This window comes from Pyxidicoccus caerfyrddinensis (assembly GCF_010894405.1).
In the GTDB taxonomy this organism is placed as follows: Bacteria; Myxococcota; Myxococcia; order Myxococcales; family Myxococcaceae; genus Myxococcus; species Myxococcus caerfyrddinensis.
On sequence record NZ_JAAIYA010000001.1, the window covers coordinates 59,341 to 117,011 of the forward strand.

Below are 57,671 nucleotides of genomic sequence, written 5' to 3' on the forward strand. Positions count from 1 at the left end.
CTCGAATGTCTCGGGCCGGTCGGCGAAGCGCTCCGCCAGCACGCGCACGGCAGTCTCGCGCACGCTCTCGCTGTCGTCCGCCCCGGCCCGCGCCCGCAGGAGCTCGAATGTCTCGGGCCGGTCGACGAAGCGCTCCGCCAGCACGCGCACGGCAGTCTCGCGCACGCTCTCGCTGTCGTCCGCCCCGGCCCGCGCCCGCAGGAGCTCGAATGTCTCGGGCCGGTCGGCGAAACGCTCCGCCAACACGCCCACGGCAGTCTCGCGCACGCTCTCGCTGTCGTCCGCCCCGGCCCACGCGCGCAGGAGCTCGAATGTCTCGGGCCGGTCGGCGAAGCGCTCCGCCAGCACGCGCACGGCAGTCGCGCGCACGCTCTCGCTGTCGTCCGCCCCGGCCCACGCGCGCAGGAGCTCGAATGTCTCGGGCCGGTCGACGAAGCGCTCCGCCAGCACGCGCACGGCAGTCGCGCGCACGCTCTCGCTGTCGTCCGCCCCGGCCCGCGCCCGCAGGAACTCGAATGTCTCGGGCCGGTCGGCGAAGCGCTCCGCCAGCACGCGCACGGCAGTCTCGCGCACGCTCTCGCTGTCGTCCGCCCCGGCCCGCGCCCGCAGGAGCTCGAATGTCTCGGGCCGGTCGACGAAGCGCTCCGCCAGCACGCGCACGGCAGTGTCGCGCACGCTCTCGTTGTCGTCCGCCCCGGCCCACGCGCGCAGGAGCTCGAATGTCTCGGGCCGGTCGACGAAGCGCTCCGCCAGCACGCGCACGGCAGTCACGCGCACGCGCTCGCTGTCGTCCGCCCCAGCCCACGCGCGCAGGAGCTCGAATGTCTCGGGCCGGTCGGCGAAGCGCTCCGCCAGCACGCGCACGGCAGTCACGCGCACGCGCTCGCTGTCGTCCGCCCCGGCCCACGCGCGCAGGAGCTCGAATGTCTCGGGCCGGTTGGCGAAGCGCTCCGCCAGCTCGCGCACGGCAGTCGCGCGCACGCTCTCGCTGTCGTCCGCCTCGGCCCGCGCCCGCAGGAGCTCGAATGTCTCGGGCCGGTCGGCGAAACGCTCCGCCAGCCCGGCCACGGCAGTCTCGCGCACGCGCTCGCTGTCGTCCGCCCCGGCCCACGCGCGCAGGAGCTCGAATGTCTCGGGCCGGTCGGCGAAGCGCTCCGCCAACACGCCCACGGCAGTCTCGCGCACGCGCTCGCTGTCGTCCGCCCCAGCCCGCGCGCGCAGAAGCGGGAAAACCCTGCGGTCCTGAGACAGCTCGCTTCCCAGGACGCTGACGATCCCACGTCTAACAGTCCAGCTCTTGGAGTCGGCAAGCGAGAACAGATGGAGTCTCTTGCTCTCATCCGGTAGCCAGTTCGTTTTGGCCAGGGCGCTAGCGATTAGAGTGGATTCATACGGAAAGGCCGAATCAGACCAAGGGAAACCCCGCTGATCTGCGGGCACATCAGGCCAGCTTCCTGGCTCAATCATTCCGATTGCCTCTACAAATTTCTCCGCGCTCACTTGTCGAAACTCGAAATCACACCTGCCAAGCCAGACATAGAGGCCGCGGAGCACTGCATCGCAGGCAGTAGGCGCACTCGCGAGAACACGTGGCTCCAACTCGCCGAGCGACTGCCAGGCCAGAAGCAGCCGGTGTTCCTCCACGACCGCGCGCTCGGCCGGCGGACAGATGGCGGTGATCAACTGGTCGGCCGCGCGCACCGGTAGCTGGCCACACAGCAACCGAATGACTTCGCTGTAGCTGTCGTCGTCCACGTGCTTCAGCACATGCTCGTCACGGAGCGCCTCGAGCGTCACCTCTTGTGCCTCGAAGCGCTTGGTCAGCTCGAGTGCGCACAGATACTCGAGGAACGTGCGGTGCACGAAGCCGTAGAGCGCCGGACCGCGCGTGGTCAGCACCCAGTTGCGCTCCTGCAGCAGTTGGACCATCTCGGCGGCGGCGCGCCGTGCCCTGGGAGGCAGGAAGTGCCACTCGTGCTCGAAGAAATCCTTGAGAATGGATTTTAGCTCGGACTCACGGATGGCGTTCCCCCGGAGACCCACACTGCTCTCCTGCATCCGCCAGGCGATCCGGCGCAACATGAGCAGGGTATCGTCCGGCTGGAGGTCGGCGAGCGGCGAGTCCGACGAGAGCTTGAGCCCACGCCGGTAATCCCAGGCGTAACAGAGCACGCCGAGAGCCTGCGCATAGAGCTGGGTGCGCGAGCGGGCGAGCCGCTGGTGGCGAGCGATGATCGCCATGATTGTAAGCAGCAGCGGGTTCCCCGCGATCGCCGAGAGCTGGGGACGGCGCTCGAGCGCGTCGAGCAGATCGTCGCGCGCACGATCGGCCTTCTCCGCCTCACCGGGAAAGGCGAGCGCGAACCAGCCCTTGGCGAAAGTGCGGATCTGCTCCGCGTCCAGATCGTCGAGCGTGGCAATCGTGAAGCCGGCCTCCTCGAAGGGTCTCGCATCGAAGCCGGCGATCCGCGAGGTGACCAGCACGCGGGCCCGCGGAAAGCGTCCCCCCAGTCCGACGATTTCCTCGACCATCGCGCGGCGGCGCGATGGCGAGAAGATCTCGTCGAGGCCATCCACGATCAGCAGGCTTGGAGCGTTCCGAAGCTGGGCCTCAAGCGCGGCACGGTCGAAGCCGAAGCCTTGAGTCTCCCCGGCGTACGCCAGATAGCCGAGCAGGTCCTGGCATTTCCCTTCCGACTCGCGCGCGAGCAGGTCGCGCAGCTCAACGAGGACGGGCCAGGCGCCCTGCAACGGCAGCCGCCAGTCGTCGGTCGTCTCGTCAGGCCTCGTCAGCGGGTCCAGCAACCGCAGCAACACGAAACGGGTGAGCGACGACTTTCCAGCTCCGGGGTCGCCGAGGAGCACGAGCTTCCCCGCGTCGGAGCTGGCGAGGAGCTCGAGCGACGGGAGCCGCTCCTGCCGCTGCCACCGCGCCCGCAGCGCCTCGAGCAGCCGCTCCTCCTCCTTGGGATCGAGACCCTGCTCCTCGAGGTAGTCGCGCGGCAGCGAGACGGCGGGACGGCTACGCCGGCAGAACTGCGGGATGAAGACCTGCGAGAGCTTGGGGCGCTCGACCTCGAGATCGAGCGCCCCAGGAGTGGCGAGCGTCGAGAGGTCGACGGTTTCCCATCGTGTCCGACACCGCTGGTAGTACGTGAGGCGATCGATCTTCGGCGTGCCTGGCATGGCCGCCGCAGAGCCTCCGACGCGTCCCCGCTGCCAGTTGTAGACGGCCCCTACGAGCCCCCCCGCGAGCTCTTCGGGGGTGGACCACCTGACCCCCGCCACGTTCTCGTTCAATACCCGCGCGCGAAAGGCCTCCTGCTTCTTCGGATCGCTGTCGCCACGCCAGAGCACGGCGGGGACGGGAAAGTCGTCGGGCGCGACGAAGATCAGCCTGTCCTTCCCTGCCTGCTTCGCGGCGTCGTACTCCTGCTCGGTGATCGACGTGCCGTCCCCATCGGGGATGAAGCCGTACAGGTGGCCCACCAGACCCACAAAGAGGTCACACTCGCGTGCCTCGTGGACGCAGAAGTCCTTCGGCAAACCCGTCCGGGCACCGAAATCCTCCATGCAACGCACCACCACGCCGTCCAGTTCACGCAGGCGCCGGAGCACCTCGGAGCGATGCGGCTCGAGATCCTTGAACGTCGAGCTCAGGAAGATCTTCATGCGTGTCATCCCACCGTTGACCGGGCCCCGGACTCACCCGGCCTCATGATGCCGGAATGACGGGGCAGAAGCGCAACGTGTGGAATGCCCCCTGAGCCTCGAAGTCGAACGGCGCACAACCATGCTTCTCGGGGCTGCCGGCGCCGGGGCCCATCGAGGCCCGGCGCCGGCGACCGCGGTGGCTACTGGTGGAAGTAGATGTTGTCGACGAACATCGTTCCACCGTTGGGCGCGATCAGGAGCATCTGAGACAGGTGGTGCAGGCCCGCCAGCCCCTGGAAGTCGCTGGCCAGCGACAGCTCATAGGTCAGCCAGGCCCCGGTGGCGAGCGGCGGCGTCGAGGTGGCCGTCATCGTGGCAACCCCCTCGGTGTCGTCGCCGCCGCCGTAGGCGCCATTGGCACCGAAATCGACCAGCTTCACCTGGAAGTTGCTCGCGTTGTCCGGCGTCCATACGTCCACGCGCAGCGTGGTGAGCCCCAGCCCCGCCGCGTCGATCTGGTTGACTCCGGAGGCGCCGATGAACTCGATGCCGATGTAGTTGGCCCCGCTGGTGAAGGCGTACTTGCGGGGCGCGGCGCTGTTGGCGCCAACCGTGATGGCGAACGGCGTCCCACCCGTCCCGGCGCTCCAGTCCGTCCGCCACGTGTCGACCTTGGCGCTCTTGTCGGAGGCCGTGCCCGTGTAGCCGCCCGTCACCGAGCTGTAGAGCGAGTACACGCCCGCTCCCGGCGCCTGAGTGGGCACGGGCGGCAGCGTGGTCGGCTCGCCCAGGATGCCCGTCACACTGACGGCGTAGGAGCCGGTGACCTCCGCGCCACCCAGCGTGGCGGAGACCGTTACCGGGCCGCCCGCACTGACGCCGGTGATGACGCCGCTGGCGTTGACCGTGGCGACCGCCGTGTTCGACGAGGTGAAGTCGAAGAAGGCGTTGGCGACCGGCTTCAACGTGACGGGGCTCCCCGGATCGCCGGGGACGGTGAAGACGGCCTGGTTCTGGCCCTGGTCGACGGTGAAGGTCCCCGCCGTCGCAAGCGACACCGCGGTGGCGGCGGTGCCGTTGGCGATGGATGCCGTGCCCGTGCCGAGGGCTTCCGCGCCGAGGTGCTCGTACAGGACGTCGGCGAGGTAGAGGGTGTAGCCGTCGGGTGCGTCGGCGATGTGGAACAGGCCGCCCACGTTCTTGAACCGGGCCGGGTTGGCAACGGGGATGGTGAACTTCTGCCAGGTCGTGGTGAGCGCGACCGCGGCGCGCTCGGTGGGGTAGCCGGTGCCGATGCCAGAGCCAGCGTCGTTGCCGAAGCCCGTCACATTGAGCGTCTCGGCCTTGCTCGCCTTCGCCCAGAAGGTCAGCGCGTTGTAGGCGGAGAGGTCGCGGGGCGTCGTGGTGACCCAGGCGCCGCCGGAGTACCCGCTGGCGCTGGTGACCTGGAAGTTGATGACCTTGCGGCCGTTGAAGGTCTCGGTCGCGTCGATGGTGACGTTGTTGATGGCGCCGCCGAAGTCCCGGAACGTCACATCCGTGCCGTTGCTGTCGTAGAAGACGACCTGGTTCGCGTCAGGCTGGGTCGACACGCCGGTGACCGTCACGTCCAGCGTGGCGTTCTTGCCGCCCGCCGTGGCGGTGATGGTGGCGCTGCCGGCCTGCACGCCGGTAACGACGCCGGAGGCGTTGACCGTGGCGGTACCGGTCGCGCTGGAGCTGAAGGTGACGTTCGAGGTCACCGCCCGCGTGGAGCCGTCGCTGAAGGTGCCAGTCACGGTGAGCTGGAGCGTGGCCCCCTGGGCTACCGAGGCCGGAGTCGGACCGAGGGCGATGGACGTGAGCGTCGGCTCCGCCGCGCCGACCGTCACGGTGGCGGTGGCGCTCTTGCCGGAGACCGTGGCGGTGACCTTCGCCGTCCCGGCGGCGACGGCGGTGACCAGGCCGCCCGAGCTGCTCACCGTCGCGTGGGCTGGCGTGTCGGAGACGAAGGTCGCGGACGACGTGACGCTCTTCGTGGTGCCGTCGCTGTAGGTGCCGGTGACGGCGAGCTGCTGCGTGGCGCCGATGGCGAGCGTGAAGCTGGCCGGAGTCACGCTCACGCCGGTCAGCTCAACGGGAGTGGGGTTGGGGTTGGGCTCGTTCTCCGGGTCGCAGGCCGTATGGACCAGCACCGTCAGCAGCAGGAGAGACGTTGCGAACAGTCGACTTTGTGGGGGCATCACTCACGCTCCAGCGAGGATGGGGTTCTGCGAAGGCTGCCATGCAGCACGGGGCGGGCTCCTCAATGGGCGCCCTCAATACCCCGCGAGGGACTTACTTTGTTTCTCGAACAAAGTAACAACCTGAAAGTCGGCACGTCAACGTGGGTTCCCCCGCACGAACGTGACTGGGTGCGTCGTCCGGCTGCGTCGGCCCGAAGATCGGGTTCGACCTGTTCCGCGTAGCGAACGGCAGGATTGCCGAGCACTGACTGGGACACGCTCTTCGAATCCGCGGTGGAGCGTGCGAGCCTTGGAGGCATGCGCTCACAGACGGTCGACCTGGGCGGTCCGGTTCACTACGTGGAGTTTGGAGGCGAAGGCGCTCCCCTCGTACTGGTGCACGGGCTGGGTGGGAGCCACGTCAACTGGGCAGGAGTGGGCGCGCGCCTCGCCCGCCATGGACGTGTGCTGGCCCTGGACCTCGCGGGCTTCGGGCGCACCCCTCCGGCGGGCCGCGGCGCGGGCGTGGAGGCCAATGGGCGGCTGCTGGAGCGCTTCCTCCGTGAGGTGGTCGGGGCCCCTGCCGTCCTCATGGGCAACTCGATGGGAGGCTTCCTTTCGTTGAGGACAGCCGCGCGGGCTCCCGCGCTGGTGCGTGCACTCGTGCTGGTCAACCCCGCCCAGCCCCACGTGAAGGGCGTGGCGCGGGACCCCGCGGTGTTCCGCCGCTTCGCCATCGCCTCGATACCGCTACTGGGGGAGTTCTTGACGGCCCGCAAGGCAAGACAGCTGGGCGCGCGCGGGCTCACGAAGGACCTGCTCGAACTGTGCTGCCGGGACACCAGCACCGTGACGACGGAGCTGGTCGAGGCCCACGTGTCGCTCTCCGCCGAGCGCCTGGCCTCGATGCCCTGGAGCTCCGCAGCCTACCTGGAGGCGGCGCGCACCCTGCTGGGCGCGATGCGCCGGACCGAGGACTTTGCCCGGGACGTGAAGGGGGTGCGCTGCTCCACGATGCTCGTGCACGGGGTGCATGATCGGCTGGTGCCCTTCGCCTGCTCGGAGGCGCTCGCGAAGCTGCGGCCGGACTGGCGCTTCGAGGTGTTCCCCGACGCCGGCCACGTGCCCATGATGGAGGACCCCGAGGGATTCACCGCACGGGTCGGCGCCTGGCTCGAGGGGCTTGACCAGGCTCCCCGAGCAGCAGGCTGACGAGGTGGCGGGCGCGGTGCGCAGCGCATCACTTCACCAGCGGGCCCCTCGACCATCCTCCCGGGGCCCAGGAGGGCGATGTCAGCGATGAAGAACCTCAGCCCGATGGACGCGGTCTGGTTGTATGTCGATGGCCCCCAGACGCCGATGCACGTGGCGAGCCTCTGCATCTACTCGCCCCCCGAGGATGCTCCGAAGGGCTGGCTTCAAGGCGTCATCGAGCGGCTCCGCGGCTGCCATCAGTTCACGCGCCCCTACACCCTCAAGCTGGCCGCGCCCAAGCTCAAGTCGGTCTTCCCCACGTGGGTCGAGGCCGAGGACATCGACCTCGACTACCACTTCCGCCACTCGGCACTCGCCCAACCCGGGGGGGAGCGCGAGCTGGGAGTGCTCATCTCCCGCCTTCACTCGCACCCGATGGACTTCACGCAGCCGCTCTGGGAGGTGCACCTCATCGAGGGGCTCGAGAATGGCCGGTTCGCGGTCTACACCAAGCTCCACCACTCCCTGGTGGACGGGGTCGGCGGCATCCGCCTGCTGGTCAAGGCCCTCTCTCCAGACCCGGACGCGCGTGACGTCGTGGCGCCCTGGTCGGTGGGAGCGCGCGGCCCGGGCCCGCGCGCCGCCGAGGTACCGAAGCGCTGGTCCGGCTTGAAGGACCGCGCCGCGGCGCTGCCGGGAGTGACGAAGGCCTTCGCCCGAATGGCCCGCGAGGCCGTCAGCCGCTCCCAGGACATCGCCCTGCCCTTCGCGACGCCGAGGTCCGTCCTCAACCGCTCGGTGTCCGCGCAACGCCGCTTCGCCACACAGCACTACGAGCTGTCCCGCCTCAAGGCCGTTGCGAGGGCGGCCGGTGTCACCGTGAACGACGTCTTCCTGGGGCTCAGCGCCACCGCGCTCCGCCGGTATCTGAGCGAGCTCGGCGCACTGCCCGAGCAGCCGCTGACGGCGGGCGTGCCCGTCTCGGTACGGCCCAAGGGGGATGAGGCCACGGCCAATGCCCTCAGCTTCATCTTCGCCAACCTCAACACCCACCTCGAGGAGCCGGTGGCGCGGCTCAAGGCCATCGCGGAGTCGACCCGGCTCGCCAAGGAGCGGCTCCAGGAGCTGCCACGGACTGGCCTCGCGGACTACACGTCGATGCTGATGGCGCCCTACATCGTCCAGCTGCTCTCGGGGCTGGGGGGCCACACGCGCCCGGTGTTCAACCTCACCATCTCCAACGTCCCGGGTCCGGAGCGTCCGCTGTACTTCAGTGGCGCCCGCCTGGAGCAGTTCTACCCCGTGTCGGTGCTGCTCCATGGCCAGGCCCTGAACATCACCAGCACCAGCTACGCGGGGCAGTTCAACATCGGCTTCACCGGCTGCCGCAGGACGCTGCCCCACATGCAGCGGCTGGCGGTCTTCACCGGCGAGGCGCTGGAGGAGCTCGAACACTCACTGACGACTCCAGCCCTGGCGTCGTCGTCTCCCTGAGCAACCTCGAGCTCCTCGGCTGCCAGGAGCGCCCGGCCGGCCTGGCGCGTCGCGGCCGGAGGCCTCCGACTCCAGGGAGGGGAAGGCAAGCGTGAGCAGGGCCCGGCAGGAGCCCTGGTGCAACCGGATGGCAACACCGGAACTGGCCCCACGGGTCGACCGACTTCCCCGAAGGGGGGCCGAGCGCCCGCTGCCGCTCACGGACCGAGAGCCTACCCTCGACGGTGTGCCTCGCTGACGAGGCGAGCACCGCGGCCCGCCGGACCCCGCCGCGGCCGGTGACGGGCGGCACCGTCGTGGGCATCGAGCTCCGCTTCCGGAGGTTCGCATGGAACGCCTTCTCCCTCGCGACGCGCGGTCCGTGCCGGCGCGCGGTGCCTGGCGTGTGAGCCGTCCCACGCCCCGCTGGCTCCATTGCACGCTGTCGGGGTCTTGGGTCGCGCTGGCCTTCGCCTGCCTGTCCTTCACCCCTTCCCTGCTGCCGCGCAGCGGGTTCTTCCAGGGGTTCGTCAGCGGCATCAGCGCGGTCATCGGCTACGGGCTGGGAGTCCTCGGCGCCTGGCTGTGGCGCGAGTTCGCCAATCGTCCTCCAAAGACTCCCCGCCCGCGCGCGTGGCAGGCCCTCTTCGTGATGGGAAGCGCGGCGCTGGTCGGCGCGCTGCTGCTGGGCTGGCACTGGCAGCGGAGCATCCGCGAGCGCATGGGCGTCCCCCACCCCGACAGCGCTGACTACCTGCTCGCGCCCTTCGTCGCGGCGGCGGTCTTCTTCGTGCTCCTCAACGCGGGACGGGGCCTGCGTGCGGTCTACCGCCGACTGGACGCATTGCTCTCGCGACACATCGGTCCTCGCGCGGCCCGCGCGACGAGCGGGCTGGCGGTGGTGGTGCTCACCGCCCTGGTGGCCAGCGGACTGCTGTGGGACGGGCTCATCGCGATGGCGGACCGCACCCTGGCCGTGCAGGACACGACGACCGAAGAGGGAGTGGTCCCGCCCCGCGGTGCGCTGCGCTCCGGCGGCCCCGGCTCCCTGGTGGCCTGGGAGTCGCTGGGACGGGAGGGACGCAACTTCGTGGGACGAGGCCCCACGGTGGACGACCTCTCCGCCTTCAGCGGGACGGCCGCGAAGGAGCCGATCCGCGTGTACGCCGGCTACGCGTCCGCACCGGACGCCGAGGCCCGGGCCGAGCTCGCGGTCAAGGACCTGGAGCGGGCGGGCGGTTTCGAGCGCGCCCACCTGCTGGTGGTGACCACCACGGGCAGTGGCTGGGTGGTGCCAGAGGCCGTGGCCGCCTTCGAGTACGTGACGGGCGGTGACTCCGCGATTGTCGCCACGCAGTACTCGCACCTGTGGTCGTGGCTCTCCGTCCTCGTCGACCAGGAGCGGGCGCGTGACGCGGGCCGCGCGCTCTTCGATGCCGTCTACGAGCGGTGGTCGAGCCTTCCCGCGGGCCAGCGCCCGAAGCTGCTGGTGTTCGGCGAGAGCCTGGGCTCCTACGGAGGCGAGACGGCGTTCAGCGGCGAGCGCGACCTGGCCAACCGTACCGACGGGGTGCTGTTCGTCGGGCCGCCCAACTTCAACACCCTGTACCGCGAGTTCACCGACCACCGTGACTCCGGCAGTCCCGAGGTGGAGCCCATCTACCGGCAAGGCCGCATCGTGCGCTTCAGCCGCAGGCCGGGCGTGGACATTCCTCCGGCGTCCGCCCCGTGGGGTGACTCCCGGGTGCTGTACCTGCTCCACCCTTCCGACCCCATCATCTGGTGGAGCCCCGCCCTCCTGCTGCGGCGGCCGGACTGGCTGCGGGAGCCCCGCGGCGACGACGTGCTGGGGCAGATGGTGTGGCTGCCCTTCGTGACGTTCTGGCAGGTGACGGCCGACCTGCCGCTGGGAATGGCGGTGCCGCCTGGTTACGGCCACGTGTACACCGGCGAGCACGTGGATGGCTGGGTGGCGCTCCTTCGGCCCGAGGGCTGGACCGAGCAGAAGTCGGCGCGGCTGAGGGAGCTGCTGAAGCCTGCCCCGTGAAGCCGCCGTGGGGCGCATGAGCGCCATCCCGCAATCCAATTGCACATGGCGGGGCCCGTGCCGAAGGTTGTGCGGAACCCGAGGAAGCATCATGGACCGCGAAGTCCCGCGAGCAGGTGGCCCCCAGGTTGCTCACCCCGCTCCGCCTGGACGGTTCGCGAAAGAGACTGCCATGTCAGACGTCCAGATCTGATCCACGCAGGCCACTCCATCCACGAGGCCAGCATGAGTCCTCTCATCCTTCTCTTCACGGTCGTCTCCCAGGCTCCCACGCCTCCGCCCGCCGACGCGGCGGAGGACGCCCCCCCGCCAGCTCGCGTCGAGGCCGAGGCCAAAGAGGAGGACGAGGAGGACGAGGGTCCCTGGACGGGCTCCGCCGGGCTCGGACTCTCCTTCTTCAGCGGCAACACCCGCTCGTTCACGGTGACGGGCGACGCCCTGGCGGAGCTCGACACGCCGGAGTGGGCGCTCACGCTGGAGGCGGATGGTGCCTACGGAAAGGCCGCTGAAGGTGACGACGCGGAGCGGGAGCTCACGGCCAAGACGCTCGGTGGGTGGGCGCGCGGAGAATACCGCGTGAATCCCCTGCTCAGCGCCTACACGTTCGTGGGCGCGGAGGCCGACCACCCCGCGAGCCTCGAGCTGCGCACCGAGGTGGAGCTGGGCATCGGCGTCACCTTCCTCGAGAGCGAGGAGGAGGAGGAGAACGAGCTGTTCCTGCGCGGCTATCTCGGTGGCAGCTACGCCAGGGACCGCAGGTTCCAGTACATCCCCACGCGCGAGAACCTCCCGGATGTGACGCTGTGGTCTCCCTCGCTCGGCCTCACCTTCCGCTACGACGTCAACGAGCACGTGGAGCTCCGGGAGGACGCCCTGCTGCTTCCGGACGTCTTCGGCGACACACGCGTGCTGTTCGACTCCACCACGAAGCTCGCCGTGCACCTGACGGAGCGCTTCTCGCTCACCACGTTCTTCGAACTGCAACACGACAGCTCTCCCGCGGAGGGAAAGGTGCGCACGGACACCTCTCTTTCGCTGGGGGGCGAGGTATCGCTCTGAGAAAGGGTTGGGACTCCCATGAGTAAGGCGGCGCATTTCGACGACATCCACCTCGAAGACGAGGCGAAGAAGAAGCAGCCCGCGAAGCCGCCGAAGAAGAAGGGCATGGCGCGGGTGCTGGACACGGTGGAACGGGTCGGAAACAAGGTCCCCCATCCGGCGATCATCTTCGTCGTGCTGATCGGCGTCGTGATGGTGCTCTCCCACGTCTTCTACCTGATGGGAGCCAGCGTCACCTACGAGACCATCAACCCGGAGACCCACGCGGTGGAGCAGACGACCACCGTCGCGCAGAGCCTGCTCACGGGAGAGGGGCTGCGCTTCATGTTCGCGGGAGTCGTCCAGAACTTCATGAACTTCAACGCGGTCGGCGTCATCATCGTCGCCATGCTGGGCGTCGGCGTCGCTGACTCGGCGGGCCTGGTGGGAGCGTTGATTCGCAAGCTGGTGGCGGTCGCGCCTCGCAAGGCCCTGACGTACATCCTGGTGTTCGTCGGCATCCTGTCGAGCATCGCGGCGGACGCCGGCTACCTGGTCCTGATTCCCCTGGCGGCGGCGGCCTACCTCACCGTGGGCAGGCATCCGCTGGCGGGCCTGGCGGCGTCCTTCGCCGGTGTCGCCGCGGTCTTCACAGTCAACATCCTGATCAAGCCGCTGGACGGCATCCTGACCGAGATCACCAACGACGCCATCCACATCATGGCGCCCGACCGCTCCATCGACCTGACAGCGAACTTCTGGTTCTCCGCCGCCTCGGTCGTCATGCTGACCTTCGTGGTCGCGCTCATCAGCGACAAGATGATCGAGCCCCGGCTGGGCGAGTACAAGGGAGAGAAGCCGGCCGAGACGGGAGCGAAGCTGTCCCCCGAGGAGTCGCGAGGGCTGAAGTTCGCGTTCTGGGGGCTCATCGGGGTCCTGGTGTTCTTCGGCCTGCTGACGCTGCCCCCGGGAGCGCCCCTGCGGAATCCGGAGACGGGCGCCATCGTCGGAGACTCGCCGTTCATGAACGGCCTCATCGTCGCCATCACCGTGCTGTTCCTGGTGACGGGAGCCGCCTACGGCATCGGTGCGAAGACCATCAAGAACAGCGTGGACGTCATCAAGGCCATGGAGAAGGCGGTCGCCGGGCTGGGCGGCCTCATCTTCCTGCTCTTCATCATCAGCCAGTTCATCGCCTTCTTCACCTACTCCAACATGGCGACGCTCGCGGCCGTGAAGGTGGGTGATGCCCTGGAGCATGCGGGGCTCGGCGCCGTTCCGCTGCTCGTCGGGTTCGTCGTCGTGGTTGCCCTCCTCGACCTCATCATGACGGGCGCCATTCCGAAGTGGGCCATCTTCGCGCCGGTCTTCGTGCCACTGTTGATGCGGCTGAACGTCGACCCCGAAGCCGTGCTGGCCGCCTACCGGGTGGGAGATGGGCCGTTCAATGCCATCTCACCGCTGAACGCCTACTTCGCGCTGATCGTGACGTTCGCCCAGAAGTACCAGAAGGACGCGGGCGTGGGGACAGTCGTGGCACTGATGCTGCCCTACGTCGTGATCGTCTTCGCCATCTGGATCGTCATGCTCGTGGGCTGGCACCTGCTGGGGCTTCCGTGGGGACTCGGGTGAGCCACGGCTGATTCCGGAGACGTTCGAGCGGAAGCGAGGCAGCCATGTCGAGAGTGCATCTTCTGGCCACGGGCGGCACCATCGCGGGGAAGGCCGGGTCCGAGGTGGACCCGGGCTACCGCTCCGGTGAGGTCGCCGTGGAGGGGCTCATCAACGCCGTCCCCGGGCTGCGCGCGCTGGCGCAGCTCGAGGGCGAGCAGGTGGCCCAGGTCGGCAGCCAGGACATGAACGACGCCCTCTGGCTGCGGCTGGCGGCCCGGGTGGGTGCGCTCTTCGCCGCCAACGAGGCCGACGGCGTCGTCATCACGCACGGCACGGACACGGTGGAGGAGACCGGCTACTTCCTCCACCTGGTGGTGAAGAGCAACCGACCCGTGGTCCTCACGGGCGCCATGCGGCCAGCCACCGCGCTGAGCGCGGACGGGCCGCTCAACCTCTACAACGCGGTCGCCGTCGCCGCGGACCCCGAGGCGCGCGGACGCGGGGCCATCGTGGTGCTGAACGACGACCTCCACTGCGCGCGCGACGTGACGAAGGCCAGCACCACGGACGTACACACGTTCATCTCGCCCGGCCCGGGCCTCCTGGGCAGCGCCAGCTATGGGCGCATCCGCTACTTCCGCCAGCCCCCCCACCCGCACTCCGCCGCCTCCGAGTTCTCGGTGGACGGCCTCGAGCGCCTGCCCCGGGTCGACATCCTCTACGCGTACTCCAACATGCCCGCCGACCTGGTGCGCGCCAGCGTCGCGGCGGGCGCGCGCGGCATCGTGATGGCGGGGATGGGCAACGGCAACGTGTCCACGGAAGCAGCGAGCGCGCTCGCCGAGGCCGTGAAGGCGGGTGTCATCGTCGTGCGCAGCACCCGGGTCGTGAGCGGCGACGTGGGCCGGAACATCGAGGTGGACGACGACGCGCTGGGCTTCGTCGCCGCCGACCAGCTCAACCCGCAGAAGAGTCGCGTGCTGCTCCAGTTGTGCCTGGCCCGAGGGATGGGCCGCGGCGCCGTGCAGGAGGCGTTCTACCGCTACTAACTGTATCTCCGTTGCACCCTCCCGAAGTCGTGTCCAGTTCATGCTGCAAACAGGAGGCTCCATGCTGTCTTCATTTCATTCGCGTTTGCAGGCCGCGTTCCATCCCGCCCCTTCCATCGAGAAACCCGAGGCAGTCATGCTCGGCGCGTCGACCTCCCTCCCAGCCAACGTCGACAGCATCGGCACGCTGGTGGGAGTCGACGAAGAGCCGAAGGACTTCGGCTTCGACCGCGCGTCGCTGAAAGCGGCGGGCTTCGAGGGCAAGGCAGGGCAGACGCTGGTCGTTCCCCGCACCAGTGGTCCTCCGCTCGTCGCCGTCGGCATTGGCGAGCGTGGGAAGCTCGATCCGGGCAAGCTCCGGGATGCCGCTGCCGCCTTCGCGCGGGCCGTGGGTCAGCAGGCTCGCGTGGCCATCCGCCTGCCCGACACGGGGACGGTGCCGCCGGCCGTCGCCGCGCAGACCATCACGGAGGGAGTCCTCCTCGCCCGCTACCGGTACAGGCCCTACAAGCGGACCGCGGTGCAGGAGCCGCCGCTCGAGGGCCTGACGCTCGTCACGTCCCCGGAGAATCTCGAGGAGGTCGAGCAGGGAGTGGTGCTCGGTGGCGTCACCGCCCGCGTCGCCGGGCTCGCGCGCGACCTCGCCAATGCCCCCGCCTCCCTCCTGACGGCCTCCCGGATGGCCGAGGTCGCCGAGGTGCTCGCGAAGAGCTCCGGGCTGGAAGTCGAGGTCTTCGATGGTGAGGCGTTGTCCGAGCTCGGCTGCGGCGGCCTGCTGGGCGTCAATGCGGGGAGCGCGGAGCCGCCGCGAATGATCAAGCTGACGTACCGCCCCAAGGGGAACCGGGGGAAGGCGGTCGAGCCCGTGGGCCGCATCGCCCTGATTGGCAAGGGCATCATGTTCGACGCGGGCGGCCTCGGCCTGAAGCCGAACGACCTCGTCCACGCCACCATGAAGGGCGACATGTCCGGCGCGGGAGCCATCCTCGCGGCGATGACGGCGCTGTCGCAGCTCGGCTGCAAGGCGGAGGTGACGGCCTACCTGATGTGCACCGACAACATGCCCTCCGGCACGGCCATGCGGCTGGGGGATGTCCTGACGGTTCGCGGCGGGAAGACGGTCGAGGTCATCAACACCGACGCCGAGGGACGGCTGGTGATGGCGGATGGGCTCGTCCTGGCCACCGAGCAGTCACCCAGGCCCGACGCCATCGTCGACATCGCCACGCTCACCGGGGCGTGCCAGCGAGCGCTCGGGGTCCGCAGCGCGGGAGTCATCGGCAACCACCAGGCACTCGTCGAACAGGTGAAAGCCTCGGGCGAGCGGACCGGCGACACGGTGTGGCAGCTCCCGCTGGACCAGAGCTACCGCGCGGAGCTCGAGTCGGATATCGCGGACATGAAGAATGTCGGCGGCGACAATGCCGGCGCCATCACCGCGGCGCTGTTCCTCGAGGAGTTCGTGGACGGCGTGCCCTGGGCGCACATCGACATGGCGGGCACGGCAAGGGCGGAGAGCGATAGCGGGTGGCGCAGCAAGGGCGCCACGGGCTACGGCGCGCGCCTGCTCCTCGACTTCCTCATGGGGTTCACACCGCCCACCGCCAGCCGCCACTGACACTCCCGCGCTCAGAAACCCTCCCTGGCATTCAACGCCGCAACCACCATGCGGGGAATGCCACGGGCGAGGAGCGACACGGCGATGGCCGTGAGCAGGATGCCGGCAATCCGCTCGAGGAAGGCCCGGGCCCTCGGGCTCACCCGGCGCTCGAGGTGCCCGGAGAGGTAGACGGTGAGGCCGGTGACGGCGGCGTAGGCGAGCCCGGCGACCGACAGCGCGATGACGTCCGGGAGGCTCTCGGCCTGGGTGCGGAACGAGACGAGGATGGCGAAGGTGGTCCCACCCACCGTGAGCGGAAACGTGGTGGGCATGAACAGGACCGCCCGCCAGACCTCGAGCTTCGCACCCGGGTCTGCTTCCGCCTCCTGGGGGGCGGCGGGCCTCTCGGGACCCGCTGGCACCGCATCGTCCATTCCGCGCATCAGCGGGACGCCCACGAAGATGAGCGCGATGCCGCCCGTGACGGTCAGCGCATCGGTCGTGATTCCGAGCAACGTGAGGAGCGGCTCGCCGACCCAGAGGGCCGTCATCGCGAAGATGGTCACATAGGTGAAGACCCCCAGGGCGAGCCGGAACTGCTCGGCCGGCCGGAGCCGGCTGACGATGGGGAAGTAGGACGACAGCGTGGCCAGGGGGCTGTACAGGGTGAACAGCGCCATGAACATCAGCACCGGATTGTCGAGCGACGGCATCGCGCTACTCCCCACCCTGCCCCGGCTGCCAGGGCTCGCGCTGCTCCAGCGCCAGGGAGGCGCCGTGACTTTCGAGCAGGGCGTCCTCGCACCACTCGAGCGCCTCCTCGGGTGAGGGCAGCTCGACGGCGGCATGCGGCAGGAGGCCGCGCCGGTGCGGGTCTCCAACGGCCACGACGACGCCGCGGCTGCCGAGCTCGAGCACGGCGGAGTCCAGCATCCGCGCCGCAACGGGATGCAGCCGGGAGACGCCTTGCACGTCGAGCACCAGCCAGCGGGCGCCCCCGGGGCGCGCCGGGGACACCGTGCTCAGCGACTGGAGGATGACCTCGGCGGCGGCGAACTCGATGTCGCCCTGGAGACTCCGGAGGTCGATGTCGTCCCCATGCGCATGGAGCACCTCACGCTCCGTGCGGAGCCGGCGCCGCCCGGACTGGAGCGTCAGCGCGCTTCCGGCACGGGCGATGACGGGCACGGAGCGGCCGGGGTGGTGCATCAGGTGGAGCTGGAAGCGCTCGGCGAGCAGGCGGCTCGCGGCGACGGCGCGCACGCTGTTGCCCCGCGCGTCGAGCAACGGACTGAAGAGCCCGATGCCGAACTGCCCCGGGCTCGCGGCCACCAGTCCGCCGGAGACGCCGCTCTTCGCGGGCAGCCCCACGCGCAGCAGCCACTCTCCCGCGGCGTCGTACATCCCGCAGCTCGCCATCACCGCGAGCACATGCTCGGCGATGGGCTGGGAGACGACGGTGACCTTCGTGCAGGGGTTGACGCCGCCGTTGGCCAGGGTGGCCGCCATGACGGCGACATCCACCGAAGTGGCCAGGAGCGCGCACTGGCGGAAGTAGACGTCGAGGACCTCGTCGACTCCGCACCGCAGCGAGCCCGCGTTGCGCATCAGATAGGCCAGCGCGCGGTTGCGGTCCCCCGTCTCGAGCTCGGAGGCGAACACCGCCTCGTCCAGTTCGAGGCGCCGCCCGGCGAAAGCCGAGAGCACCTCGCGGATCCGCTCGAACCGCGCCACTGGGTCCGGAGCCCGGACCAGGGACGTGGTCAGGATGGCTCCGGCGTTGACCATGGGATTGGACGGACGGCCGCTGCCCGGTTCCAGACTGATGGCGTTGAAGGCCTCCCCGCTGGGCTCCGCGCCCACGCGGGAGAGCACCTCCTCCAGCCCCAGGTCGGCCAGGGCCAGCGCGTAGACGAACGGCTTGGACACGGACTGGAGGGTGAAGGGCACGTCCGCGTCGCCAGCCTTGTAGACGCGCCCGTGCATCGTCGCGAGCGCCAGTCCGAACAGCCCCGGGTCCACCCGGGCCAGTTGAGGGATGTAGGTGGCCAGGTCGCCGCCCGCGTCGGACGCGAGGCTGTCGTGAAGCTCCTGCAGGGCGGCCGTGATGGGGTCGGGCGTCGCCCTCGCTCTCGTGGTGACCTTGGACATCCCACAACGCTCACCACGCACCTCACGGCGTGCAATCGCACGCCGGGGCAAGGCGGGGCGCACTCAGTCAGGGAGCCAATGGGCACGCGTTCGTTCGACGGTCGTGCGCCGCCCGCCCTGGAATATCGCGCTGACGCGCTCCGCCTCGGTGAGCAGGCGACGGAAGCGCTCTCGCTCCAGGGCACCGTGGGCGTTGGCGTCGGCGAGCACGCGGGCGAGGAGCGCGTGCGCCGCCGCGCGGTCTTCCTCGTCGCGCGCGACCTGCCCCACGACGAGGGCAATCTGGAGCACCTCCTCGAGCACCTCGGGATTCCCCATCCCGTAGTGGAGGGGGCCATCCACGGCGAGGAAGAGGAAGTCGCGCAGCCGCGTGGCCACGATGGAGACCCGCACCCTGCCGTCCGGGTCGACCACGTTCCAGTCCCCGAGCGGCAGGCATGCCAGCCGGCGCATCACCGTGCGAACCTGCTGCAGCGCCTGCCGGGCCGTGTAGGGGTCGTTCGCGGACGAGGACAGGGCGCGGTTGGCGACGTCCACGAGGATGCGGATGCCCAGGGCGGGGTCGCAGCCGGGCTCACGTGCCGCGGTGATTCGCAGGGCGTGGGCGAGGTCTCTCAGCGCACCGTCGTCCACGGGCCCCCCGCCGTCCGCCACCACCCATCCGACGACCTCGCCCTTGTCGACGTATTCGCCCACGGTGAGGTAGATGCGGGCCCGCACTCCCCTCTTCCGGGCGCGGTGCGCGAGGCTCCGGAGGTCGACCTCGGCGAGGTAGCCCGACTCCGGAGCGCCGAGCGCGGTGGCATCCGCCGGGAGCACCAGGGTCGCCTCCGGGTCGAGCGGGAGCCGCTTCAAGCGAGCCTGGATGCGGCGCTCCGTCGCCGTGACGATCAAGTCCTGGACGAGCCCGAGGACGCGCTCCACCCGCATGAAGCGGAAGGTGCGAATCATGCAGAAGACCAGGGAGAAGAGCGCCGTGAACACCAGGATGAAGGCGCCCGAGATGACGGGGCGCGGCCGTATTGCCGCGTCCGCGATGAGGCCCAGCTCGCGGATGGCCGCGATGATGTACCCGCTGGAGAGGGCGAACAGCGGGATGGCGCGGCGCAACGGCGCGCTCTTCAGGTAGATGGGGACGAGCCGGGGCGAGTACTGGTTGGCCGCGGATTGGATGACCGGCGCATTCAGGGACAGGACGACGGTGAGGACGGTGGTCTGGATTCCGAACATGGCCGAGAGCACGTAGCGGGTCTCGTTGGGGTCGCCCCGCCAGGCCAGCCCGAAGACGGCCGGTTCCGTGTCCGTCTGCTGGCGGGCGAGCCAGATTCCCAGCACCACGCCCATGACGAGCAGGCCGAGCAGGACCAGCCAGTAGGGCTCACGGAGGAACTTGCTCAGACGGCGGGTGACCATGCGTTCCTTTCGTCCCTTCGCGCCCGGAACGCGATGAACCGGAGGCCCCCCGCCAATGGTGCGTTGCCCCCGCTGGCCGTCAACGGGCGCGCGGGCATGCGGCGCAGGGACTCCTGACCCGGGAGCGCTCTTCCTGGAGAGGGGGCCGAGCGCCCGCTGTCGGGCGCGCGCCGAGGGCCTACCCTCGGGTGTGCGCCTCAGCGGATGGGGCGAGCACCGCGGGAGCGGCCCGCGGGGACCTGCCGGGAGCTCCCGGACGGGCGGCCCCGCTCGCGCGCCGTCGCCAGGGAGGTCGTCGTGGAACCCGTACAAGAGCCAATGCAGACATCACCGCGCCCGGCCCCCATTGCCCACGTCCTGGAGGCGGCGGAGGAGCTGCGGCGCCACTGGGGATGGTTCCTGGTGCTGGGGATGCTGCTCGTGTTGGTGGGCGGCTTCGCGCTGCGGGCCTCGGTGGCCACGAGCCTGGTCTCGGTGATGGTGCTCGGGGTGGCGGTCATCGTGGGCGGGGTCGCCGAGGTGGTCCACGCCTTCGGCGGGCGGCACTCACGTGGGTTCACCCTGCACCTGCTCGCCGGGGTGCTGTCGGTGGTGGTGGGCGCGCTGATGGTGCGCGCCCCCAAGCAGGGCGCGGTGTCCATCACCCTGCTCATCACCGGCTGGCTGGCCGCCTCGGGGCTCTTCCGCATCGTCACCTCGCTGACCACGCGTCAGGAGGGCTGGGGCCTGGAGCTGGCGAATGGCGCCGTCTCGCTGTTGCTGGGCGCCATCGTCTGGGCACAGTTCCCGGACTCCGCGATGTGGCTCATCGGCACCTTCGTGGGCATCGAGATCCTCTTCCGCGGGTTCGCGTGGATCTCCTTCGCGGCCACCCTGAAGGTCCTGCACCGGCGCGTGGTGCCGGGCGTCCGGTGAAGACGGGCGCTCAGCGGCGCTGGTCGCGCCGCGTCTGGGTCCGCCGGCCGCGAGCGGACGCATGGGCCTGGCGCTTGACGGAAGCGAACCGCTGCTGCTTGAGGGCCCCGCCCTTCTTCTGACGGGAAGCCGCGCCTGACACCTTCGCGGTGCGCCCCGCGGTGCGCGTGCGCCGGGCGGGCTTGCGTCCTCTCGTGGCCACGCGGACCGTCGTCCGTCGCGTCCCCCGCCCGGTGCGGGTCCCGCTCACGACGCGGGTCTTGACCGTCGCCTTCCGTTCGAGCTGGGCGAGTCGCTTCTCGAAGCGCTCGAGCGTCAGCGCGAAGTACTCGGCCTTCTGGCGGGTGTTGATGTTGCCCTCGGCGCGCCGGGTCCGGGTGGGCGTCTTCCTGCCAAGCGCCTCCCGGCGCTGCAGCCTCGCCTGGTCCTGGTATTTCTCCATCAAGCGGCGCGTGCGCTGGATGCGGCTGCGCAGCTCTCGCGGCGACAGCTCGGTCAGGTTGCGCGGGGCGCTGGACAGCACGAGCTGCGCCTCGCGCTCGGTGAGAAGGGACATCCTCTTCGACGGGATTGTACGCATGGAACTCGACCTCTACTCATGGGATTGCCTGGCGGAACATCCACACCCTCCCCTGGGAAGCAACCTGCTCCCGGGGGCACTTGCTCTGTTCCCGAAGGGGCTCAATGCGTGCCCTCTTCGTCGCCATGCTCCAGTTCCTGGCCGCGGGTCAGCCGCTCCACGGTGAGCAGCGCGGAGACCTGCTCCCGCGTCAGCAGCCCGGAGGCCACCACCAGGTCGGCGATGTTGGCGTTCGTGGCGAGGGCCTCCCTCGCCAGCCGCGTCGCCGGGGCGTAGCCGATGTGCGGAATGAGCGCGGTGATGACGCCCACGAAGGAGCTGACCTGGTGCGCGAGCCGCTCCTTGTTGGCGGTGATGCCCGTCACGCAATTCACGCGCAGCGTCTCCATGGCGGCGGTCATGAACTTGAGGCTCTCGAACAGCACGTGGGCCATGACGGGCCCGAAGGCGTTGAGCTGGAGCTGACCCGCCTCGGCGGCCATGGTCAAAGCCACATCCCCCCCGGCGACCACGAACGCCACCTCGTTCACGACCTCCGGAATGACGGGGTTCACCTTGCCCGGCATGATGCTCGAGCCCGCCTGCCTCGGCGGCAGGTTGATTTCGTTGAGCCCCGCCTGGGGGCCCGAGCCGAGCAGGCGCAAGTCATTGCAGATCTTCGACAGCTTCATCGCGCTGCGCTTGAGCGTGGCGGACACCTCCATGAAGACGCCCACGTCGGTGGTCGCCTCAATCAGGTTGGGCGCGGTGACGATGGGGCGTCCGGTGATTGCCGCCAGATGCTTGCGCGAAGCCTCCGCGAAGCCCGGGTCCGCCGCGATGCCCGTGCCAATCGCCGTCGCCCCCAGGTTGACCTCCGCCAGGCGCCGGATGACGCCCTCCAGGCTCGCGTGGTCCTCGGCCAGCGTGACGGCGAAGCCCTCGAATTCCTGTTGGAGCGTCATGGGCACCGCGTCCTGCATCTGCGTGCGGCCGATCTTCACGATGCCCGCGAACTCCCGCCCCTTGTCGTGAAACGCGCGCTCCAGCTGTTGGAGTTCCGTGAGCAACCGCTCGATGGACAGCATCAGCCCGACCTTGAGCGCCGTCGGATACGTGTCGTTCGTGCTCTGACTCCGATTCACATGGTCATTCGGGTCGAGCTGCTCGTAGCTGCCCTTGGAGTGACCGGCCAGCTCCAGGCCGCGGTTGGCGATGACCTCGTTGAAGTTCATGTTCGTGGAGGTGCCAGCGCCTCCCTGCATGACGTCCACGATGAACTGCTCGTGCAGCCTGCCGCCCTTGATTTCCTCACAGGCACGGTCGATGAGCCCGGCCCGGGTCGCATCGAGCGCGCCGATTTCCGCATTCGCCCGCGCCGCGGCCTGCTTCACGCAGGCGTAGCCGAAGAGGAAGTCGGGATACACGGAGATGGGGCGTCCGCTGATGGCGAAGTTGTCGAGCGCGCGGCTGACATTGATTCCCCAATAAGCGTCGGCCGGAATCCGTTTGGAGCCGAGACTGTCGGTCTCGACCCGGAAGGCCGCGCCGTTCGAGCTCAGCGTGTGGATGCTCTTCTGGAACGTCTGCTCCGCGCGGGGGTCGGCCATCGTCGGGGTTCCTCGGAAGCTCGGGACACACTGTGCGGCGCCCTATATGGGCATCGCCGCGCGTACTGGCCATGCGACCGGGGGGCGGTGTCCAGGCGGTCCGAGGACAGTCCGCGCGGGTGGGGCTCAGCTCGCCCAGTGGGCCTCGACCGCGTCGTGCTCCGTCGGTGCCCGGCTGGCCCGCAGCAGGGGCAGCGCGAAGGTGAAGGTGGAGCCCCGCCCCATCTCGCTGTCCACCCAGATGCGCCCACCGTGCGACTCCAGGATGTTGCGGCACAGGTACAGCCCCAGCCCGAGCCCGCCATAGGACTGCACCGGCGTGTTGCTGCCCCGGAAGTAGCGGTCGAACACGTGCTCCCGCTGCTCGGGAGGAATGCCCACGCCCGGGTCCGACACGGACACCTGGACCTCGTCTCCCGCCACGTCGAGCGTCACCCGCAGGGTGCCTCCCTCGGGGCTGTACTTCACGGCGTTCTCCAGCAGCGTGAGCATCACCTCCTCCAGCCGGAGCCGGTCTCCCAGCACCCAGGCCTCGCGGCCTCCCGTCTCCATGTCCAGCACGTGCGAGGTGCCCAGGCGCGGCAGGCTCGACGCCGTCGAGCGCACCATCGCGTGGAGGGCCACGGGCGCGAGCCGGATGGAGAGCTGCCCCGTGTCCACCTGGGCCGCCTCGAGCAGGTGCTCGATGAGGCGCTGGAGGCGCCGCACATGGGAGCGGAGGCCCTCCAGCGTCCTCGCCTCCGCCGGGTGGTCCGAGCGCAGCCGGCTCGCGAGCGACTCCATGCGAATCGCCAGCGGGGTGAGCGGCGTCTTCAATTCGTGCGCGGCCAGGGTGAGGAACTCGTCGCGCGCGCGGATGGCGGTCCGGGCCTCGCGCAGGAGCCGGGTGTGGACGCCATCCACCCGCTTGCGGTCGGTGATGTCATGGACGAGCACGCCGGCACCGAACGGCGCCATGCCCTCGGCGGACCGCATCGGGAATCCGCTGGCCAGCAGGTACCGCTCCTCTCCGAATGAGCGCCTCTCCAGCTCCCGCTCCGTCACCGGCGCTCCCAGCTGGAGCGTGCGGCGCAGGAGAGGGACCAGGTCGGAGCAGATGTCCGCGGCCGGGCGCTCCGCGAGCCGGCTCTCTCCCAGACCGAGCAGATGGAGGAATGCGTCGTTGGCCCGCAGGCACTTCAGGTCGGAGTCGAAGAAGGCGAAGCCGATGAGCGCCGTCTGGAGCACGGTGTCGAGCTGGGCCAGGGACTCGCGCGAGCGCCGCACCGCGCCCTCGAGCTGGTCGTGGAGCTGGGCCCGCTCAATCATCAGCGAGCAGCGCCGGGCGAGCTCTTCGGCGAGGGCGCGGTCTTCCCGCTCGAAGGTACGCCCCGGCCGGGTCCGGAAGAGTGCGAGCTGCCCCAGCAGGTGGCCCTGGCTGTCGAGCGGGAGCGTGAGCTGCACGCCCCCGCGAGGAGGCGCCGAGGCGGCGGCGACGGCCATGGTCCGGGACGGCTCGAGGGGCCGCGAGGGCAAGAGCCCCTCCAGCGCATCCCGCGCGCCCGCCACGCCGACGGGGACCAGCTCCCTGGGGCCACCATGGCGGAGCGACAGCACGCACGCATCCGCCAGCTCGGGCACCACCCGCCGCGCGACGCGTGCGAGCGCCGTGTCATCCAGCGACTCGGCGAGAATCGCGCTCGCGTCCGCGAGCAGCCGCTGTCCCCGCTCCACCCGGCGCCGCTCCCGCAGCGCCGCGGCGAGCATGAGGGTCAGGATGCTGAGCACGGCAAGGAGGGCCTGGGTGGCCACGAGCGCCTCGTGGGGCGTGGCCGCGCTGAGCTGGAACGGGCCCTGCCCCCGGCCCGCGTTCCAGCCCGCGATGAGGGCCAGCACTCCCGTGGCGGTGGACACGCCGAGCACGCCGAAGCGCAGCGCCGCCCACACGAAGAAGCCGAAGGCGGCATACAGCACGATGAAGCCGGTGGTCAGCAGCCCGCGGGCGCCGTGCGTGGAGGGAATGCTGAAGACCCAATGGCTGAGCACCGCGATCAGCAGCAGCAGCACCGCCGACTCCACGCGACGCCAGACGTGGAGGCGGGGAAACGGGAAGGCGGTGAGGAAGAACGGGCCCACCAGCACCACGCCGAGCGCATCCCCCAGCCACCAGCTCGTCCACCACGTCAGGAAGGGGACGTCGGGAGCCAGCCACCGGGCGGCCGCGGCTCCGGCCAGGAGCCCGCTCACCATGGCGGGGAGCAGGGCCCCGAGCCCCACCAGCGCGAGCACCTCGCGCGGGTGGCTGAGCGTCACCGGGCGCCGGATGACGGCGCGCATCAGCGAGGCGCCCAGGAGGGGCTCGATGCTGTCGGCAGTGGCCCAGGCCAGGGAGAGCGCAACGGGACGCCCGTGGAGGAGGAGCTGGATGAGCGTCTCCGCCAGGAAGATGGCCGCGAGCCAGACGGGCCAGGTGCGCGTCGACGTGCGCAGCAGCAGGGCGAGGGTGAAGCCGGCGGGCAGCCAGAACGCCAGGAACCGGGCGGGGTCCGAATAGAAGTACTGGTCGCTGAGCACCGCGAGCGTGGAATAGGCGAGGCCCACGATGACGGCCCGCGGAAGAAGCGGAGCCGCCGTGCGGACGAAGTTTCCGTGGGCCATCGCACCACCGCCTTCCCCTCCTCCCGGGGCCGCGACTCGCGAGGCCCCGCCGGGAGGAGTGCCCCCGGAAAAGGTAGGCACCTCCGCGCCTGCTCGCGCACGCGGTGCCTCGTGGCGCCTCACGACGGTGCGATGGAGCGACGGGTCGCGCGGACGGGAGGCCGTCGTCACGGCGCACGGTTCCTGGGACGCAGGCATGCGTGAGACTTCACTGCGAGCATGCCCTGTTTTTGACTATCGGAGTGCAACAGAAATATAGATGTGTTCTTCGACTCGCCGCTCCGTGGAGAACACCGCGATGAAACCTGTTTTGAGACGGGCAGTGCTGGTGTCGGCGTTGGTCACCCTCATGGCTCACGCCGCGTGCGGCACGGAGGAGCCCCGGGGCAGCGAAGAGGCCAGGGACGAAGTCGGAGAAGCGCGTGCCGCGCTGTGGATCGACCTGGCTTCGCAGCTCGGGACACCTGTCGCCACGGGCAACACGCTGGGGGGCGCCGACGAGTATCAGCCGCCCGCCTCGTGCTCGGACTCTCCCGGAGGGCCGGACGTCTCCTTCAAGTGGACGGCGCCCCAGGCCGGCAGCTTCACGTTCACCACCGCGGGCTCCGCGCTCGACACCGTGCTGCACGTCTATCGGTTCAGCACCACGGCCCTTCTCGGATGTAGCGACGACGTCGTCGCCGGGACGAACTTCACCTCGTCCGTGACGCTGACCCTGGCCGCCGGCGACGTGCTGCGCATCGTGGTCGACAGCTACTCGCCGCCCAACTCGAAGAACGGCGGGTTCAAGCTGAACATCGCCTCGAACACTCCACCGCCCATATGCAACACGCCGCCTGGCGCGTGTCATGTCTCACCGGGGACGTGGAATGGGAGCACGTGTGTCTACACTCCGAAGACCCAGGGCACGGCCTGCGATGATGGAAACGCATGCACCACCGGCGACGTGTGCAACGGGAGTGGCACGTGTGGCGGCAGCGCGTTGGCCTGCAACAGCCCGCCGGGCCAGTGCTACCAATCCGCGGGGACCTGCTCGAACGGCTCGTGCAGCTATGCCCCGAAGAGCCAGGGCACGGCCTGCAACGACGGCAACGCGTGCACCACCGGTGACGTGTGCAATGGCAGTGGAGGCTGCGGTGGAAGCGCGGTGGCCTGCAACAGCCCACCGAGCCAGTGCCACCAGTCCGCGGGCACGTGCTCCAACGGAACGTGCAGCTACACGCTGAAGCCCACGGGCACGGCGTGCAATGACGGGAACGCGTGCACCACCGGTGACGTGTGCAGTGGGAGTGGCACGTGTGGCGGCAACGCGGTGGTCTGCAACAGCCCACCGGGCCAGTGCCACCAATCCTCTGGCACCTGCTCCAACGGAACGTGCAGCTATCCCGCGAAGAGCCAGGGCACGGCCTGCAACGACGGCAACGCTTGCACCACCAGCGACGTGTGCAACGGCGGCGGCACGTGCGGTGGCAATGCGGTGGTCTGCAACAGCCCGCCGGGCCAGTGCTACGACAACCCCGGGACCTGCTCCAACGGCACCTGTTCCTACGCGCCCAGCGGCCTGGGTGAGTCTTGCGACGACAACGACGCGTGCACGGTTGCCACCCAGTGCAGCGGCAACGGGGACTGTGTCGGCACGGTCTTCTGCCAGTGCCCGGCGGGCATGGGGTGCTCCAACGGCGCCTGCTACCTGGACGGAGAGCCCGTCCTGGACTGCACGCCTCCGTAGCAGGCGCGATTTCCTTCCTGAGTGCGCGACTCCGCGGGCCGTGTGCGCTCCTGGGATGCCCCGTCCCAGGAGCGGTCAGGCGCGGCGTCCACCCACACGAAGCGCCCCGAGACTGACGGCGGCACGGGGGTTGCTGCGGGAGTTGGACTCCCACAGGTGCCCTCCATGCTGACGAGCCTCACCCAGGACGCCCGGTACGCGCTGCGCAGCCTCCTCAAGAACCCCGTGTTCACGGTGGTGGCAGTAGTGACGCTGGCGCTCGGCATTGGCGTCAACACGGCCATCTTCACGGTGGTGGATGCCACCCTGCTCAGGCCCCTGCCCTACCCCGCCCCCGAGCGGCTGATGCAGGTGTGGGAGACGCGCCGGAACCAGGACGACTTCCAGAGCATGGAGGCCTCCTACCCCAACTTCGTCGACTACCAGGCCCGCGCGAAGTCCTTCGAGTCGCTCGCCGGCTACGTGCCGCGCACCGCGCCGATGGTGCGCGCCGAGGGCTCGCAGATGGTGCAGGTGACGCTCACCTCGGGGAACTTCTTCGGCACGCTGGGCGCGCAGCCGTCACTTGGCCGTTTGTATGGGCCGGAAGATGACCTTCCCGGCGCGGAGCGCGTGGCCGTGCTGAGCCACGGTGCGTGGAAGCGCTACTTCGGCGGAGACGCGTCCGTGGTCGGCCGCACGCTCAACCTCGACGGCGAGCCGAGCACCGTCATCGGCGTGCTGCCGGCGGGCTTCCAGTTCGCGCTCGCCGAGGCGGCGGATGTCTGGTGCCCGCAGCGTCCCAACGTCCCCGCGCGGATGACGGAGCGCCGCAACATGCATTGGGTGCGCGTGGTGGGCCGGCTGGCGCCGGGCGTGACGCAAGAGGCGGCGCAGGCGGAGCTGGCCAGCATCTCCGAGGCGCTCGCGGCCGAGCACCCCGACAGCAACAGCGGCGTGGGCACCCGGCTCGTCCCCCTGCGCGACGAAATCGTGGGCCCGCTGCGGCCGCTGCTGCTGGTGATGCTGGGCGCGGTGGGGCTGGTGCTGCTCATCGCCTGCGGCAACGTGGCGAACCTCCTCCTCGCCCGGGCCACCGCGCGCCAGGGCGAGCTGGCCGTGCGCCTGGCACTGGGCGCGAGCCGGTGGCGGCTGGCGCAGCAGCTCCTCACGGAGAGCCTGCTGCTGGCGCTGCTGGGCGGCGCGGCCGGGCTGCTGTGCGCGCAGTGGGGGCTGGAGCTGCTGCTCGCGGCCATCCCCGCCGCGCAGCTCGGCACGATGCCGTACCTGCGGGATTTGCCGCTGGACGCGCGGGTGCTCGGCTTCACCTTCGGCGTGTCGTTGCTGACGGGCGTGCTCTTCGGCCTGGCGCCCGCCGTGGTGGCCACCCGGCCGGACCTGCAGGACGCGATGAAGGGGCAGGCCCGGAGCGTGGCGGGCGGAGCGCGCGGACGGCTGCGCCAGGCGCTGGTGGTGGGCGAGGTGGCGCTGGCGCTGGTGCTGCTGGTGGGCGCGGGGCTCTTGCTCAAGAGCCTGACGCGGATGATGGCGGTGGACCCGGGCTTCGACCGGGAGAACCTGGTGGTGATGGACGTGCTGCCCCCGCCGGGGCAGTACCAGGACGACCGTCCGCTCTCGGACCTGCACACGCGGCTGCTGGCGCGCGCGGAGGCGCTGCCCGGCGTGACGGGCGCGGCCTTCACCAGCAAGCTGCCGCTGAGCGGCCGCGGCAACACCATCCGCTACGTGGTGGAAGGCCGGCCGCCTCCGGTGCAGGGCGAGGAGAGCGAGGCCCATCTGCGCTCCATCACCTCCAACTACTTCCGCACCCTGAGCGTGCCGCTGGTGCGGGGGCGCGCCTTCGCCGGCACGGACAACGTGGACGCGCCCGAGGTGGTCATCATCAACGAGACGCTGGCCGCGAAGCTCTTCCCGGGACAGGACCCGGTGGGCCAGCGCGTGCGCTTCACCTTCAACTCAGAGCAGAAGCCGCGCGAAATCGTGGGCGTGGTGGGCGACGAGCGCATGGCGGGCCTGGATGCGGAAGCCACGCCCATCGTCTACACGCCGGACGCGCAGAATGCGTCCAGCCGGGCCATCCTGGTGGTGCGCATGAAGCCGGGCGCCGCGAGCGTGGCCGCCGCGCTGCGCACCGAGCTGCGGGCCGAGGACGCGAACCTGGTGCTGTCCGACGCGCGCACCATGGAGGAATTGGTGGCGACCGCGCCGTGGCTGTTCCTGCGCCGCTACCCCACGCTGGTGGTGGGCGTGTTCGCGGCGGTGGCGCTGCTCTTGGCGATGGTGGGCGTCTACGGCGTCATGGCCTACTCGCTCAGCCAGCGCTCGCGGGAGCTGGCCATCCGCATGGCCCTGGGGGCGAGCAAGCAGGACGTGCTGTCCATGGTGGTGCGCCAGGGCGCGTCGCTGGCACTGCTGGGAGTGGGACTGGGGCTGCTCGGCTCGCTCGCGCTCAGCCGCGTGCTCCAGCGCGTCCTGTTCGGCGTGAGCGCGGCGGACCCGGCGGTGCTCGCGGGCGGCGCGGGCGTGCTCGTCCTCATGGGCGTGCTCGCCAGCTACCTGCCGGCCCTGCGCGCCTCCCGTGTGGATCCTGCTTCCGCGCTGCGGTAGCGCCGCTCCTCTGACAGGCAAGGCGCCGGTGCCCGAGCCCGCGCCCCAGGGCTCCGGGGGCCAGGCTCACACCCGCCGGCCTGTATACGTCGCCGCACGGTCGTCCTCATCCATCACCTGACCTGCACGGAGCCGTGGCCGCGAGGCGCGGCGAAGGGAGCTGGCAGCCATGACGGAACAAGAGGCGTACGTGAAGAAGATGGAGGCGGAGAAGCAGCAGCTCGACGCGCGGCTCGCCGAAGTCGAAGCCGAAGCCGATGTCCGCAAGGCGGAGGCCGACATCCAGGAGCTATCCGGAGCGAAGCGCCGGTCCGAGAACTTCCGCCGCAAGCTGGAGGAGATTCGCAGGAAGGGGACCGAGGACTTCGAGAGCGGCAAGGTGGAGCTGCGCCGGGCCTACGAGGAACTCGACAAGTCCGTCACCGGAATGGAGACGAAGGTGGAGGTCGTCCGCGCGGGCTATGAGCGCAAGCGGGAGGCGGAGCTGCAGAGCCTTGGCGCCCAGTTCGCTGGCTGGGAGGCCAACAGGGACCGGACCCGGGCCGAGGACACGCTGCTGACGCGCGAGGAGTTCGTGTTCCTGCGCCGCTCGCTCCAGAACACCCAGGCGGTGCTCAAGGACCTGATGAAGAGCAAGGGCAAGGAGTGGCCCCGGATGAAGAAGGAATACGAGGCCGCCTGGAATGACCTGTGCGAGCGCTCCGAGAAGATCCGCGCCGACACGGCGAAGGCGGAGCAGCCCGAGGGAGAGCAGCCGTCTCCCCAGAGCTGAGCGCGGACCCGCGCACCTTCACCGCGCCGTGACGGGGCAGCGGCACGGCGGTGCCCACGTCGGGCACCGCCTGGCACGCGCTTCAGCTCTCAGTACAGGTAGTTCAGCGCGGTGCGGTCGGAGCTGCTCCACTCGCCGCTCTCGTTCGAGCGGAAGCAGGAGTTCATGACCGACCCGCCATTCGTGGCCGTGGTCGGCGTCCCGGGGATGTGGATGGCGCCCACGTTCGAGGCACCCTCGTTGCTGGCGGCGCCGCCGCAGCTGATGCTGCGGTCGTAGTAGTCCGAGTGACGGAACCCGATGGTGTGGCCAATCTCGTGCGTGATGACGTGCTCGTTCACGTCAACGCTGTAGCTCTCAAGCCCGGTGCCGATGTTGATGGTGCCGTAGGGCTTGCCGCCCTTGGGGAACCCGGAAGAGCCGCCCACGCCGCTCGTGGTCCGCGCGGAGATGGTCGCGGTGCAATCCGAGGCCGAACCGCGCGCGAACGTGATGCGCAGGCCCTGGCTGTTGTAGTTCTCGATGGCCAGGTCGAGCCCCGCGCTGAGGCGGCTGTAGCCGTTGAACTGGGACGTGGGGACGATGCAGATCTTCGTCACGCCGGTGCCGACGATGTTGGTCGTCTGGTACTGCTCCGCGGTCTGCTTGCCGGACTGGAGCATCTCGCGGGACGACTCGAGGGTGACGTGAGCGTCGCGCCCCACGTACACGGCACCGTCGGCGACCATGATGTCGTTGGACGGGAACCCGGCCTCGATCAGGTTGGAGACGATCTCATCGTTCTCGCTCTGCGGCTCGCCACCGCAGGCAGACAGCAACGCGCCACAGCTGACCAACACGACTGCCGCTTTCTTGAACATGTTCGTTGCCCCTCGTTGTCTCAATCAGTCCTCCCCGCCGTCCCAGAACGGGAACGTCGGAGGACCAAGAAATTCTAGGGCAACACAGCTGTAAAATCTAGCAATTTAAGAAATTCTCGCTAGCCAACACTAAGCTGCGAGTATGTAATTTCCCGTCAATACACTACATCCACAGTCCCTCCAGGCACATGTCTACAGCTTGCCGTCAGGCGCACTGCGCGAGGCGGTGCGCACAGTCGGGTGAGCCGTCTGCCCGGTGGCGCCATTCGTGTCACGAGCCGTCGCCACCGGCTTGCCTCCCCGCCGTCGCCGCCGCCGCTTCGCCGGAGCGCCCCCGGAAGGACCTCCGAGCTCTCGCAGCACCCGCGTGCGAAGACCGCTCTCCAGCCCCAGCTCCTGCATCAGCGCGTGCACCTGCCGGGCCCCGTGTGGGTGGCGCAGCGCTTCACCGAGCCGCTCGACGATGTCGATGCGCAGCGCCACGGGACCGAACACCGCGTAGCCAAAGGCCCGCGCATCCCGGCCGCCCAGCTCGGTGACTTCGAGCACCGGCTCTCGCGGAGCGCCCCTGGGTGAAGGACGCTGCTGGAACAGCGCCGTCAGCATGCAGCGGCGCTCGAGCGCATGCGGTGCGAGCGCCGCCTCCACGTAGAGGAAGCGCTGTCCCTCGCGCACGCCCAGCGTCCTCAAGTGCTCCCGGGCCGCATCGTCCAGGAGCCGCCACTGCTCGCGCGCCTCGCCCTGGGAAATCACCCCCAGCCCCTCGGCCAGGCGGTAGGCGACACCGCGCATCGCCGCGGAGCGCCCCGCTCCGGTGAGGGCCTCGGCTGGAAAGCCACCCATCGCCTCGGTGACGAGGTCCCTCGCGAGCGCCACCAAGCGGCGCTCGAGCCGCTGCCGCGCGCCTCCCGTCCACACCTCCGGCTCCGCCAGCGCGAGCTGCGGCGTGCGCCGGTCCCTCCCGTGAACCAGACGGGCCAGCGGCTGCCCTTCGAACGAGATGCTTCCCGACGCATCCACCTGGAACGCGTCGTGCGTCGCGTCGACCACGCGCTGGACGAACTGCTCCTCCGTCAGCACGGCGCCGTCAGCGTCCGGCATCTCCCCGAGCAACTGCCCCAACTTGGCGAAGGGGCTGTCCGACCCGGGTGCAGGCTGTGCGGTGGCCCTCACGAAGCGGCGCGCGCTCCTGCGTGCGGCCCGCTGCACGAAGCGCTCCACGAGCCGCTCATGCAGGGCGTCCCCCAGCGCGTCCTCGATATGGCGGGTGCGCTCCTGCCACTGCTCGGCGTCGTGCAGCCAGCTCGAGCGATGACTGATGTACGTCCAGATGCGGATGGCGGCCAGCCGGTCCATCAGCGTGTGGATGTCTCCGGAGACATCGTCGAGCGGCGAGACCTGCCTGGACAGCCAGTCGTGTTCCAGCTTCCCGTCACCGTCGGTGAGCTGGAGGAAGGTCTCACGCAGCAGCGTCACGTGCTGGCCGAAGAGCCCCTTGCGGAAGTCCGGAATCTGGCAGACCTGCCACAGCAGCTCGACCCGGGCCCTGTCCGTGGCGACGTCTCGAATGGCCGGGACGTGCGAGAGGTCCTTGAGCGCGTCGAAGTCGTCCGCGCGCTCCACCCGCACGAAGGCATTGTGCTGCGGAGCCCGGGACAGTGAATCCAGCAGGGCCTCCGGGCTCGCGAAGTCGAGCTCGGCGTTGCGCCAGATGAGGCTTCGCACCGCGGGGAAACGGTGTGACTCGATGGCGGAGACGACGCGCGGATGCAGCTCGGGCAGCGTGTTCAGGGTGCCGAAGCTGCCGTCATTCAGGTGGCGCCCCGCGCGGCCGGCAATCTGCGCCATCTCGTCCGGGAAGAGGTCTCGCTGCTCGGCGCCGTCGTACTTGGAGAGCCCCGCGAAGGCCACGTGGTTGAGGTCCAGGTTCAGTCCCATCCCGATGGCATCCGTCGCCACGAGGTACTGGACCTCCCCTGCCTGGTACATCGCCACCTGGGCATTCCGCGTTCTCGGAGACAGCGCTCCGAGCACCACGGCCACTCCGCCCCGGAGGCGGCGCAGCGCCTCGGCGAGCTCGTAGACGCGGTCCGCGGAGAACGCGACCACGGCCGAGCGCGGAGGCAGGCTCTTCAGGGAGCGACGCCCGGCATAGCGAAGCTGGGACAGGCGGGTGGCGCGCTTCACCGACGCGTGGGGGATGAGCCCCTGCACCATCGGCCGCATCGTGTCCGCGCCCAGGAACCAGGTCTCCCGGCGCCCTCGCGCATGGAGCAACCGGTCGGTGAAGACGTGCCCACGCTCGCGGTGGGCGGCGAGCTGGATTTCATCCACGGCGAGGAAGTCGACCTGCTTGTCGGTCGGCATCGCCTCGACGGTGCAGATCCAGTAGTCGGGGCGCGGCGGCAGGCGCTTCTCCTCGCCCGTCATCAGCGCCACCCGGCCCTCGCCCACCCGAGCGGTCACCCGGTCGTAGACCTCACGAGCAAGCAGGCGCAGCGGCAACCCCATCATGCCCGTGTCGTGCTCGAGCATGCGCTCGATGGCTCGGTGGGTCTTCCCTGTATTCGTAGGCCCCAGCTCCGCCACGACGACGGACGACCGGCTGGATGGGCTGGAATGCATTCGCGAAGTCTAACCGCAGCCACGCCCCTCCGCCCTGGGGTTGGGCCTCCGAGAGGCTGAGCACGGCGACCCGTGTACCAACCCGGCGCCCGGCCGTAATGGCTCCGCCGGAGGCCCCGTCGTCCGACGGCGACAGGAGGGCCCCCGAAGGCAGCCCTCCTGTCCACGGCATCCTCACCGGTACCGCGAACGCCTAGAACGCGCGAAGGCCAATCGCGTAGCCGGAGATGGAAGCCGGCGAGGAGTCGATGTGGTCCTTCGACGCGACCGCGCAGCCCGAGTTGACCGGCTTGATCCGCCACAGCAGATTGCCGGCGCCGCTCCAGTTCACGAACGCGCCGCAGCCGCTGAGCGCATAGCCCGTGCTCAGGCCCATCGTGTAGCTCGGGTGCGCGGCGACCGCCGAGGTGCCGCCGTTGATGACATTGCCGATGGTACCGACGCCCGGAATCGAGCTGCTGATGCCAATCGCGTACGCCTGCGCCGTCGCGGGCGAGGACTCCTTGTGGTCCTTCGAGCGCACGCGCCAGGCGCTCGCGCCGGAGGGCGCGGACGCGGTGGCGAGATTGCCGTTACCGCTCCAGTTCACCTTGATTCCGCCGCCCACCAGCACGAAGCCCGCCGGCAGGGTCGCGGTGACGTCGGGATGGGCGACAGAGGCGCTCGTCGCCGAGCTGACGGTCAGGTACCCACGCAGCTGCGCCGGGGTCAGCCCCGCGACCTTCAGCCCGATGGCCCAGGCGCGCACCTGCACCGGATCCGACTCGAGGTGGTCCTTGGTGGAGACCAGCCACGAGGTCAGCCCGGAATCCGGATACGAGGCGGTCAGCAGGTTGCCCGACGGGCCTTCCTTGCCCTCACCGCCGCCGCCGACCACCACGAAGTCGCCAGGCACGCTCACCGCGAAGTTGGTGTTGATACCAGCGCTCGTCGTCGAATAGCGCTCGAACACGGCGATGGTGAGCTTGCCGCTGGTGTCCGTCTGCCGGAACAGCTCGACTGCGCCGCCGCAGTTGACGCCGACCGAGGCGAAGGCCGCGGAGACGTCGGAGACGTTGTAGCCGTAGTCCTGCGCCGCGGTCTGCACGCCGCATGCGCCCTGGTTGAAGTTCGTGCTCGGGGTCCAATACAGGTCGTTGGCGCGAGCGAAGACCTGGAAGGCCTTCTGCGTGTTCCAGCCCGGCCTGGTGGCAATCAGGTAGAAGGCCTTGTTGTACACGCCGGACGAGTAATGCACGTCCAGGCCTTCGTAGTAATTGGAGGCATGGCCGATGGAGGCGCCGTCCAGCGGCGGATTGGCCATGTATCGCAGCGCACCGCTGCTCTTGAAGATATCGGCGCCGACCAGGAAGTCATTGCTGCCGCGCATGTAGTACTCGGCGGCCTCGCCGGCGATGTCGGAGAAGGCTTCATTGATGCCGCCCGACTGGCTGGAATAGATCAACCCCGAGTTCTGCTCGGTGAAGCCGTGTGAGACTTCATGCGAGGCGACGTCGAGGCTGACCAGCGGGTAGAACGTCGTGTACCCGTCGCCAAACGTCATCGCCGTGCCATTCCAGAAGGCGTTCTCGTAGTTGGTGGCGTAGTGCACCCGCATGGTCAGCTGGAAGGTCAGCGGAGCCTTGCCGATGTAGGCCTGATACATGTTGAAGATGACGCCGCCGAAGAAGTGCGCGTCATTGAGCGGCGAGTAGGCCCCATTGATGTTCTTCACCGTGTTGCGAGGACACGTATAGGAGAACGGGGTGGAGCCGGACGTGCCGTGGTTGAGGTTGACGGTCGCGACGTTGGCGTTGCTCATCGTGCACGTGGTGCCCGACTGGGCCACGTCCAGATAGCCGTAGTTCGTGCCGTACTCGTACTGGCCCGTCTTGAGGTTGCCGCCGGGTCCCGTGCCGACCAGCACGTGCTGCAGGTTCTCCCACTGCGCGAGCACGCGGCCATTGTCCGCGTCGACGACCACCACCGGGCGGGTCGGCGAACCGCCACCGAAGGTGTCGGCGAAGTAGCTGACGACGTAGGCCTTGTGGGCGCGGCCCTCGTCGTCGATGAAGATCATCAGCTGGGACTTCTCATCGGAGAGGAGCATGGCGGCAACGCGGTTGCCGAGACCGGCACCCCGGGCGACGTCCAGCGCCTGCGCGGCGGAGAGGCGGGGGGTGACGTCCTGGATGTCCCGCTCCAGCCCGGTGACCTTGCGCCCGAACAGCGCGCGGAGCTCACCGTTGGCGTCCTCGTTGACGATGACGTGCTCGCCGAAGATCGGGATGCCACGGAAGGTCTGCTGGTAGCGGTGATTGCGCACCCCGCGGTCGCTGATGCGGTCGAGCAGGAGCAGGCCCGAGTCAGCGTCGAGGCCGAGGGCCCGGGCATGGCCGGCGGGGCCGCCGGCGGCGGCGAGGCCCGCGCTCTGCTGGCGGATCGCACCGACGTCCTGCAGGTGCAGGTCGACGCGGCTCGCCGCGGAGGCGGTGCCCGCGGCGAGGAACAAGGAGGTGGCGACGGCAAGGGAGGTCGGGCGGTGTTGGAGAGGATGTTTCACGAATCGGGCTCCACGCGGTGTGACGGGGACAGCCGCATTGCGCGGCCGGAGCTGACGCGGTGCCGTCAGGGGACGGCACCGCCCTGCTGCGCGCGACGAGACACTGCGCGCTACAGGCCGTGCGCGGTCATCGCACTGGCCGAATCACTCTAAGCGTAGAATTCGGGGAAATCAAGGTGTTATTGATACTCAGAGTGCGTGACACATTGAGCTCCCCTCCCCGCGTGCAGTCGACGCGCTACAGGGGGCGGCCGGGCAGGATGCAGCGCCCGACGTCCCAGTACCGCTTGCGCAGGGGGTTGTTCAGCGGGAGCCGACCCAGCCCGTTCTCATCGACGAGCCAGGCGCCCGGCTCCGGCAATGGCTCCTCGTAGGAGGCCGCCCAGTAGTAGGAGAAGAGTCCCACGTAGCGCGGGTTGTTCGCGGCCATGGCGTAGAGGTTGTTGAGGAGCGAGCGCCGCGCCAGCGAGGCCTGGGCGCGCTCCGTCGCATTCGCGGCGGGGTGCGTGTTGGAGGCCGGAATCGCGAAGAGCCGCTGCTCGTTCTGCAGCGGCGACGGGGGCTGGAGCTTCGCCTGCATCGCGTCCGACAACTGGTAGCCGTCAAGGGTCTCCACGCAGGTGGTGGTCTGCGCCGCATGGCGGATGCAGGCCGGCTGATCGCCATTCTCGAGGCAGTTGTACGCATCCCACTCCGACCACGTGTTGCAGCTGCTCCTCACGCGCTGGCTCGCCGCCCGGAACCCGCTGGGGTCTGCCTGGTAGAAGTAGGTCCCCAGGAAGTCCACCTCCTTGGGAATCCGCACCTGCGCCACGCAGCTCTTGCAGAGGAGGTTCGGGCGGATGCCCCGGAGGTCCCCGGAGAAGATCTCCGGCGTCTCCGCCAGGACGATCTTCGTGTTGGGGAAGTCGGCGCGCACCTGCTGCAGCAGGCAGGACAGGCGCTGATTGGTCAGCTCCAGGTCCGCGAGCACGGTGTCGGGCGAGACGGGAGCCGTCCGCATCGGACCGTGCTTATCCACGTAGTACCCGTGGAGCTGCCGCCAGTGCATCTCCTCGAAGTACAGCCCGCCGATGTCGTTGACGTAGGGTTGCAGCCGGTTGGCGAGCGCGGTCCACTTCGGCAGCCACACCGCCTTCTCGGCCGCGCTGCAGCCGGTGATGAGCTTGCCGTGGCCATCCTCCAGCTCCCCGCCCCAGAGGAAGACCAGGCCCTTCATGCCCGCGGCGTGCAGCGCCGGGAACACCGTCTCGGGTGCCCGGGCGTCCGCCTGCGGGAACATGTACACGGGCGCCAGGTTCGTGTGGTCCTTCAGCTCCGCGAGGTTCAACGCCGGAGCATTGAGCATGTTGTAGTAGTTGTAGTAACCGTATTGCGTCAGGTGGGGCGTGCTGTAGCAGCCCGCGAGCCCGTACTGGAGCAGCGCGAGCTGGCCGTTGACGTCACGGGCCTGGACCAGCACGTTCCCCATGGCGAGGAAATTGCCGTCGTAGGGCGCGAACATGTCCACGCCCCCCTTCCACGTGTACTGCGATTCATTCGGCTCGCGCACGTGGGAGAGCACTCCCAGGCGTCCATTGGCATTCCACAGCTGCACGAGCGTGGAGCCCACCACCAGCTGCCGGGGCCCGAAGCCCGTGCCCACGTCGGGCTGCTCGGGCTGCGCGGCGAAGCCCTGGGGCGCGAGCGGGGCGTACCGGACCATCGCCAGACGCCCGTTGTTGTTCCTCAGCTGCAGCACGTCCTGTCCGATGACGTGGAACTCCCCTCCCCAGGGCCGCTCCAGGTCCGCGTCCCCCCAGACCTCGTCCAGGCCCTGGCCATCCGCGCGCAGGCGGTACTGGATGGCGCCCACGTGTCCGTTGTTGTCCCAGAACTGCAGGAGGCTGTCGCCGTACGCGACGTACTCGAGGCCATGGCCCTCGGCGTGCGTCTGGTTGGCCCGCCACACGAAGCCGCTGCCATCCGTGTCCAGGGCATAGTGGATGGTGGCCGTCTGCCCGTTGTTGTTCCAGAGCTGGATGAGGTTGTTGCCCAGGGCGAAGAACCGGGTGGAGTAGCCCTCCCCGATGTTCGCGGTGGCCCACACCTCGTCGAAGCCGATGCCGTTGGCGCGCAGCCGGTACTGCATCATTCCCAGCCGACCGTTGTTGTCCCAGAACTGGATGATGCTGTCGCCCAGGACGAGGAGGTGGGTGCCGTAGCCCTCTGCGTGCGTCCCCTCCCAGACGAGCTCCAGCCCGGCGCCCGAGGCGGGTGCGCGGAACTGGCGCATCGCGAGATTGCCGGCGTCGTTCCACACTTCCACGAGGTTGCCCTGGACGTGGAAGAGCTGGCCGCCGCGCCAGGGGCCCAGGCCCTCACGGCCCCACAGCTCGTCCACGCCGAGGAAGGGCGGGTCCACCAGTCCCGCCGAGGACGTGGCGGGGGTGGGCCTCTCCGTCTTGGATGCTGCTTCCGGTTCGTTCGAAGTGGGCGAGCAGGCCACGAGGGCCAGCAGGGGCGTGAGGAGCAGCAGCGCGACACGGGGGATGCGCATGGCGGGATTCTCTCCAGCGGGAATGGGTAGACCACGGCCCTTCCCTGTCTTCTGGGAGGCCAGTCACCATACGCACCTGACTGGCAGTTCCGGTCGCCCGCACCGTGGCGGCGAGACGCCTCGTACCCCCGCTCATCGAGGGCGTTCACCCGCTCCGGAATCTTCTGGGTGGACTACGCGGAGTGGACCTGGGCCTCGCTGTAGCGGACCATCCGTCCCTGCTCCGGGTCCCACAGGTTCTGCCGCAGGCACGCGAGCACGTCCGTCACGTTCAGCGTCGTGACTCGCGGGTGCTGCAGCTCGGGGATGGCGGCCATGGCCTCCGGCAGCCGGTAGAACGGAATGCGCGGGTTCAGGTGGTGGACGTGGTGGTAGCCGATGTTGCCGGTGAACCACGCCAGCACGGGCCCACAGGCCAGGTAGCTCGAGGCCTCCAGCGCCGAGCCCGCGTGCGTCCACTGCTCCTCGGCGCGAATCGCGACGTCCGGGAAGTTGTGCTGCGAATAGAAGAGGTAGACGCCCAGCGCGTACGCGGCCACGAGCGGACCGAGGAACGCGGAGAGGTAGACGCCGGGACCGAACACGCGCCAGACCACCACCGACAGCGTGAGGTGCACGAGCACCGCGAGCCCCGACGACGCGTACCGGCGCGGGTTCTTCAGGAAAGGCACCACGCACAGGCTCAGCAGGAACGCGGTGAAGTAGCCGGTGGCGAACGTCAGCGGATGCCGCTCGACGACATACGCGAGCCGCTGCCAGCGCGAGGCCTTGTTCCACGTGTCCGTGGTCCACGTCGTGAACGTGCCTGCGGCGGAGGCGGCGAGGCGCGCGGTGTTGGCGTGGTGGTGGTTGTGGGTGTCGTTCCAGATGCGCGCGGGCGTGAGCGTCAGGATGCCCTGCGCGTGAAAGAGCCACCGCGTCACGCGCGAGCCGGGCAGCAGGGCCCCGTGCATGAAGTCATGGAAGAGGATGAAGGCGCGGACGAGGACGAGCGCCTCCAGGAACAGGCCCACGATTCTCAGCGGCCACCACGGCGCGGCGGCGGCGATGGCGACAGCCGCTACCAGCGCGCCATAGGTGGCGGCGATGTTCCACCCTGCCCTCGCGGTGTCCTGCACGGCGAAGGGGCGTGTCCGCGCAAGGAGCTCCTTGTCGGCGATCTGGGGTGTCCGGTCCATGGATGCAGGGCTCCGAGGTGTGCGGGGACGTCGAGTCACGACGCAACACCTCGGGCTTGTGCCATGCCCATGTCATGGGTCCGTCAGCCGGAGGGACGCTCCCGCCTGCCTGCCCAGCCGCAGTGCGTCGAGGCGCCCGACCGTGCGGCCGCTCGCGTCACGCCTGGAACGCCTGGGTGAGCCGGGCAATCGCGCCGGGAAGACCGCGCACCCGGAGCTTGCTCCCGCTCTCGTCGTACTCCTGGGAGAGCACCGTGGTGTGCTCGTACACCTCGCCGATGCGCCCCTGGTTGGCGTACGGAATCACCAGGTCGGCCTCCACCATCGACGCCTCGAAGAACTGGAGGATGCTCCGCCGCAGTGCCGCGACGTCTTCCGGCCGGTGGGCCGACAGCAGGATGGCGTCCGGGTGACGGGCCCGCAGGGCCTCGCGCGCCGCGTCATCCAGCCGGTCCACCTTGTTCAGGAGCAGGCGGCTCGGAACGGCATCCGCGCCAATCTCGCGGAGCACCGTCCGCGTGACTTCGAGCTGCGCGTCCCACGTCGGGTCGGACGCGTCCACCACGTAGAGCAGCAGCGAGGCTTCCAGCGCCTCGTCCAGGGTAGAGCGGAAGGAGGCGACGAGGTCGTGCGGCAGCTTCTGGATGAAGCCCACCGTGTCGGAGACGAGCACGCGCGGCCGCGTCTCCGGGTGCAGCGCGCGCACGGTGGTGTCGAGCGTGGCGAAGAGCTGGTCCGCCACCAGCACCTCGCTGCCGGTGAGGGCGCGCATCAGCGAGGACTTGCCCGCGTTGGTGTAGCCGACCAGCGCCACCCGGAGCTGATCCCGGCGGGCATACCGGCGGTTGTCCTGCTCCCTTTCGATGGCGGCGAGCCCCTCGCGCAGCTCCGCGAGCCGGTCGCGAATCTTGCGCCGGTCGAGCTCCACGGCGGAGTCACCGGCGCCACGGCCCTGCTGGCGCTCACTGCCTCCCGAGGACTCGCGCAGCCGGGGCGCGAGGTAGTTGAGCCGGGCAATCTCCACCTGCATGCGCGCCTCGTGGCTCCGCGCGTGCCGATGGAAGATGTCGACGATGACGCCGGTGCGGTCCATCACCAGCGCGCCGGTGGCCTTCTCGAGGTTGCGAAGCTGGCTGGGCGACAGCTCGTGGTCGACGACCACCACCGTGGGACGCGGCCCGGCCGCGGCGGCTTCTTCAACGTCGGTGGGCTCCTCCGTCGGCTCGGCCTCTTCCTCCTCGGCCTCGGCGTCACCCTCTTGCGCGCCGGACGCCTCCGCCTCGGGCGCGCCCTCCTCCTCGGCCTCCCACTTCGCGCGGGCCTTGGAGGTCTGGTTGCGAGCTCCGGACGTAATCACGCCGGGTCCACCGGTGAGCGCGGCCAGCTCCTTGAGCTTTCCCGTGCCGAGCACCGTCCCGGAGGCCAGCCCCGAGCGGCGCTGGGTCACCGTCGCCACGGCGTCATAGCCCAGCGTGTGCACCAGCCGGCGGAGCTCCGCGAGGTCCGCGGCGTGCTCCGTGTCCGAGACGCTGGGGAACTGGACGCCGACGAGGACGGCGCGAGGGCGTGCGGGTAGGTTCTTGGACATGCGGACGCTCGTAACACGTCGAGGTCCGCGGCGGACGACTCGTGTTCACCACGGCCGGCCAGGAGAGCTGCCGCTGCGCTCCCCTGCTTCCCTCAGTCCACCTTCGCCACGCGGCCGCGGTCGTCGAGGAAGTCCTCCACGCCCTGCGAAATCGCCTTCGCCACCTCGGTCTGGAACGCGCCCGAGGCCAGGCGCTCCTCGTCCTCCGGATTCGACAAGAAGGACGTCTCCACCAGGATGGCCGGCATCTTCACGCCCAGCAGCACGTAGAACAGCGCCTCCTTGTGCCCCAGGTCCTTGATGCCCGTGTACTTGCGCGACAGGCCCGTCACCATGTTGCGCTGCACCTGGTTCGCCAGCCGCGACGACTCCTCGGTGTTCGCCTTCGTGGCCAGGTCCGCCAGGATGAACTGCAAGTCGCTGATGCCCTTCTCCGACGACTGGTTCTCCCGCGCCGCCAGCCGGATGGAGTAGCGGTCCGCCGACGTGTTCAGCGTGTACGTCTCCACGCCGCGCAGCTTGCGGCTCGCCGCCGCGTTGCAGTGGACCGAGATGAACAAGTCTCCATGCTCCGCGTTGGCGAACTTCGCCCGGTCCTCCAGGCGGATGAACCGGTCATCGTCGCGCGTCAGCACCACCTCCAGGCCCTTCTCGCGCAGCTCCTCCGCCAGCTTCTTCGCGATGGACAGCGCCACGTCCTTCTCGCGCGTCTTCTCCTTGCCGATGGCGCCCGTGTCGTGACCGCCGTGCCCCGGGTCGATGACCACGCGCCGCACCTTCAGCCCGAGCTGCTCCGCCAGCGTCAGCTCCGCGCCGCGCGACTGCTTGGACACCGCCTTCAGCCGCGCCTGCGCCACCTTCTCGTCCACCGGACGGGTGATGGGCTTCGGCGGCTCGGGCGGCGCGACGACGATGGTGTACGGCGCCTCGGAGTCCTTCGTGTTCCCCTTCGCCTCGGCCTTCTCCGCCGCAGCGACGACAGGGGCCGGCTCGGCCGAGGGCTTCGGCGCGACGGCCTTCAGGTCCCGGGCGGGCTCCTTCTCGGCGGCCGGCTTCTTCGGCGCGGCGGCCACGGCGACCGGCTCCGCGGCGGCGGACTGGGACTCCAGCTCATCCGACGGCTTCTTCGGAGCCACCGTCGCGGCCCGGGCCTCCTTCGCCGCAAGTGCCGCCGCCACCGCTCCATCCAGCCCCTTCTCCTCGTCCTCGTGGTTGGCCGCGGGCGTGTTCGGATCCAACCGGGGAATCATCGGCGACGGCTCCCGCGCGAGCTTCTCGATGGCGCCCACCAGCGCCGAGCCCGAGCGCTCGGCCGGCGGGGACACCTGCGCCACCGCGGAGGCGCGCTCGTCAGCGGCGGGGGACGCGGGCTTCACGGGCGCGGGCTTGCTCGCCGGAGCGGACTTCGCGGGCGCGGGCAGCGTGGCCAGCAGCGCCTTCATGTCCTTCGCCTGGTCTCCCTTGCCATTCTTCGCGAGCGTCTCCGTCAGGATGCGCCGCGCCACGTCCGGCTGGTCCAACCGATTCACGTAGATGCGAGACAGCGCCAGCGCGGCGTCGTCCGCGAGCCGGTGCTTCGGGTAGTCCTCGCGGACCTGCTTGTAGTGGGAGATGGCGGCCTTCAGGTCGTCCTCGACGAAGGAGACGCGGCTCAGCTCCTGGAGCAGCTCGGCGGCGGTGAAGAGGGCATCCGGGGCGCGGTCCGACTTCGGGTGGCGCGTGGCCACCGCCTCGAACTTGCGCACCACGTTGAGCCAGTGGTGGCGCAGCTTGCGCCGAGACGCGTCATCCTTCAGCGCGTAGTAGGAGCGCCGGGCGCCCTGGTAGGCCTCCTCGGCCTCATTGCGCTTCGCCGCTCCCACCGCGCCCGGGACGAGCAACAGCAGCACGGGCAGCACGAGAGCGAGGCGCATGGATTCCTCCGGCGGACAAGGAGCTACAGGCGTGTGTCACACGGCCCCATGTCACCGGCAAATTTTCGGCCCCTCCCCTTCCCGTCAGCGCACCCAGCCCAGCTCCTTCGCCAGCTCCTGGTCGATGACGCGCGCCCAGCCGGGCTGACGGGGCACCACCGCCGCCAGCACCTTCTCCGCGTTGCGCACCGGCGCCCGCCCCGGCCGCACCCGCGCGCGCACCGCGTGCTTCACGTCCTGCCGGAAGTAGTGCGCGGGGAAGGACACCTCGCCCCGCGACTCCGGGAGCGGCCCGTCCGGCGTCAGCCACACCAGCGCGCCCAGCCGCAGCGGCTCCACCTCCGCGCGCCAGAGCCGCCGCACCTCCCATGAGAAGAGCCCCACCGCCACCAGTGCGCCCAGGCCCAGGCCCCAGGGCAGCAGTCCCACCCGCGTGGCCCGGGCCCGCGCGAAGCCCGCCTCGCGAGGACGGTCCGGCACGGCCGGGTCCACCAGCAGCTTCACCTTCGCGCCCCGCCCCAGCCCTTCCGCGTACTCGGCGTAGGTGCGCACGCCGGAGACGGAGTGCTCGCGGTCCTGGAACGTGTAGAGCACCTCGAGTGCGCCTTCCGCTCCGTCACGCGCATCCTTGGGCGGCAGGCGCGTGGCCACCACCAGCCCGTCGATTTCCTCGGCGCGCGCGGTGAAGCCCTGCTCCTCCACGAAGAAGCGCCCGGCCCACGCCGCCCCGGTGCCGAGGAGCGCGATGAAGGCGAGGCCCAGCACCACGCCTCGCACGAGGCGCACCACCGCGCCGGGCACCTGCGTCAGTCGCACCTTCCGGGGGGCATGGGGAATGGCCAGCTGCATGCGGCGGCCAGCCTACCCCACCTCGGCCCGTGGCTTCTCACGCCTGCTCCTCGGCCCGAGCAACTCCGACGACGCGGCGTAAGGCGCATCACTTCGGCTCGGGCGGCAGCCGCACCCAGACGCCGCGGAAGCGCTTGCGCGCCGGGTCCTTCAATCGCTTGCACTCCACCCCGTCGAGCGGAACCGTGCCGTCATCGCTCAGGAGCAGGATTTCCTCCGCCTGCTCCGGCGTGAAGAAGGCCTCGGGGTTCAGCCCGGTGAGGTCCACCTCCGAGGCGGGCACGGGCGCATCGTCCCCGCCGCGCCAGGTGAACAGGCGGGACGTCGCCTCGCTCGCGGTGGCCCCGCTGATGATGACGTAGCGCCCGTGCCACCACGACAGCGAGCGGATGCCAAGTCCGCCCAGGTCCAGGAGCCTCGGCTCGCCCAGGCGGGCCCGCGCCCCCTCGCGCACCACCTCCGTCGGGTTCAGCAGCGGCACCACCAGCGCGCGGCCCTGGGGCACCGGGCTGCGGAAGCCGATGAGGAGCGACGTGCCATCCGCCATCGCCGTCAGGCCCTCGATGTTCAACCCGCCCGGCGATTTCGGCGCCAGCCCCTCGGCGTGCTCGAGCGCGAAGGGGGCCATGCGCGGGTCCGCGAGCAGGTCATCCAAGAGGTGCGAGTACGGCTGCCCCACCAGCTTCGGGCCTCCGTCCGTCTCCTCGGTGGCGAAGAAGCGCAGGCGGCTCGGCTGCTTCTTGCCGGAGCTGTTCCGGCCATGCGACGTGAGCCAGAAGGACAGCGAGCCCAGTCCCGTCGCCGCCTCGATGTCCGCCTCCGGGGGCTTCTTCTTCGTGGGCAGCTCCAGGTCCGGAGACAGGTCCACGCTCCGCACCGGGGCGCCGCCGCGCCGGGCGTCGTAGACGCGGAGGATGTTGTCCTCGTCGTCCCCCACCACGAACAAGTCACCCCCGAGCGCCACCGCGCCCGAGGCATCACACATCCCCTCGAAGACGACGGAGGCTCGCGCGTCCGCCGCCGCGCTCGCAGCGGGGGCGACGGACTGTTGCTCGGAAACAGCCCGGGCGGCGCAGCCCGTGGCCAGGACTCCCACACAGATGAAAACCAGCCTCATGGGCTCCCTTCTTTGCACGAAGGGAGTCCCCGGGAAGGGGCGGTAAACGCTCTGTAATCTGACCGACAGCCGAGCCGCGCTACTCCAGCTCCCGCTGCAGCCGCGCCAGCAGGTTCAGCGCGTCCAGCGGCGTCATCCGGTCGACGGTGACGGCCTTCAGCGTGTCCAGCGCCTTCTGCTGCGCGGGCGACAGCGCCGGAGCCGACGGCTGGAGCACGGGCGCCGGCTCCGCCACGAACAGCCCGAGCTGCCCCGCCGGAGTGCCCTTCTTCCCCGACTGCCGCACCGCCACCCGGGGCCGGCCCGCGTCGTCCAATTCGCCCGACTCCAGGTTCTGCAGCAGCTCACGCGCCCGGGACACCACCTCCGGCGGAAGGCCGGCCAGCTTCGCCACTTCGATGCCGTATGAGCGGCTCGCCCCGCCCGGCACCAGCTTGCGCAGGAAGATGACCTTGCCGCCCTGCTCTTTCACGGCGACGCACAGGTTCTTCACCCGGGGCCGCTCGCGGGCCAGGTCCACCAGCTCGTGGTAGTGCGTGGCGAACAGCGCCCGCGCGCCCACCGTGTCGTGCAGGTGCTCCGCCACCGCCCAGGCGATGGAGAGCCCGTCGAAGGTGGACGTGCCGCGGCCAATCTCGTCCAGGATGATGAGGCTCTTGCGCGTGGCGTGGTGGAGGATGTGGCTCGTCTCCGTCATCTCCACCATGAAGGTGGACTGCCCGCGCGCCAGGTTGTCCGCCGCGCCCACGCGCGTGAAGATGCGATCACACAGGCCGATGCGCGCCGCCTTCGCCGGAACGAACGAGCCCGCCTGCGCCATCAGCGCCGTCAGCGCCACCTGCCGCATCACCGTGCTCTTGCCCGCCATGTTGGGGCCGGTGATGACGAGCAGCTGCGCGTCCTCCGGGTCCATCCGCACGTCGTTGGGGACGAAGGACTCGCCCGCCCCCAGCATGCGCTCCACCACCGGGTGCCGGCCGGAGGTGATCTGCAGCACCTCCGACGCGTCCACCTCCGGCCGCGTGTAGCCGTACTCCGCCGCGCAGCGCGCGAAGGACAGGAGCGCGTCACACGCCGCCACCGCCTCCGCCGCCGAGCGGATGCGCGGCGCCTCCGCCACGACTTTCGCCCGCAGCTCCTCGAAGAGCTGCAGCTCCAGCACGCACCGGCGCTCCTCCGCGGTGAGCACCTGCTCCTCGTGCTCCTTCAGCTCCGGCGTGACGAAGCGCTCCGCCCCCACCGTCGTCTGCTTGCGGATGTAGTCCGAGGGCACGAGGTGCAGGTTCGACTTCGTCACCTCCAGGTAGTACCCGAAGACCTTGTTGTAGCGGACCTTCAGCGAGGAGATGCCCGTGCGCTCCTTCTCCCGCGCCTCTATCTGGAGCAGCACGTCCTTGCCCGACGTGGACAGCGCCACCAGCCGGTCCAGCTCCGCGTCGAAGCCGGGGCGGATCATCCCGCCCTCCTTCAGCACCACCGGCGGCTCGTCCGCCACCGCGCGGCCCAGCAGCTCCGCCAGCTCCGGCAGCGCGGTCAGCGGCCCGGACAGCGACTTGAGCAGCGTGGACTGGCACCGAGCCAGCGCCGTCCCCAGCCGGGGCAGCCCCGCCAGCGACACGCCCAGCGCGCGCAGGTCCCGGGCGTTGCCCGCGCCCAGCGACAGCCGGCCGCACAGCCGCTCCAGATCGCCCACCTCCTTGAGGATGGTGGCCAGCTCCTCGCGCCACACGCTGCGCCCGGACAGCTCCTCCACGGAGTCCAGCCGCGCATGGATTTCCGGCAGCGAGCCCAGCGGAGACGCCAGCCAGCGCGCCAGCTTGCGCGCGCCCAGGCTCGTCACCGTCCTGTCCAATACCCCCAGCAGCGAGCCCTTGCGCCCGCCGTCCCGCTGGGAGCGCAGCACCTCCAGGTTGGCCCGGGAGGACTCGTCCATCAGGAGGTTGCCGGCGCGCTCCTGGCGGCTCAGCCGGTCCACGTGCGCCGCGGGCGTCTTCTGCGTGTCCTTGAGGTAGCGCAGTGCCGCGCCCGCCGCCCCGGTGGCCAGGGGCGAGTCGTCCAGCCCGAAGGCGGACAGCGACTGCACGGAGAAGTGGCTGCGCAGGTAGTTGCCCGCCCGCGTCGGCTCGAAGCCCGCGGACTCACCCTCCGCCACCGCCGGCGTGCGCGACAGCCGGCCGCACAACTGCGCCACCTCCGGCGAGTTGCGCTGCCCCTGCGGTACCAGCAGCTCCCGGGGCTCCACGCGCGACAGCGCCTCCGCCAGCTCCGCGGACGTGGCCGCCTCCAATGCCATGAACTCGCCGGTGGACGCCTCCAGCAGCGCCGCGCCCCAGCCCCGCTCGCCCCAGCACACGGCCGCGAGGAAGTTGCTGGCCTGCGGCTCCAGCACCTCGTCGTCCAGCACCATGCCGGGCGTAATCACCCGCGTGACGTCCCGCCGGACGATGCCGGGCCCGCTGCCGGCCTCCTCCACCTGCTCGCAGATGGCGACCTTCAGGCCTTCGTTGATGAGCCGGGCGATGTAGCGGCGCGCCGAGTGGTACGGCACCCCGCACATGGGAATCTTGTCCGCGCCCTTGGCCCTCGCGGTGAGGGTGATCTGCAGCAGCTCCGAGGCGCGCACCGCGTCCTCGAAGAACATCTCGTAGAAGTCCCCCAGCCGGAAGAACAGCACCGAGTCCGGGTGGAGGGCCTTCAGCTCCAGGTACTGCCGCATCATCGGTGTCAGGGAGGCGATTTCCCGCGCGCCCGCTCCCTCGCCCGTCCCCTGGCCGACGTCTGGAGTCACGTCCCCGGGGAGGTCCACCGCTGCCTTCACTGCCTTCGCCTGCTGCGTCACGGCCATCCCTGCCCTTCTCTCACGACCCGACCTGCGGATCAACGAACCCGCCACCCTACCTGCCGCGTTCCTTTATCATCCGCCGCCGACACTCGCCGCCGCCCTCCGGCCGAAAACGGGTGCGCCCGTCCGCCCGGCCGTGCAAGGTGTCCGCATCATGGAGACGCCCCCGACGACGCCCCCGCCGCGAGCCTCGCCGCCGCCCCCCGTACCGGCCCTCTTCCGTGCCGCCCTGTTCCCCCTCCAGGCCTTCTTCCGGCTGGAGGCCAGCAGCGGCATCCTCCTGGCGCTCTCGGCGGTGGCCGCCATGGTGTGGGCCAACTCCCCCTGGGCCGGTGCCTACAACGCCCTGTTCGATGCCCACCTGGAGATGGGCCTGGACGGCATGCGGGCGGGCTTCAGCTTCCGCGAGCTCGTCAACGACGGGCTGATGACGCTCTTCTTCTTCGTGGTGGGCATGGAGATCAAGCGCGAGCTGACCTCGGGCGAGCTGCGCACCTTCTCCCGGGCGCTGCTGCCGCTCATCGCCGCGCTGGGCGGCATGGTGGTGCCCGCGCTGCTCTACATCGCCTTCAACCACGGCACCCCGTCCATGGCGGGCTGGGCCATTCCCATGGCCACGGACATCGCCTTCGCCATCGGCTGCCTCACGCTGGTGAAGGCCCGGGTGGGCCACGGGCTGGTGGTGTTCCTCACCGCGCTGGCCATCTTCGACGACATCGGCGGCATCCTCGTCATCGCCCTCTTCTACGGCAGCGGGCTGCACGTGGAGTGGCTGCTCGTGAGCGCGGGCGTGCTGGCGGTGCTGCTCGTGCTCAACCGCTTCTACGTGCGCAGCGGCATGGTGTACCTCGTGGCGGGGGCGGCGCTCTGGTACGCCATGCACCACGCGGGCATCCACGCCACGCTGTCCGGAGTGGCGCTGGGGCTGTTCATCCCCGCGCTCCCCACGCGCGGCGGCCGGGAGGTGCTGGAGGAGCTGGCCGGCTTCGCCTCGCAGTGCGTCCGGGAGGTGGGCGACGAGCAGGTGCGCGGCGCGCAGATTCTCTACATCGAGGAGCGCCTGGAGGACCTGGAGCCGCCGCTCAACCGCTTCGTGCACCTGTGGCACCCGTACGTGGCCTACGGCATCGTCCCCCTGTTCGCGCTGGCCAACTCCGGCATCTCCCTGGAGGGCATGGGCTGGGGGGACCTCTTGAAGCCCCTGCCGCTGGGCATCATCGTGGGCCTCTTCGCCGGCAAGCAGCTGGGCATCTTCGCCTTCACGTGGGCGGCGGTGAAGGCACGGGTGTCCGACATGCCGGGCGGGGCGGGCGTGGGGCAGCTGCACGGCGTGGCGGTGGTGGCGGGCATCGGCTTCACCGTGGCGCTGTTCGTGGCGGGGCTGGCCTTCCTGAAGGAGCCGGAGCTTTTGAGGGAGGCCAAGCTGGGCATCCTGGTGGGCTCGCTCCTGTCGGCGGTGGTGGGCTACGTGCTGCTGCGGTTCGTGGCGAAGCCGGTGGCCCCGGCGTAACGTAGGGACAAAGGGCGGCGTACGTGATTTTCCAGGACCTCAACCGCGTTCGGCAGATCTCCGTCATCGCGGCGCGCCACGGCTTTGGCGAGCTGGCCGAGCGCGCCGGCCTGTGGCGCATGCTGGGCCGCAAGGAGAAGGTGGAGGTCTCCCCGGAGACGCAGCGCGCGTCCACCGCCCGGCGCTTCCGCATGCTGCTCAGTGATTTGGGCCCCACCTTCATCAAGCTGGGCCAGGTGCTCTCCACCCGCGCGGACCTGCTGCCCGCGGAGTTCATCGACGAACTGTCCCTTCTCCAGGACCACGTGGTCCCCATCCCCCTGGAGCAGGTGCACGCGCAGATTCGCGACTCGCTGGGCAAGGACGTGCAGGAGCTGTTCGCGCAGATAGACCCGACGCCGCTGGCCGCCGCGTCCATCGCGCAGGTGCACCGGGCCGTCACGCTGGAGGGCGAGGAGGTGGTGGTGAAGGTGCAGCGGCCGGGCATTGCCGCGAGCATCGACTCGGACCTGGGGGTGCTGCGCGGCCTGGCGCGCCTCTTGGAGGCCGTGGTGGAGGAGACGGGCGTCTACACGCCCACCGGCATCGTCGACGAGTTCGACCGGGCCATCCACGAGGAGCTGGACTTCCTCAACGAGGCCGACAACGTCCGCGCCTTCCTGGAGACCCACCGCGAGCGGACGTACCTCAAGATTCCGCGCGTCTATGCCTCGCTGTCGAGCCGCACGGTGCTGACGCTGGAGTTCATCCGCGGGGTGAAGATCAACCAGGCGCAGCTTCCCGAGGAGGACCGGAAGGTCATCGCGAAGAACATCCTGGAGGCGAGCTTCCGCCAGCTCTTCACGGACGGCCTGTTCCACGGCGACCCGCACCCGGGAAACATCCTCCTCCTGGAGGGCAACCGGCTGGCGCTGCTGGACTTCGGCGTGGTGGGGCGGCTGACGCGGCAGATGCAGGAGACGCTGGTGATGCTGTGCCTCTCGGTGGCGCTGAAGGACAGCGACTCGGTGGCGCGCATCCTCTACCGGGTGGGCGTGCCGGATGCGCGCGCCAACCTGGTGGGCTTCCGCAACGACATCGACGGGATTCTCGGCCAGCACCTCGCCACCACGCTGGGGCAGGTGGACACGCGCTCGCTGCTGCGAGACTTGCTGGACCTCGCGGTGAAGTACCGCATCCGGATTCCGAAGGAGTACGCGCTGCTTAGCCGCGCGTCCGTCTCCACGGAGGGCATGCTGCGCAGCCTCTACCCGGAGATGAACATCATCGAGGTGGCGCTGCCGTACGCGAAGGAGCTGCTCGCCGGGCGGTATGACCCGTCGCAGCTGCAGGGCGGGCTGATGCGGACGCTCCTGCGCTTCCAGTCCATGGCGGCGGACCTGCCCACGCAGCTGTCGCAGATTCTCCTGGACATGGAGTCCGGCAAGTTCACCGTCACGGTGCGCGCGGACCAGTTCGAGAAGCTGAACGAGAACATCCGCAGCGCGGCGGTGATTGCCTTCCTTGGCTTGTGCGCGTGCGGCTTCATCGTGGGGGCGTTCATCGCCTTCGCGCCCAAGCCGTGGATGTACGGCAACGTGCCGGTGCTGGGCGTGGTGGGCATCGCCTTCGCGGCGGCGCTGTTCGGCGCCGTCTTCACCTGGTACCTCTTCGGCGGGCGGCGGCTGGGCAAGGTGAGCCTCAGCCGCTGGCTGAAGAAGCCGCAGAGGCGCAGGTAGGCCCCCTCGCGGTTACACCGGACGGCGGAACAGGTCCGCGAGGTCCGCGGGGAGCTGCGAGGCCACGGCCGCCACCTCGTCCTCGGGAATGCGGTCTCTGATGGCGGTGAACACGGCCGTCACGATGCGGAAGGACTGGTCCACCGGGATGCGAAGGTGGTCCGCCACGTCACCGATGAACTCGTCACGCCCCATGCGCCTCGCGTGGGACGGACCCCGGTGGATGGTGCAGGCGCCGAGCAGCTCGCCGATGCCTCCGGGCAGCGCGCGCATCAGCTTCACGTCCTCGCCGTCGGACAGGCGCCGGGCCAGGGTGCAGAACACGGCCTCGGCCGCATGGCGCGCCTCCACCTTGTTCACCCGCAGCTCCTGACTGTTCTGCAGCTCGTCCAGGAAGGGCTGAAGCTCCAGGGATTCGTCCCGCTCCTTCACCGGCTCCTTGGAAACGTCACGAGGGGGTTCGGTGTGCTGCGCCATGGGGTCGTCTCCTTGCTCGCGGTGGCTGCGTGTGCCCACGCCACCCGACGTCCGTCATGGTGGCCATGCCGCGCGCGGGCATCAGCGGAAGGAAGACGGCACCTCCCGCCGCGAGCCCCGGGACGGGAGCCCGCCCGGACGCCCGCCCCGTCCCCCGGGGAGGGCCGCGACCTTGTGAAAAAAACGAGGCGGCATGTCGAGCCGGAGCGCGCTGCTCCGACATGAAGGCATGGACGGCGCCATTTCCGGTGCCGGCCCCACCGAGGAGCTCCCAATGCAGAAGATCACTCCGTTCCTGATGTTCAACGACCAGGCGGAAGAGGCCGTGAAGCTCTACACGTCGTTGTTCAAGGGCTCGAAAATCATCAACATCTCACGCGGCCCGGACGGTAGGGCGATGTCGGTCAACTTCGAGCTCGAAGGGCAGCCGTTCATGGCGTTCAACGGCGGGCCGCACTTCAAGTTCTCGGAGGGAATCTCGCTGTTCGTCAGCTGCGAGACCCAGGCCGAGGTCGATGTGCTGTGGGAGCAGCTCGCGGCCGGCGGCAAGCACAAGCAGTGCGGCTGGCTGGAGGACCGGTTCGGAGTGTCCTGGCAGATCATCCCCACCGCCCTGATGCGCCTGATGGGAGACAAGGATCCGGCGAAGGCGGGGCGCGTGGTGCAGGCGATGCTCGGGATGCAGAAGATAGACATCGCCGGCCTCGAGCGCGCCTACCAGGGGAGCTGAGTCCCCTACTTCGTGGGCTGAACCGAGGGGCCCTTCGGCGCCGCCCGGGTCAGTTCGTCCAGGACCACCACGCCGCCCTTCATGACGAACCGGACGCGCTGGAGCTCGGAGACGTCCGCCAGCGGGTCTCCGGAGACAGCCACCAGGTCTCCGTAGCGCCCCGGCTCCAGCGTGCCGACATGCTCCTGGAGTCCCAGCAGCTCCGCCGCCCGCGAGGTGGCCGAGCGCAGGGCCTCCAGCGGCGGCAGCCCGGCGCGATTCAGGGCCACCGGCTCCATGGCATTGCGGCCCTGCTGCCAGGCCGAGGCTGCGTCGAAGCCGCTGGCGAGCTTCACGCCGAGCTGATGCGCGAGTGCCACCGTCTTCCGAGTGCCGGCGAGCCGCGCCTCGAAGCGGGTGCGCGTGGCCGCGTCCGGGGCGCGCTCCACCAGGGCCTCGAGGATGCCGACCGTGGGCACCAGGAAAGCGCCCTTCTGACGGATGAGCTCCAGGGCCGCGCGGTCCGCGTTGTGGCCATGCTCGATGGAGTCCGCGCCCGCGGCGAGCGCATTGCGGATGCCCTCGGGCGTCATCGCGTGGACGGCCACCTTGCGCTTCGCCTTGTGCGCCTCGTCGATGATGACGCGCAGCTCGTCGACGGTGAGCGTGGGCGTGGCCCAGTCCGCATAGATTTTCAGCAGGTCCGCGCCCTGGCCCAGTTGCTCGCGCGCGGCGCGGCGGGCCTCCTCCACCCCGCTGACGAACTGCGCTCCCGTGGGCAGGTCCTTCACGTCGGGCGAGGTGCCGAACGGGTGGTACGCGCCCACCGCCGCGATGCCGCGAGTGGCCACCAGCATGCGCGGCCCCTCTACCAGTCCCTGCCGGATGGCGTCGCGCAGGGCCACGTCGGCGAAGCCGCTGCCCTCGTTCTCCACGTCGCGCACGGTGGTGAAGCCGGCGCGCAGCGTGGCCCGCGCATTCGCCGCGCCCTCCAGCGCCCGGGTGGCCTGGGACTTGGTGAGCAGCGCCAGCTCGTAGCCGTTCGGCACCTCCGACTCGCGCGCCATCAGGTGCGTGTGGCAGTCGATGAGCCCGGGCAGCACCGTGGCCGCCCCCAGGTCCACCACCTCGGTGCCCTCGGGGATTTGCAGCCCGGGGCCCACCTTCACGATGCGGTCGCCCTCGATGAGGATGACCGGCTGGGCCACGTACTTCCCGCTCTTCACGTCGAGCATGCGCGCGGCGCGCACGGCGACGCGGCGGGGCGCCTCGGTGGACGCGGCGGGCTGGGCCGTGGCGACAGCGCCCAGGACGAGGGTGAGCAGGGACAACACATGGGCATGCCGCTTCACGGAGCCTCCGGAGGAAGTCAGGAACGCGGCGCAGCGTAGCGCGCGTTCAGCACACGACACACACCTTCCGGCCGTGGGCCTCGGCCACATGTACGTGCAACCGGATGACATCCGCTACAACGTCGTCGAGAGCCTGGGGCTCGTCGCCCCCTGAAACGCGGACGCCGCCAGCCCCACCCGGTTGGACTCACGGGGGCGCTGGCGGCGTGCGTGGAACGGAAGCTCCGTTCCGCCTCTTCAGCCGTGCGTGGCCGGCCGGGGCTCGTCGGTGCGAGGCGGGTGCGTCCCCGACTCGGCGTCCGGCTTCTTCCCCAGCCGGGCCCCCAGTCGCGTCTTCATCCGGTCCGCGATGACGTAGAAGGCGGGCACCACCAGCAGGCTGAGCACCGTGGACACCGACAGGCCGCCGAGCACGGCGATGGACATGGGCGCGCGCGTCTCCGAGCCCGCGCCCAGCGCCAGCGCCGCCGGCACCGCCGCCATCATCGTCGCGGTGGACGTCATCAGGATGGGGCGCAGCCGCACCGGGCCCGCGCGCAGCATGGCCTGGAACGCATCCGCCCCGCGCTCGCGCTCCTGCAGCGCATAGTCCACCAGGATGATGGAGTTCTTCTTCACGATGCCCATCAGCAGCAGCAGGCCAATCATGCTGAAGATGTTCAGCGTGGAGCCCGTGGCCAGCAGCGCGAAGGCCGCGCCCGCCACCGACAGCGGCAGAATCGTGAGCACCGTGACGGGGTGCAGGAACGAGTTGAACTGCGCGCCCAGCACCATGTACGCCACGCCAATCCCGAGGAAGAGCGCGAAGAACAGGCTGCTCATCGAGTCGCGGAAGGCCACGCTGGCGCCGCCGGGCACCAGGCGCACCCCGCCCGGCAAATCCTTGGAGAGCCCCTCCACCGTGGCCAGCGCCTCCTCCTGGTTGGAGCCGGGCGCCACGTTGGCGAAGACGCTGATGGCGCGCTCACGATCTCTGCGCGTGATGGCCTGCAGCGCCGGGCGCTCCTCCTGCGACACGAGCGAGGACAGCGGCACCAGCGCGCCGCTGGCGGTGCGCACCTTGAGCAGCGACAGGTCCTCGGGCCGAGAGCGCTGCCCGGCCAGCAGGCGCAGCCGCACATCGATGCGCCGGCCGCCCGTGCTGTACTTGCCCACCCGCAGGCCGCCCACCAGCGCGTTGATGGACGAGGCCACCGACTCAATCGGCACGCCCAGGTCCGCCGCGCGCGCCCGGTCCGGCGTAATGCGCAGCTCCGGCATGCCGAGCTGGTAGTCGGTGTCCACGTCCACCACCTTGCCGCTGGCCTGGAGCCGCTCGCGCACCTCCTGGCTGGCCGTCACCAGCGCATCCCAGTCCGAGCCGCGCACGCTGAACTCCACGGGGAAGCCGCGCTGCGCGGTGAAGCCCGACTGCGACATGTCCTGCACCACCGCGCGCAGGCCGGGAATGCTGTTGAGCTCCTTGCGGAAGATCTGCTGCAGCTCCGCCTGCGGCATGCGCTTGTCCGGCGGCGACAGCGTGAGCATCAGCATGCCCGCGTTGACGCTGGACGCACCGCCGCCTCCGCCCACCGTCGCGAAGACGCTCTCCACCTCCGGCCGCGAGCTGGCGAAGGCCTCCGCCTTCTGGAAGATACGGTTCGTCTCCTCCAGGCTGCTGCCCACCGCCGTCTGCAGGCGCACCATCAACCGGCTCTGGTCCTGCGAGGGAACGAACTCGCCCGGCAGCGCGCGGAAGGCGAACACGCTCAGGCCCAGCAGCACCGCCGCCGTGGCCAGCACCCACCAGGGGCGCTTCAGGCCCCAGCCCAGCACCCGCTCGTACGTGCGCTCCAGCCGGGAGAAGGCCCGGTCCACCCACACGCCCACCTTGCTGCGGCCCTCGCGCGACGTCTTGAGCAGCTGCGCGCAGCGCGCCGGCGCCAGGGTAATGGCCTCCACGTAGGACAGCAGCACCGCCACGCACAGCGTGACGCCGAACTGGAGGAAGAACTTGCCGATGATGCCCTTCATGAAGATGACGGGCAGGAAGATGGCTATCACCGCCAGCGTCGCCGCCAGCGCGGCGAAGGTGATCTCCGCGGTGCCCTCGCGCGCGGCGCGCACCCGGTCCTTCCCCTCCTCCGCGTGCCGGAAGATGTTCTCCAGCACCATGATGGCGTCATCCACCACGATGCCCACCGCCAGCGCCAATCCCAACAACGTGAAGGTGTTGAGCGTGAAGCCCAGGAAGTAGATGACGGCCACCGTTCCCAACAGCGACATGGGAATGGCGAGCACCACGTTCAGCGTGCTGGACAGCGAGCCCAGGAACACCCAGCACACGAAGGCGGTGAGGATGCAGGCCAGCATCAGCTCGAACTCGATTTCATGGACGCTCTCCTCGATGAACTTCGTCGAGTCGAAGCGGATGCCCACCTCCATGCCCTCGGGTGCGTCCTTCGAAATCTTCGCCAGCTCCTCGCGGACGGCCTGGGCGACGGCCACCGCGTTGGCGCCGCGCTGCTTCCGGATGCCCAGGCCCTGCGCCGGCTGGCCGTTGACGCGCGTCATCCGGCGGATGTCCTCGAAGCCGTCCTCGATCAGCGCCACGTCGCTCAGGTACACCGGCTTCCCATCGGCCTCGCGCACCACCACGCCGCGCAGCGTGTCCAGGTCCAGCGCCTCGCCCATGACGCGCACGTTGACCTCGCGGCCCTCCATCTCGATGCGGCCCGCGGGCAACTCCACGTGCTCACGCTGGAGCGCGGCGATGACGTCCGTGACGGTGAGCCCGCGCGCGTCCAGCTTCTGGGCGTCCACCCAGATGCGCACGTTGCGCTCCAGCGAGCCGCCCAGCTGCACCTCGCCCACGCCCGGCACCGTCTGCAGGCGCTCCTTCACCCGGTAGCGGGCGAAGTCGCTCACCGCCTGCTGGGAGAAGGGCCCGGACACGCCCGCCCACATGATGGGCTGGTCCTCCGGGTTCGTCTTGGAGATGACGGGCGGGTCGATTTCACGCGGCAGCGAGCGCTGCGCCTGGCTCACCTTTGCCTGCACGTCCTGCAGCGCGAGGTCCACGTTGCGCGACAGGTCCAGCTCCACCGTGATGCTGGCGCCGCCCTGGCGCGCGTTGGAGGTGATGCTCTTGACGCCCTCCACCTGCGTCACGGCCTCCTCGATCGGCTCGATGAGGTCGCTCTCCACGGCTTCGGGATTCGCACCCTCCCAGGCGACGGAGATGTTGATGGTGGGGAAGTCCACGTCCGGGAACTGGCTGATGCCGATGCGCTGGGCCGCCACCAGTCCGAAGACGATGGTGGCCGCCATGATCATCCAGGCGAAGACGGGCTTCTTGATGCAGGCTTCCGTGAGGCTCATCTGCGGGCACCTCCGCCGTTGGCGCCTTCGTTGCTGGCTTCGGGCTTCGGGCCCGGCTCGCCCTTGAGCGTGGGCCTGGGCCCCTGCGCCACGCGCACCGCCACCCCGTCACGCAGCGCCTCGGCGCCGCGCACCACCAGCGTCTCGCCGGCCTTCACGCCGCCGATCACTTCCACCAGGCCGTCCGCCGTGCGCATGCCCAGCTCCAGCACGCGCTCGCGGGCCT

General features: G+C 69.9%; 36 protein-coding genes (1 of these 36 running past the window's edge). 14 read left to right on the forward strand and 22 right to left on the reverse strand.

Translation table 11 applies throughout. The features are described from left to right. Both G4D86_RS00260 and G4D86_RS00265 read right to left on the reverse strand, forming a co-directional pair. Nucleotides 1-3,672: HEAT repeat domain-containing protein (locus tag G4D86_RS00260; protein WP_163988056.1), on the reverse strand; the 3,672-nt coding region annotated here is incomplete at its 3' end. A gap of 182 nt (nt 3,673-3,854) precedes the next feature. Continuing rightward, nucleotides 3,855-5,876, reverse strand: coding sequence for an Ig-like domain-containing protein (locus G4D86_RS00265; protein WP_163988058.1), 2,022 nt, complete (start codon nt 5,874-5,876; stop codon nt 3,855-3,857). A gap of 300 nt (nt 5,877-6,176) precedes the next feature. On the opposite strand from G4D86_RS00265, the gene G4D86_RS00270 reads away from it, so the two are divergent. From G4D86_RS00270 to G4D86_RS00300, 7 genes are all read left to right on the forward strand, one after another. Further along, nucleotides 6,177-7,070 (forward strand): alpha/beta hydrolase, encoded by an 894-nt coding sequence (locus G4D86_RS00270; RefSeq protein WP_163988060.1) that lies wholly within the window; start codon nt 6,177-6,179, stop codon nt 7,068-7,070. An 87-nt stretch (nt 7,071-7,157) separates the two neighbouring features. Beyond that, nucleotides 7,158-8,546, forward strand: a complete 1,389-nt coding sequence (locus tag G4D86_RS00275) for a WS/DGAT/MGAT family O-acyltransferase (protein ID WP_163988062.1) — start codon at nt 7,158-7,160, stop codon at nt 8,544-8,546. Between the two features lie 328 nt (nt 8,547-8,874). Further along, nucleotides 8,875-10,572 (forward strand): alpha/beta hydrolase, encoded by a 1,698-nt coding sequence (locus G4D86_RS00280; RefSeq protein WP_163988064.1) that lies wholly within the window; start codon nt 8,875-8,877, stop codon nt 10,570-10,572. A 225-nt stretch (nt 10,573-10,797) separates the two neighbouring features. Then, nucleotides 10,798-11,631 carry a DUF481 domain-containing protein gene (locus G4D86_RS00285; protein WP_163988066.1) on the forward strand — a complete coding sequence of 278 codons (834 nt, stop codon included), beginning with the start codon at nt 10,798-10,800 and terminating at the stop codon, nt 11,629-11,631. A gap of 18 nt (nt 11,632-11,649) precedes the next feature. Beyond that, nucleotides 11,650-13,242, forward strand: coding sequence for an AbgT family transporter (locus tag G4D86_RS00290; RefSeq protein ID WP_163988068.1), 1,593 nt, complete (start codon nt 11,650-11,652; stop codon nt 13,240-13,242). Nucleotides 13,243-13,286: 44 nt separating this feature from the next. After that, nucleotides 13,287-14,273: a type II asparaginase gene (locus G4D86_RS00295; RefSeq protein ID WP_163988071.1), complete on the forward strand. Its 987-nt coding sequence runs from the start codon at nt 13,287-13,289 to the stop codon at nt 14,271-14,273. A 136-nt stretch (nt 14,274-14,409) separates the two neighbouring features. Continuing rightward, nucleotides 14,410-15,891: a leucyl aminopeptidase gene (locus G4D86_RS00300; RefSeq protein WP_240359965.1), complete on the forward strand. Its 1,482-nt coding sequence runs from the start codon at nt 14,410-14,412 to the stop codon at nt 15,889-15,891. A gap of 11 nt (nt 15,892-15,902) precedes the next feature. Here G4D86_RS00300 and G4D86_RS00305 read toward each other — a convergent pair whose 3' ends face one another. The 3 genes from G4D86_RS00305 to G4D86_RS00315 form a co-directional block, all read right to left on the reverse strand. Further along, nucleotides 15,903-16,586, reverse strand: coding sequence for a MarC family protein (locus G4D86_RS00305; protein WP_163988074.1), 684 nt, complete (start codon nt 16,584-16,586; stop codon nt 15,903-15,905). Nucleotides 16,587-16,590: 4 nt separating this feature from the next. Continuing rightward, the gene (gene glsA / locus G4D86_RS00310; RefSeq protein WP_163988077.1) at nt 16,591-18,024 is read right to left on the reverse strand and encodes a glutaminase A; all 1,434 of its coding nucleotides are present in this window, start codon (nt 18,022-18,024) and stop codon (nt 16,591-16,593) included. 63 nt (nt 18,025-18,087) lie between these two features. Further along, complete coding sequence (locus G4D86_RS00315) at nt 18,088-19,437, reverse strand: DUF2254 domain-containing protein (protein ID WP_163988079.1); 1,350 nt, start codon at nt 19,435-19,437, stop codon at nt 18,088-18,090. Between the two features lie 318 nt (nt 19,438-19,755). Between G4D86_RS00315 and G4D86_RS00320 the strand changes: the two genes are divergently transcribed. Next, nucleotides 19,756-20,352 carry an HdeD family acid-resistance protein gene (locus G4D86_RS00320; protein WP_163988081.1) on the forward strand — a complete coding sequence of 199 codons (597 nt, stop codon included), beginning with the start codon at nt 19,756-19,758 and terminating at the stop codon, nt 20,350-20,352. A gap of 10 nt (nt 20,353-20,362) precedes the next feature. Here G4D86_RS00320 and G4D86_RS00325 read toward each other — a convergent pair whose 3' ends face one another. The 3 genes from G4D86_RS00325 to G4D86_RS00335 form a co-directional block, all read right to left on the reverse strand. Next, nucleotides 20,363-20,908, reverse strand: a complete 546-nt coding sequence (locus tag G4D86_RS00325) for a hypothetical protein (RefSeq protein ID WP_240359966.1) — start codon at nt 20,906-20,908, stop codon at nt 20,363-20,365. A gap of 125 nt (nt 20,909-21,033) precedes the next feature. Then, the gene (locus tag G4D86_RS00330) at nt 21,034-22,521 is read right to left on the reverse strand and encodes an aspartate ammonia-lyase (protein WP_163988085.1); all 1,488 of its coding nucleotides are present in this window, start codon (nt 22,519-22,521) and stop codon (nt 21,034-21,036) included. A 126-nt stretch (nt 22,522-22,647) separates the two neighbouring features. Then, nucleotides 22,648-25,158 carry an MASE1 domain-containing protein gene (locus G4D86_RS00335; RefSeq protein WP_163988087.1) on the reverse strand — a complete coding sequence of 837 codons (2,511 nt, stop codon included), beginning with the start codon at nt 25,156-25,158 and terminating at the stop codon, nt 22,648-22,650. Nucleotides 25,159-25,456: 298 nt separating this feature from the next. On the opposite strand from G4D86_RS00335, the gene G4D86_RS00340 reads away from it, so the two are divergent. From G4D86_RS00340 to G4D86_RS00350, 3 genes are all read left to right on the forward strand, one after another. Beyond that, a complete protein-coding gene (locus G4D86_RS00340) occupies nt 25,457-26,887 on the forward strand; it encodes a hypothetical protein (RefSeq protein WP_163988090.1) in 1,431 nt (476 codons plus the stop codon). 165 nt (nt 26,888-27,052) lie between these two features. Beyond that, nucleotides 27,053-29,494, forward strand: a complete 2,442-nt coding sequence (locus tag G4D86_RS00345; protein ID WP_163988137.1) for an ABC transporter permease — start codon at nt 27,053-27,055, stop codon at nt 29,492-29,494. Nucleotides 29,495-29,663: 169 nt separating this feature from the next. Further along, nucleotides 29,664-30,266 carry a hypothetical protein gene (locus G4D86_RS00350; RefSeq protein WP_163988139.1) on the forward strand — a complete coding sequence of 201 codons (603 nt, stop codon included), beginning with the start codon at nt 29,664-29,666 and terminating at the stop codon, nt 30,264-30,266. 89 nt (nt 30,267-30,355) lie between these two features. Here G4D86_RS00350 and G4D86_RS00355 read toward each other — a convergent pair whose 3' ends face one another. From G4D86_RS00355 to mutS, 10 genes are all read right to left on the reverse strand, one after another. Further along, nucleotides 30,356-31,126 (reverse strand): zinc-dependent metalloprotease, encoded by a 771-nt coding sequence (locus G4D86_RS00355; protein ID WP_163988141.1) that lies wholly within the window; start codon nt 31,124-31,126, stop codon nt 30,356-30,358. A 192-nt stretch (nt 31,127-31,318) separates the two neighbouring features. Next, nucleotides 31,319-33,751 carry a helicase-related protein gene (locus tag G4D86_RS00360; protein ID WP_163988143.1) on the reverse strand — a complete coding sequence of 811 codons (2,433 nt, stop codon included), beginning with the start codon at nt 33,749-33,751 and terminating at the stop codon, nt 31,319-31,321. 193 nt (nt 33,752-33,944) lie between these two features. Next, nucleotides 33,945-36,293, reverse strand: coding sequence for a M4 family metallopeptidase (locus G4D86_RS00365; RefSeq protein WP_163988145.1), 2,349 nt, complete (start codon nt 36,291-36,293; stop codon nt 33,945-33,947). Between the two features lie 238 nt (nt 36,294-36,531). Further along, nucleotides 36,532-38,832: a hypothetical protein gene (locus tag G4D86_RS00370; RefSeq protein WP_163988146.1), complete on the reverse strand. Its 2,301-nt coding sequence runs from the start codon at nt 38,830-38,832 to the stop codon at nt 36,532-36,534. Nucleotides 38,833-39,005: 173 nt separating this feature from the next. Further along, complete coding sequence (locus G4D86_RS00375) at nt 39,006-40,010, reverse strand: fatty acid desaturase family protein (RefSeq protein WP_163988148.1); 1,005 nt, start codon at nt 40,008-40,010, stop codon at nt 39,006-39,008. A gap of 157 nt (nt 40,011-40,167) precedes the next feature. Next, a complete protein-coding gene (gene hflX / locus G4D86_RS00380) occupies nt 40,168-41,598 on the reverse strand; it encodes a GTPase HflX (RefSeq protein ID WP_163988150.1) in 1,431 nt (476 codons plus the stop codon). 92 nt (nt 41,599-41,690) lie between these two features. Then, on the reverse strand, nt 41,691-43,511 hold the full coding sequence (locus G4D86_RS00385) for an N-acetylmuramoyl-L-alanine amidase (protein WP_163988151.1): 1,821 nt from the start codon (nt 43,509-43,511) through the stop codon (nt 41,691-41,693). Between the two features lie 84 nt (nt 43,512-43,595). Then, nucleotides 43,596-44,360 carry a DUF3592 domain-containing protein gene (locus G4D86_RS00390; protein ID WP_163988154.1) on the reverse strand — a complete coding sequence of 255 codons (765 nt, stop codon included), beginning with the start codon at nt 44,358-44,360 and terminating at the stop codon, nt 43,596-43,598. An 88-nt stretch (nt 44,361-44,448) separates the two neighbouring features. Further along, the gene (locus tag G4D86_RS00395) at nt 44,449-45,477 is read right to left on the reverse strand and encodes a DUF3616 domain-containing protein (RefSeq protein ID WP_163988156.1); all 1,029 of its coding nucleotides are present in this window, start codon (nt 45,475-45,477) and stop codon (nt 44,449-44,451) included. 79 nt (nt 45,478-45,556) lie between these two features. Continuing rightward, complete coding sequence (gene mutS / locus G4D86_RS00400) at nt 45,557-48,322, reverse strand: DNA mismatch repair protein MutS (RefSeq protein ID WP_163988158.1); 2,766 nt, start codon at nt 48,320-48,322, stop codon at nt 45,557-45,559. Between the two features lie 148 nt (nt 48,323-48,470). Here mutS and nhaA point away from each other — a divergent pair, with 148 nt between their 5' ends. After that, entirely contained in the window at nt 48,471-49,829 is a 1,359-nt protein-coding gene (gene nhaA / locus G4D86_RS00405) for a Na+/H+ antiporter NhaA (RefSeq protein WP_205519444.1), read from the forward strand. A 23-nt stretch (nt 49,830-49,852) separates the two neighbouring features. Continuing rightward, entirely contained in the window at nt 49,853-51,547 is a 1,695-nt protein-coding gene (locus G4D86_RS00410) for an ABC1 kinase family protein (RefSeq protein WP_163988162.1), read from the forward strand. A 12-nt stretch (nt 51,548-51,559) separates the two neighbouring features. Here G4D86_RS00410 and G4D86_RS00415 read toward each other — a convergent pair whose 3' ends face one another. After that, the gene (locus tag G4D86_RS00415; RefSeq protein ID WP_163988164.1) at nt 51,560-52,024 is read right to left on the reverse strand and encodes a DUF2267 domain-containing protein; all 465 of its coding nucleotides are present in this window, start codon (nt 52,022-52,024) and stop codon (nt 51,560-51,562) included. A 274-nt stretch (nt 52,025-52,298) separates the two neighbouring features. Here G4D86_RS00415 and G4D86_RS00420 point away from each other — a divergent pair, with 274 nt between their 5' ends. Continuing rightward, nucleotides 52,299-52,754 carry a VOC family protein gene (locus G4D86_RS00420; RefSeq protein ID WP_163988167.1) on the forward strand — a complete coding sequence of 152 codons (456 nt, stop codon included), beginning with the start codon at nt 52,299-52,301 and terminating at the stop codon, nt 52,752-52,754. A 5-nt stretch (nt 52,755-52,759) separates the two neighbouring features. Here G4D86_RS00420 and G4D86_RS00425 read toward each other — a convergent pair whose 3' ends face one another. The 3 genes from G4D86_RS00425 to G4D86_RS00435 all read right to left on the reverse strand — a co-directional run. Further along, a complete protein-coding gene (locus G4D86_RS00425; protein ID WP_163988169.1) occupies nt 52,760-54,085 on the reverse strand; it encodes an amidohydrolase family protein in 1,326 nt (441 codons plus the stop codon). A 237-nt stretch (nt 54,086-54,322) separates the two neighbouring features. Next, on the reverse strand, nt 54,323-57,445 hold the full coding sequence (locus tag G4D86_RS00430; RefSeq protein WP_163988171.1) for an efflux RND transporter permease subunit: 3,123 nt from the start codon (nt 57,443-57,445) through the stop codon (nt 54,323-54,325). Next, nucleotides 57,442-57,671, reverse strand: partial view of an efflux RND transporter periplasmic adaptor subunit gene (locus tag G4D86_RS00435; protein ID WP_163988173.1) — the 3' end only. Its footprint extends 994 nt past the window's final position; 230 of the gene's 1,224 nt are visible here — the last part of the coding sequence; its start codon lies beyond the right edge, outside the window — the gene reads right to left on this strand; its stop codon occupies nt 57,442-57,444. The genes G4D86_RS00430 and G4D86_RS00435 overlap by 4 nt, the downstream gene beginning before the upstream one ends.

What these genes read in the sequence shown, in the direction of transcription:
- G4D86_RS00265 (WP_163988058.1), bottom strand. Translation starts at nt 5,876, where the DNA reads ATGCCCCCACAAAGTCGACTGTTCGCAACGTCTCTCCTGCTGCTGACG.
- G4D86_RS00270 (WP_163988060.1), top strand. Translation starts at nt 6,177, where the DNA reads ATGCGCTCACAGACGGTCGACCTGGGCGGTCCGGTTCACTACGTGGAG.
- G4D86_RS00275 (WP_163988062.1), top strand. Translation starts at nt 7,158, where the DNA reads ATGAAGAACCTCAGCCCGATGGACGCGGTCTGGTTGTATGTCGATGGC.
- G4D86_RS00280 (WP_163988064.1), top strand. Translation starts at nt 8,875, where the DNA reads ATGGAACGCCTTCTCCCTCGCGACGCGCGGTCCGTGCCGGCGCGCGGT.
- G4D86_RS00285 (WP_163988066.1), top strand. Translation starts at nt 10,798, where the DNA reads ATGAGTCCTCTCATCCTTCTCTTCACGGTCGTCTCCCAGGCTCCCACG.
- G4D86_RS00290 (WP_163988068.1), top strand. Translation starts at nt 11,650, where the DNA reads ATGAGTAAGGCGGCGCATTTCGACGACATCCACCTCGAAGACGAGGCG.
- G4D86_RS00295 (WP_163988071.1), top strand. Translation starts at nt 13,287, where the DNA reads ATGTCGAGAGTGCATCTTCTGGCCACGGGCGGCACCATCGCGGGGAAG.
- G4D86_RS00300 (WP_240359965.1), top strand. Translation starts at nt 14,410, where the DNA reads ATGCTCGGCGCGTCGACCTCCCTCCCAGCCAACGTCGACAGCATCGGC.
- G4D86_RS00305 (WP_163988074.1), bottom strand. Translation starts at nt 16,586, where the DNA reads ATGCCGTCGCTCGACAATCCGGTGCTGATGTTCATGGCGCTGTTCACC.
- glsA (WP_163988077.1), bottom strand. Translation starts at nt 18,024, where the DNA reads ATGTCCAAGGTCACCACGAGAGCGAGGGCGACGCCCGACCCCATCACG.
- G4D86_RS00315 (WP_163988079.1), bottom strand. Translation starts at nt 19,437, where the DNA reads ATGGTCACCCGCCGTCTGAGCAAGTTCCTCCGTGAGCCCTACTGGCTG.
- G4D86_RS00320 (WP_163988081.1), top strand. Translation starts at nt 19,756, where the DNA reads ATGCAGACATCACCGCGCCCGGCCCCCATTGCCCACGTCCTGGAGGCG.
- G4D86_RS00325 (WP_240359966.1), bottom strand. Translation starts at nt 20,908, where the DNA reads ATGTCCCTTCTCACCGAGCGCGAGGCGCAGCTCGTGCTGTCCAGCGCC.
- G4D86_RS00330 (WP_163988085.1), bottom strand. Translation starts at nt 22,521, where the DNA reads ATGGCCGACCCCCGCGCGGAGCAGACGTTCCAGAAGAGCATCCACACG.
- G4D86_RS00335 (WP_163988087.1), bottom strand. Translation starts at nt 25,158, where the DNA reads ATGGCCCACGGAAACTTCGTCCGCACGGCGGCTCCGCTTCTTCCGCGG.
- G4D86_RS00340 (WP_163988090.1), top strand. Translation starts at nt 25,457, where the DNA reads ATGAAACCTGTTTTGAGACGGGCAGTGCTGGTGTCGGCGTTGGTCACC.
- G4D86_RS00345 (WP_163988137.1), top strand. Translation starts at nt 27,053, where the DNA reads ATGCTGACGAGCCTCACCCAGGACGCCCGGTACGCGCTGCGCAGCCTC.
- G4D86_RS00350 (WP_163988139.1), top strand. Translation starts at nt 29,664, where the DNA reads ATGACGGAACAAGAGGCGTACGTGAAGAAGATGGAGGCGGAGAAGCAG.
- G4D86_RS00355 (WP_163988141.1), bottom strand. Translation starts at nt 31,126, where the DNA reads ATGTTCAAGAAAGCGGCAGTCGTGTTGGTCAGCTGTGGCGCGTTGCTG.
- G4D86_RS00360 (WP_163988143.1), bottom strand. Translation starts at nt 33,751, where the DNA reads ATGCATTCCAGCCCATCCAGCCGGTCGTCCGTCGTCGTGGCGGAGCTG.
- G4D86_RS00370 (WP_163988146.1), bottom strand. Translation starts at nt 38,832, where the DNA reads ATGCGCATCCCCCGTGTCGCGCTGCTGCTCCTCACGCCCCTGCTGGCC.
- G4D86_RS00375 (WP_163988148.1), bottom strand. Translation starts at nt 40,010, where the DNA reads ATGGACCGGACACCCCAGATCGCCGACAAGGAGCTCCTTGCGCGGACA.
- hflX (WP_163988150.1), bottom strand. Translation starts at nt 41,598, where the DNA reads ATGTCCAAGAACCTACCCGCACGCCCTCGCGCCGTCCTCGTCGGCGTC.
- G4D86_RS00385 (WP_163988151.1), bottom strand. Translation starts at nt 43,511, where the DNA reads ATGCGCCTCGCTCTCGTGCTGCCCGTGCTGCTGTTGCTCGTCCCGGGC.
- G4D86_RS00390 (WP_163988154.1), bottom strand. Translation starts at nt 44,360, where the DNA reads ATGCAGCTGGCCATTCCCCATGCCCCCCGGAAGGTGCGACTGACGCAG.
- G4D86_RS00395 (WP_163988156.1), bottom strand. Translation starts at nt 45,477, where the DNA reads ATGAGGCTGGTTTTCATCTGTGTGGGAGTCCTGGCCACGGGCTGCGCC.
- mutS (WP_163988158.1), bottom strand. Translation starts at nt 48,322, where the DNA reads ATGGCCGTGACGCAGCAGGCGAAGGCAGTGAAGGCAGCGGTGGACCTC.
- G4D86_RS00415 (WP_163988164.1), bottom strand. Translation starts at nt 52,024, where the DNA reads ATGGCGCAGCACACCGAACCCCCTCGTGACGTTTCCAAGGAGCCGGTG.
- G4D86_RS00420 (WP_163988167.1), top strand. Translation starts at nt 52,299, where the DNA reads ATGCAGAAGATCACTCCGTTCCTGATGTTCAACGACCAGGCGGAAGAG.
- G4D86_RS00430 (WP_163988171.1), bottom strand. Translation starts at nt 57,445, where the DNA reads ATGAGCCTCACGGAAGCCTGCATCAAGAAGCCCGTCTTCGCCTGGATG.